The following is a 57671-nucleotide window of genomic DNA, read 5'->3' as shown; positions in this document are numbered from 1 at the left end:
CTGTTTTACTCGCAGCTGCAAGTGCAGGAATATCTAATTCTCCTGTTGCTACCACTTCATTACTATTGTCTTTATTAACAAGTTTAACGCTTAACTTGGCTCCTGCATTATATGCATCTTTACCTTTGTTTTCTATCTCAAAATTTACAGGCGTACTAGTGCTGTATTCTAAAGGCGTAGCCGCAACTTTTACATCAGTAACTGCTAAATTGTTTCTTACCCCATTATTAACACCAGTAACCACTAGTGAATAGTCTTGAGAAGTAGCAGGTACAAGATTAACTATAAGATTTCCTTCGCTATCACGACTTACCTCGTTTTTCTTTAAGTCTCCTTTGTGTTTTACAACAATAGTATAAGTAGCACCAGCTTCTGGATTTTCTATCACTACCTGCTCTACGTTATCCACATTATTATCCATTTTAACGGCTGGAGCTGCTGGATTATCAGGATTTAATCTCCAAGGTAATACTTCTACACCATCTTTGATTACTCTCACATCCAAATCGTTCACCAACATTTTAGTACTCCTAACATTTAGCGCATTTTCGTCACTCAATACGCTAGGTGCAGGGTCTGCCCATACTACTGTTACCTTGAGAGGAGCGCCTCCTGCCGCTACAACATCAAATGAAGTTTGTGCTCCATTATTTAATGTATTTTCTTGGATTAAAGAATACTTTCCATTTAAGGATATGGTTTTCGCTGCATCAAATGCGTTCAACAATCCCCAGCCAGAAGCATAGTCTGGTCCAGGATTAGCACCAGCTTCGTTTGCAGTTGCAATTGCTAATGCCTTCAATGTTGCAGCTTTCATCATATTTCCTGCATTCAACTTAGAATAGTGTTCTTGCAACAGAAGCAACGACCCCGTAACATTAGGAGATGCCATAGAGGTTCCACTCATAGTACCATAGTCTGTATCTCCAGAACTTACAGAGGATCTAAGCCCCACTCCAACTCCAGAAATATCCGGTTTTATCCTTCCATCGTCCGTTGGTCCAAAGGCACTAAATGAAGCCATCTTTACATCTGTAGGCGATTTATAGCCTCCAGGTATCTTCTGTGCAGCACCTACTACCAGTAGATTTTTCCCAGTTGCACCATAAAGTACACAATCAAATCCGTCATCACCTCCATTCTTTTTTCTATTCTTGGTCGAAGCTATCCATTTTCCAGAAGCATCACGAACATAATGTGTCTCCCCTGCTTTAGGACCATCTCCCCTAGGGTTTCCCGCAGCTTTTACTGGTAGATAGTAAGGTGCATTTAGAGTAATCAAATCCCATTCTCTATCAGGGTCTAAATATTGCCCATAGCCTTTGAACTCGGTATCGTCATCAGAACCCATCCAATGCCATCCTTGTTGTCCTGACCAATTCCCCCAAGCAAAACCTCCTATATACCCATAAGAATGGTTTGATAAGATAGCTCCATTGGTAGCAGCGGCAGTCATCTCATCTTCATCACTATTCCAATCATAAGCATCTAGTGTAGCTTTAGGAGCCATACCTTTTGCAGATGCATCTACTCCAGAAGCCACCATTGTTCCAGCTACATGGGTAGCATGTTCGCTAAGGGTAGTTGCTTTGTCTTTCTGCACAGCTCTTCCTCCAAATTCTCTATGAGAAACTCTTACTTTTCCACCATCCCATTCGTGAACCTTCATTCCACTTCCTTCCAAATTGAATACCCCCGCTTCTGGATGGAGTTTATTAGTGCCTGTTCCTTCTGCCGCTCCAGCGTTGTAAGTAATATAGTAAAGAGGTCTTCCTTTTTTATCAAAACTTCTTAATTGGTAATACCTACCATTACTCTCTCCTTCAAAAGGAATTTTAAGACTTTTAGCTTTAGTCTGCAATTCTTTTACACTAAGGGTAGATTTCCCAAACCCTTTTTGTAGTACATTCAGCTGTTTCAGATTAGAAGATTCTCTAATCTTCTTTACTTGCTCCGCATTTTGTGCAAAGACAAAATTTGGCAACAATAAAAAACTTGCAGCTATTGGCAACAAATTTTCTGTCCCTAAAATAGATTTTTTCATAGATAACACAATGTTTTAGAATTATCTTACAATGTTAAATATTTTTCTTTAATAAAAAAAATCAAACAAATGTATAATAATTACACATATACTGTAATTTTTAAATTTAAATTAATTTTATTATTTTTTTTACAAAAAAAATAAATTAAACAATTGAAAATATATTTTGATACATCTAATTCATATGTGTATAATACCTAATTTTAAACTCTTAAATCACTTATAATGAAAATATTACAGACTAACGAAATGAATATTTTTTTATTAAAAAACAATAAATTGATTGTGAAGTAAATGAATAATTTTATTTCATTAAAGTTCTTAAAATCAAATTAATAATAGATTATCAAGTTTAAAAATATGATAAAAATCATATTTTTAGATTGAATATTATGTAATTTACAGAGATTCTATTTATAATCAATCTAAACAAAAGACATGTTAAAAATCTTAGAAATGACTACATAAAAGAAAAGGGTAATGTTACTCTAAATGAAAAACGATGTTGGAATTTTTTTTAAACTTTTATTCTTGAAACTAAATAATGAATTGAACATAATAATTTAACAATATCAATTTTTAAACAGGCTCTTAACATTAAAATAATTATCTTTACGAAAATTTTAGAAAATGATAAACTGGAAAACAGCCAAAGAATACGAAGACATTACCTACAAAAAATGCAACGGCGTTGCTAGAATTGCTTTTAACAGACCCGAAGTGCGTAACGCCTTTCGTCCAAAAACAACATCAGAGCTTTACGATGCCTTTTATGATGCTTACGAAGACCCATCTATTGGGGTGGTATTATTATCAGGCGAAGGTCCTAGCCCTAAAGATGGCGGCTGGGCATTCTGTAGCGGTGGCGACCAAAAAGCAAGAGGTCATCAAGGCTATGTAGGCGAAGACGGCAGACACAGGCTTAATATCCTTGAGGTACAAAGGCTTATTAGATTTATGCCAAAAGTAGTAATTGCTGTAGTTCCAGGTTGGGCAGTTGGTGGAGGACATTCACTACATGTGGTTTGCGATTTAACTTTAGCTAGTAAAGAACACGCTATTTTTAAACAAACAGATGCTGATGTTACCAGTTTTGATGGAGGCTATGGCTCTGCCTACTTAGCTAAAATGGTAGGACAGAAAAAAGCGAGAGAAATTTTCTTTTTAGGTAGGAATTATTCTGCACAGGAAGCCTTTGAAATGGGAATGGTAAACAAAGTAGTACCCCACGAAGAGTTAGAAGATACCGCTTATGAATGGGCTCAAGAAATATTAGCAAAATCGCCTACATCTATCCGTATGCTAAAGTTTGCGATGAATCTTACGGACGACGGTATGGTAGGTCAACAAGTATTTGCTGGAGAAGCAACAAGACTCGCCTATATGACTGACGAAGCCAAAGAAGGACGAAATGCCTTTTTAGAAAAAAGAAAACCTGACTTCGGTGAAAATCAATGGATTTCTTAACATAAAAACATCACTTTTTCAATAAAAAATAAAATGAAGCATTGGATACAAGCTGCGAGACTGCGTACGCTTCCACTATCACTAAGCGGAATTATTACGGGAGCTTTTGTGGCTAAATGGAAACTTAAAGAAACAGGAGGTACTTGGGATATTTGGATTTTGGTCCTTGCCCTTTTAGTAACCCTACTCTACCAAATCTTATCCAACTTTGCTAATGATTACGGAGACGGCGTAAAAGGTACAGATACTCATCGTTCCACCCAAGCAGAAGCTAGGGCGGTAGCCTCTGGAAAAATATCAGCCCAGCAGATGAAAATGGCAGTACTCATTACGGCTGTTCTTGCTTTTTTAGCAAGTGTAGTCCTGCTATATATTGCGTTTTTTCCCAAGTATATTAAAGAATTTTGGTTCTTTATTGGGTTAGGTGTATTGTGTATCCTCGCAGCTATTGGCTACACGGTAGGCAAAAAACCTTACGGATATATGGGGCTAGGCGATATAATGGTATTTATATTTTTTGGATTAGTCTCTGTAGTTGGTAGCTATTTTCTGTTTACCAAGTCTTTGGATTGGGATATTTTCCTTCCTGCTACTGCTGTCGGAATGATGAGTGTAAGCGTACTCAACTTAAATAATATGAGAGATATAGAAAGTGATAAAACCTCTGGTAAACATACCTTAGCACTAAAACTAGGATTTAGAAAAGCTATGGTTTATCAAATGATACTGATGCAACTGCCTCTCATTTTGGTACTCGCTTTTTTAATGTTGAACCAACTACACGAACGAGGGAATTACTATGCTTTCATCGTGATGATTTTGCTATTTCCTATGATGGCACTTAGGCGAAGAATTATGCAAGTAAACGAACCCAAAGAATTAGACCCATTTTTAAAACAAGTAGGCATCATTACTTTGGTAATGTCTATACTTTTAGCAGTAGGACTTAATTATTTTTAAACCAAAATAAATTTCACAAAAACAATACTACAATGAAAATAAAATTTCTAGGACAAAACTGTTTTCTATTTTCTTATAAGGGTATCAATATTCTTTCGGACCCTTTCTATAATTATCAAAAAGAAAAATCGGGGTTTGATATTACTAAAGAAAAAATAGACTATCTACTCATCACTCACGCTCACGGCGACCATATTGCCGATGTACAGGAAGTGCTAGACACCTACCCTAACGCTACTATTATTGGTCAGCCCGAAATTTGTGCTTACTTTAATCATCAACATAATATTGATATTAACTTAGGTGGTTCTGCCAAGATAGAGGATTTAAAAATCACTATGGTAACCGCTTCTCATACCAGCTCTTTTCCTGACGGAAGCTACGGTGGCGAGCCTTGTGGATATGTATTTAGATTTGATGATAAAAATATTTATCTCGCGGGAGACACAGGTGTGATTTCGGATATGGGACTACTAACTCCTCTATACGGAACGATAGATTTGGCTATTCTACCTATAGGTGGGCATTATACTATGTGTGCTAGAAAAGCAAGTTTTGCCGCTTCAGAACTTATCAAAACACCTAAGGTTATTGGTTGCCACTTTGATACCTTCCCTCCTATTAGTATAGACCATGCCCAAGCACAAAACCATTTTAAAGAGAAAAATGTAGAACTTATTTTACCTAACTTAGGGCAAGAGTTTGATTTGTAGACCTTCATTTATTCATTTAAAAAAAATCCCTCAACATTGTTTGTTGAGGGATTCTTAATTCTTCCATTTATTTCTTAAAGCTATATTTTATCCCAATACTGAGCAAACTATTGTTAGGCGAATTAGGGAGTATCTCAAGGAAATCCGATTCATCTCTGTCATTCCCCAAAACAATAGCCTCATAATTCATATATAAAGCCATATATTTCGAAATAAAATAACTGCAACCTATTCCTGCATTAAAAGAGACATAAAGTTTATCATAATCCGTTGCCTCACCAGGCGAATAGTAGTAGTTGCTCTTCACTTCTTGATTTATAGCCCACCCTAAATTTAAGTTTCCACTAAAATTTTCTATGATTCGGTACCTCCAAACGAGATTCAAAGGAACTGAAATAACGGCTCCTTCAAAAAAACCTTTTGAACCATCACTCATTGGATTTATTACCCCTGTTTCAAAATACTTTAGTCTTCCGCTAACGGACCAGTTTTTCGCAAAAAAATATTCTGCTAAAAAGCCCCCTTGCATAAACGACATTTTACTTGGAGGAACCGACATTTTTGAATTCAGCCCCGCCTCTGCCCCAAAAAACCATCGTCCCTTTGGGTTTATAATTTCTCTTGTTTGCGCCACAATCTCATTTGACAACAGCCCCAATACCATCACAAATAATGTTTGATATCTCATTGGGGTTATACCTAAGGTAGGCACAAATGTAAAATTGCCTAAACCGCAACAACGACCAAAAATATTCGTTTTCATAATCATAAATTAAAAAAAGAGGGGCATTATCACTTAGGAATGCAAGGCAAAATTAGTACTACTTGTTAATCATAGTTTTTTATGAAGTCGTTTAGGTTATTTTCTCTTAGTAATTCATCAATATATTTTCCTCTACTGCTTGTCTTTCTTTGATATGGAGCAAACAAAGAGGTTACTTGATTAAATTCTTCGTTAAGTTTCAGAAATTCTGCTTTCTGGGTTTCGTTTAAAAGATGATTTCCGTATTTCCGCTTGAATTCTATCAGTTTTTTAATGATGATTTCTTTTTCTACAATCTCTTTTTCAGAAGCATTTACAGTACATATTCCATAAACGCCATTGCAGTAGTGCTTCCATTCTGTCTCAAAGATTTCATTTAGCGCACGCTCCATTTCTTCCTCTCCGTTTTTGAATAAATCGTCATACGCCAACCTATTTTCGTTGTGTTGCATTAAATTTTCAACGAAATTTTGTCTGAATGTTTCTTTTATTTCTTCTGGGGTCTTTTTGATATTCTTGTAGTCATTCAACTTTTTAATATGACTTTTTGAAAAATATTTTTCGGATTTTGTATTGACTAATCTATCAGATAAAGGCGAAGTTATTATTTCTTGTTTTTCAATAGAATAAGAGTAATTCGGGATAACCTTCTTATTGATTAGCTCTAAAATTTCAATTTCAGAAAATCCTGTTTTATCAGACAACTCTGCTAATTCTATGAAATTCTCCTTTATGTATTCTGCATCTGTTTTCATTTTTTGTTAAAATTAGGGGGAATGATTAAATATTGACGAAAGGCTAAACCGAAATAAATCTTAAATTCAATTCAGACTAACCAAAGCAAATGCTTTTTGCTGAATTTTGTAAATATCAGGTCGTGCGATGGGGCTCTATTTTGGCTTTGGGTTTTGGAAACAAAGGTTTACAGTAAATGCCTAACACCAATAAAAAAATAGAAGAGAGAAGCCCCATTTTATTATCATAGAAGGTTTTTTCAATACAGATATTATAAACCGAGGCTAACACACCCACTATTCCAAAGAAAATTAAACCGCCTCGTAGAATCTTGTTTCTCATATCCAAATTCGTTTGATTTATGGAACAAATATATAAATTTCTACCAATACGCAATTCTCTATGATTTTGTTTTTTTACCCCTTATAAAATCGGTAATGAAATAGAAAATGTCTAATCCTAAAATATCGTTGTACAAAAAAGTGATGATATGGCAAACAAGACAAATCATGTAAGGCAATTATTCACTAAATTTTAAGCACCAAGTAGTGTTTGAAGTAGAAAGTAGAGAAGAAAGTACAACAGCCATTTAGAGGAAGTATGAGATACAAGCAAGGTCAATAGTAGTAAATTAGCTCAGAAAATATGGTCTCTTTGACGGGAAAATCAAACGATTAGTAAAATGTCAAAATCAGCAGTAGCAAAGATTAAAAAATTAGAAGCAAAAATCAAGTTTCTTGAAAAAAAGTATTTAAAGAAAGAAGCAGAATTTTTATCAAATAAGACTGGTATTTTTGATTTAATGATAGAATTATCTGAAAAAATAGTACAATATTGATATACGAAATGTAAAGTATTCGTAAACACTTTAAACTAAAAATAAATAAAATTGTGAACTAAAAACTCATGACACCTACGCAAAGTAAAAACAAGAATTTAAGATTGATTGTTATGAAAAAATATAGTAGACAAAAAAGTATTAGTAGCAGATTCTATCAATAAATATGTAATAACCACTACTTGATTTGACAGTTAAGGATTAAAATAACTGACAGTTATTTTTAAAAATCTTTACTACCGAAGGTAAGGATTTTTGATTTTCGGCAAGAGATTCCAAAAGTTTTTCTTTCACCATAGATTTGCTGCCCGAAAAGGTCTGCGTAGGTATTTTTCCGTAACAATGTTTTCTTGTGCACGCCCTCTCATTATTGTAACAATTCAGCCGACTATTAAGGTCTAATTGTACTTCTTTAAATTTCGATATATCTTTTTTTGATATCAATGTATTTTTTCTTACAATTCAGCCTAATTAAATGTACCAAATGTCAATCATCAAATAAGATTAAAACAGGTTTTGCTGGAGAGCGGCAGCGATATAATATAAAAATTGTGGCTATTTTTTTTAGTGTTGAGAAAAAATCGGATGTAAAAACAATAGAACAAAAATGTCTTATTTTAGAAATGTATCTGGAAGAGTTAGGTTTTCGAGCTATCGGAAAACTATTAAATATCAACTACAGTAAGTTTATCAGCTGGTTAAGGAATGGAACAAATCCGTAGAGCTTCCAAAAAATGAAGACTCTATTGAAATAATGAATTGAATATAATAATTTAACAATACTCTTTTTTCTAAAAAATTCATCCTGTATGGTTCCACAAATGCTGTTAGTTCAAGGACTTTTAGCCTTTGTCTTGGTGCTATAATGGCTTAAGTTGATATTGACTTCGCCGAACCACTGCGTTGGGCTTACCTTCGGCACGGGACAGCCCCCTGCTATTTGGAAGCTATCGCTCCCAATGCCGCTACGGGGGCACTCCCTAAACTTACCTTTGCTCGGCAAACCGTTGATAATAACTAATCGGTTATAATTTAAAGCGGTTTTAAAGTAGTCTTTGGAGAGGAGTACTTATAATATATATAGTATATCTGACCTCTAAAAGCCCCCTTTAAACAACTACCGCAGGTTTCTCTTGAAACCTGCGGTAGTTTTGTATAAAACCTGCGGTGGTTTTAGGTAAAACTTGCGGTAGTTTTTGGTGAAACCTGCGCAGGTTTTTTAGCCTACTTAACCTATCTTCGGAAAGTCCCTAGCCATAGGCATTACAAAAGGAAGCTTCTTTTTGTCTAAAAAGAGGCTTCTTCTTTACCAATTAGAAGCCTCCTTTTAGATAAAACCAAGGCTGATTCTGTTGTAGAACCAGCCTTGATTTATTATAAGCGTGAGAGTTATGTTATTACTATTGTCTGGCAGTCTTTCTCATTCTTTTAGGACCATACCAAAGCCAAAAGCCTGTAATCGTAAATATCAAAAGAGCAATCCCCATGACGGTGGTGTATATTAGTTTAAACAGACTGCCATCGGTTCCCAAATAAAAGTCGATAATAGAACCATCGTGGATTTTTTCAAGATAATCCGACCGCCTCCGTTCAATATGCAATAGCTTTCCCGTAGAACCATCAAGCTGAACGCCCCAAAAATGATGGCTGAATACAAACTTTACCATACCCTTATCCTTGCGGACATCTATCCTATCCAACTCAAGAGATAAGTCTGGCGAAATAGAATCGTGCAATATTTTACAAGCATTACGGTGCAGACTGTCCAACGGAAGCCAGTCTTTGAGTTCGGTGGAAGTACCTTTGTAGGATTTAGACAGAATAAGCCCACCACTATGCTTTTTCCAACCCAACAGAAGCCCCGAAACGGATATAAAAAAGAAAAATACAAATAGTAAAGCTCCTGTTATCCTATGTATTTTTCTAAAATTCCTAAGTAGTGCAGCTTGTTTCTTTCTTTTGTCTTTCTGTATCATCTTTATCTATTTCACAATTAGTAAGCAAAATCTGGTCATTAGTCCCCCTAAAATCACTGGGACAAATATAACATAACTTTACAAAACCTGCTTCATCATAATAAAGATGCTTTCACCAGACCTAAAAAAGATGAACAATTCTCCATTTTTATCCTTTTATATTTTATATAGAAAAAACTTATATGCGTTAGAATTCTTCACAATATCTATCATTCACAATCAAACTACTGAACTTATTAAAACTGATATTTATCATAATATATCCTTTCGTAGGTATTTAATTTGGATTTTCTTTATTGTTATTTTTATTTTTACAAAATCTAAATAAGCAAACATGAAAAAATTATTACTTAGTGGATTAGTACTATCGCATATCGTAGTTCTATCTCAAAATGTAAACATTCCTGATTCGGAATTCAAGCAAGCTCTCATTAAGCATTACCCCAAAATTGATACAAATGGCGATGGGGAAATTAGCGTAACAGAGGCAGAAGCCCTAACTGATAGATTGGATTTATCAGATAAAAAAATCAACAATCTTACGGGATTAGAAGCCTTCAAAAATGTGGAAGAAATACAATTATACTACAATACAGGGAGCCTTACAGAAATAGACTTCAGCGGGAACAAAGCTCTAAAGAGAGTTTACTTAGAAGGGTCTAATATTTCTTCCATAAATATTAGTCAAAATACAGAATTGGAGGATTTAAACAGCTACTATAACAATCTAACTTCCTTAGACGTAAGCCAAAACACAAAGCTAAAGATTTTAAATTTTGGCGACAACCAAATCAGTAATATAGACCTAAGCAAAAACCCAGAACTTATTACCTTAGATGGCTATAACAACCAACTAACTTCGCTAAACATAGATAACAATACAAAACTTACCAGCCTATCTTGCTACGGGAACAGCCTTACCAATATCAGCATTGATAAGAACCCCAAACTTGTAAGTGTAGATTTAAGCAATAATAAAATAGAAACTTTAGACGCCAGTAAAAATCCAGATTTGGTTAATTTATCTCTGGCAAGCAATAACCTCAATAGTCTAAACATTGCATTCGGAAGTTATGCTAATTTTTCGGGATTAGATATTACCAATAACCCTAACTTAACTTGTGTAAAAATTACCGAAGGCGAAAAAGTAAGTTCTACGTGGCAACAAGATAGTGGTGTAACCTATAACACAGATTGCGGTACTATGTCCACCTCCAACTTATCTTCTTCAAGCGATGATGTAACGCTTTATCCTAACCCTGTAAAAGATATTCTATACATTGCTTCCAAGAAAACAGTTTCCGAAATAAACCTTTACGACGCTTCCGGAACGCTTATTTTATCCAATGCCCACGGCAAAACTATTGACCTAAATCACCTAAAAAAAGGAGTTTACCTCCTATCAATAAAAGTGGACGGAAAGATGATAACCAAAAAAATCATAAAACAATAAACTACTAAAAATAGAATATCGAAAAAGCCGTTGTAACATTTGTTACAGCGGCTTTTTCATTAAAATGTTATTTTCCATAAAACCAACCTATCCCCAACCGCCTACAGCTTCATTTCCAAAGTAAAATAATATTGGCGAGGAGCGGAAGGAATAATCCCCGGTCCCGGATATCCTGTGGCTCTTCGGGTAAAATAGACTTCATTCAGTACATTATTCACGCCTGTTTCCAATCGGATATTAGGTGTGATGCGGTACGAAAAAGAGGCATCTAATATCTTATAAGCTGGTATGCTCCCTCGTATCCCCCACAGATGGTCTGTTTTATCCGTAGGTTCATTAGTTGCCGTGGTAAATTGCTCCGACATATAGGTAAACAAAAGGCTTCCTAAAAAGTTACGGTACCCAAAGTTAAGCCCCGATTTTAAATTGACTTTGGGTACATATTCCACACGGTTGCCCTTAATCCCAGGTATCTCGGACTTTACATATTGAGAATGCGTGAGTGCTGTATTAAAAAACAAATTCCATTTCCAATGTTGCAAATTCCCTAAAAGAAGTTTGTTGATATTTACGTCTACCAACGATTCTAACCCCGCAATAAATGCCGCTCCTACATTAGTTCGTACCTTTGCTACATCGGAGAACAAGCCTTCCCTTTTTCTAAAAACATTATCTATTCTGTTATTATACCACAATCCAAACATATTGATGTCGTAAGACAGTGTGTTTTTCCAATTCCCTCTTATCCCCAAATCTCCCGTATAGCCTGTTTCGTCCTTAATGTTGGGGTCTATCACTTGGGAATTATTTTCTACTCTAATATCACTAAAGGTTACAGAGCGGTAATTTTGGGACAAGTTAGTGTAAAATTCAAACGCTTTGGTAGGCTTATAAGAAACACCCAATCCCAATAGTGCGAAATTTCTTTGGCGTTTCTCCTGTTCTTCAAAGCGTTTGTTATAGATTACATTTCCTGCATTATCTTCTATCACCCTTTGGTACGCCCCATCTGCACCAGTATCTATAAACTCCCAACGCACACCAGGAACTACCGACCAAGAAGCTCCCAACTTAAATATATTCTCTGAAAACACCGCTATATTTCGGTTAGGGTAGCTATAATCCGACTGAAAGAAATAGTTTTTATTAGTCTGGTCAAAGTTAAAATCTGCCCCAGAAAAAGTACTTCCCGGTCCTTGCTTCCCCGAGTTTTGAGCTTTATAATATTTACCTCCTACCAAAAAAGTATGGTTTTTATTCCCATATTGTTGCAGGAACCTTGCTTCTACTCCCCAATTCTTAAAATCTCCTGTAATCAAATCCCGTATAGCCCCTTCATAATCCACATCTGCAACTCTGGACGGACGATACCCTAAAGAATAACGGGACGCTCCCAAGCCAAACCCACTTAAACTTAATTTGGCACGAGGGGTAAACTGATGCTTTAATGACACATTCCAAAGGTTCCAGTCCACTTTAAACCAATTTCTTGCTCGGTTGCTTTGATAAGGGTTTTGGTAGAACTGAAAATCGGTAAGCCCCCCAGGTTGATGTGCCAAATAATTAAAACGGGTAAACTCCGTACTGATACTTGTTTGAGGCGTTATCTCATAGTTTAAATGAACATAAAAGTTTCTGGCATTATATTCCGAATTTTCTTGAAATCCGTCCCCTTGCTTATAATTAAAAAAGGTATAATAAGACCACTTGCCTACCGTTCCGCTCAAAGCATTGAAACTCGTATAAGTATTAAAACTTGCATAAGTATTCCTGCTGATAAGCTCCAACGGTTGTGTTTTAGTTGGCGTTTTTAGTTTAAAATTAAGCAACCCTCCGAACTGTGTTCCGTATTGCAACGAAGCCGCTCCTCTCACCACCTGAATTTCCTCCAATGCCTCTGCGGGTGGTGTATAATAGCTCTCTGGATAACCTAATACATCGGCACTAATATCGTACCCATTCTGTCTGGTGTTAAAGTTAGCAGAACGGTTAGGATTAAGCCCTCTCCCTCCTATATTGAGCTGAAGCCCCCCGTCGTTACTATCAAAAACATTAACGCCCGATACTTGGGAAAAGACCTGTCTGGGATTATTAAGGGCTTTATTAGCCAACTTTAAATCCATTAGCACTACTTCCGTTTTTTTAGCGGCAAAGATGCTTGTGCCTTCTACTTCCCTCAATTTTCTGGATTCAAAGGCTTCCAGCTTTCTTTTAACCAGTTCTACCTCCTGTATATCCTTGATTCTTTCTTTGTGTTGAGCATTCAAAAATAATGGTGCGGTAAGCAATGCGATGTTACAAACCTTTAATAACGTCGTTGAAAGGCAATAGCCATTTCTTTGGTAAAAATGATTCTTCTTCATTAGTTAAATCTACATTAGGGTTAATATACAACTGGCTTCTCCTACCATTGAGAGCCACATACACCTCGGCATAGACCTTGGCGTTTTTTACACCTTTTTCCCTTTCAAAATAATCCTTTAAAAAGTGGGCGTATTCTAAAATAAAATCAGGTTGAAAAGCCATCTGCTTTTCTTGTGTAGGGGTGAGAAAATCCGAATTTTCCACTCGGTAATATTCCTTAGTTTTAGGATTATAGACTTTAAACTCTGCATAACCGCCTTTTTCCATCAGCATCACTCGCCAAGAAAATCTAAAGCCCTCCTCCGTCCAGAACAATTCCCCCGGATAAAGCAAATACCGCCAAGGCAGTAACACTTGAACGGTAAAAAATAAAACCAAAATCCCACAGATAGGTTTCTTGAAATACGGCGCATATTGGTAAACCTTGCCATTAAAGTAAGCCTTAAAATCCCATTTGAAACAAGAGTACAGCCTGTACCAAAACTTCTGATGCCATTCGGAAGAAAAGTAAATCGTAGCTCCAAACATCATCACAAAAGGAAAAATACCAATAGGAAACAACCACCAAGTGAGCGTATGAAAAATCACTACACTCCCAAATGCCCAGCCTCTGGTTTTACGATATAATAGTAAAAAAGGGATACTCAAATCGTACAATGCTCCTGCCCAACTGAACAAATAGGCGGTTATAGTTTTATCCATGAAACCACCTATCAGCGGAAGATGAAATTTTGAAGCCAACCATAACTTGAGCGGCATTGCTTCCAATAGCCAATCGGAATTGAGCTTACACACTCCCGCATAGAAATAAACCAAGCCTACCAGAAACTTAATGGCGTTAATCGTCCATACTGGAACAAACTCTCTTTTCTTTTCGGGATTGGCTTCCGCATCGGCAGAGAAAGCCACGTTCATCGGTAAAAATATCAACAAAAAGCTCAAAATACTGATAAAGTAATAATGGTTAAGATAATTGGTCTTATCCATAAGTTCGATGTAAGTAAACGAAAGGAAAAAACCAACGATTGCCATTCGGTAATACCGCCCCACCATTACTAAAAAAGCCATTAGCCCCGCAAACAAAAATAAAGCGTAGGTATAATTCCCCAGAGGTTTTACCCACTGAAAACCGTAATAACTAAAGAAAAAACGAGGTTCTATATACAGACGCTCTATCCAACCGTACAGAAAAAAACGAGCGATGCTTACCAGCATTAGCAATCCAAAAAACAGCCTATAAGTCCCCAAAACGGCAGAACTTACAGGCTTTTTAAAATACTGATATTTCCAGTCTTTAATCTCCATCGGTATCCATATAAGAAATGGTGATATTGAGCGATTGTGCCATATCTACTTTCAGTTTAGAAACATTCTGCTGAAGACTGAAATAGGCATTTTTCATTTGAGCCAAATCTTGGGTTATTTGGATTTTAAGGTTAGGATTAAGAGCTTCTATATTTTTTATGGCTTCCTCAAACTGGCGGACAATGTCTTGTGATAAAGTCTTGTGATGAGCATTTTTGGTCGCCATATAGTCTATATAATGTTGTAGCGACTTGCCACTTTTACCGTTAATCCCTTTGCCTTGAAAAAATTCCAGCATTGCTTTCGTTCCCAAGAGGGCGTACGCTCTACTGTACTGGGGAGCAAACTGGCTTTCTATCAAATGAGGTTTAGGAGCTTCGCTTTGTGCCAGAAACATCGGCGTTAAAACACCTGATGGATAACCTATCTTAGCTGCACGAAGATTTTTCTCGTAATACTGCACATAAGCATTTACCATTAGACTGATGCTTCCTGAAGCGTTGCTATCCGTATTTTCTACAAATTTGTTTCGGTAACCGCCCTTCCAATCTGCTAAAACTTCGGTAGCCGATTTTAAAATTTCCGCAGACAACGCCGATAAATAAGCCTTATAAGCCGCTGCCTCTTGCCCCGAAGTGTATTGCATTAAAATAGTGTTATCTTCGAGCTCCAAGCCATTCACCAAATAATCTATCGCAGGAAGCCCTTGGGCTATTTTACCCCCCTGAATTTCCGAAAGTTGACGGAAATTATAGTTGTAGTCTTTCGCATTCTGTTTTATCCGTTCCGTATTGGTAGGGTAGGTATTCACCCTATACAGAAAATTCATAGAAACTTCTTCCGCCTTACCCAAACGATAAAAACCAATATACTGGTAGGCTTCGTAAGTCTTATTAAGTGCTTCTCTCACCTCAGTTAGATGAGTTTGATTGGGCTCTTGTGCAAATGCTTTAATCTTTGTATCCAAATTGGTCGCCTCATCTTTAAACTTTTCCGTATAGGGAATGATAAAGTTGTCTGCCCAATGCCTAAGCATTTCTTTTCTGTCAAATCCATCGTCCACCTTTGCGTTTTCCGTAGGGGAATCGTTACCGCCGCAAGAAAATAATACCAAACAAAAGAGTGCTGAAAAAAATAGTTTAAAATAATTCATTACGACTGTTTTATAATCTTATTTTTTTACAGAATGCCCCTTTATCTGTTTCTACCAACACCAAATAAATACCGTGAGGTAAAGCCGACAAAGTTATCCTATCATTGGAGCTCACCGTTTTTGTAACATATAATTGTCCTCCAACGCCATATATTTTAATAGTTACGGGTTTGGTTGTAAAAACTTGGAGTTCCTTTCCTTGGGTATGGAGCTGTACTTCTTTTTGCGAAGACCACTCTTGGGTTCCCAAACTTCCCTGCTTATAAAATTTGAAATCGTCTAATCGGATTACTTCCGAGCCACTCCCCGAAGTATTGAGGTTAATGTAAAATCCTGCTGCACCCTCTGGAGCAACAAATTCTTTTTCTACCTTTTCCCATTGTCCGAAATTAGCGGTAGAATGCGTATAATCATCTCCATTTGCTGTTAAAGTTGCTCTATCCGCATCTCTCCATCTGAAACGATGAACCGCCTGTCTGTTTTCCCCCACAGAGTACACGTAATAGCTCAAAATATACTTCTGACCTGCTTCAATCCCTTGCCTCAATTCAAATTCTATATTCTTACCATAACCTAACTCTGCACTGTAAGTACCTTCTTTTGGAGTATTGGAAGACTGTATAGCATTACCTTTCCAATCTTTAGGATAATATCTGCAATTCCCTAAGTAGCAACTACTACTCCATTGCTCCAGACTTGAGTTGGTTATCAGGTTTTGAGAAAATAATAACGAGGAGCTTAGTACCCCTATGGTTAGTAAAAACTTTTTCATTTTTTTATAGTTTTTAGGTTGATTAGTGTTTATTTTTAAATTTCATTGACTTTAAATCCGAATTTATCTGCTATCTGTTTGGACAAATTAAGTAGTGAACCTTTAGTACTTTCATCTGCCGCTAAGCGATCTACCTCCCAAAAGCCGTGTTCTCCCCTAAATTCGGCTAAAATTCGATTGATTTCCGCTGGTGATAAATAAGACGAACCGTCTTCTTTTCTGGCAACATTAAGGGCATAGATGAAGCCATAAGCCTCCGACAAACCGTGAAATGCATTTCGAACATCTTCTCTTAAATCTGGAATACCTTTCTTAAGATAATAAATAGCTCTGGCCGCAAAGAGTTTGTTTAATTCGCTTCTTATAATGGCTGCTTGTTTTTTCATTTCGGTATAGTCTTTATCCACTACCGCTTTTCTTCCTTTATAGAACGCTGTGTAAACTCTTTCGTCTATCCCCGCCAGAAACGGCATATCTTTAGTTTCTTTCTCCAAATAATTGGCAATAAACAACGGCGTAAACTTAGAATTTTCTCTTCCCATATACGCATAAGCCCTATCCCAATGATGCTCTAAAGCCGTGTATCTCTTCCCAGAAACCATCACTAAGTTGCTGTTATCTTTTTGTAATTGGGCATCGCCAAGGACTTCTTCCCCTAAATGCTGATTGAGTACTTGGTCTAACAAAGCCACTCCCATAAGTGCTTTTTGCAATACTTGCCCCGTTTCTATACCGTAAGCATCTACATATCTTCGTTCTTCTTCGTACCCAATGAACCCTGCTTGACCTTTTTTGGCTTCCAATCCGCTATTATCTGATATGGCTTTCAACTCACCAAACATTACCTCTATTTCGTTGCGAACTGCAGTTTGTAAAGCTGTTTTGGAGGCATAATAACTGGAAGCTGCCGTAATATCTTTCATACTCAAAGCGTAGACACTTCCCTTCCTTTCGTAATAATTTCTGGATTGAGAACTGGCGATTTTCATTCCGTTATCCAACAAATAAAACAAGTCTATCATTTCTTTTCCTGTTTCCAAATCTACTGTGGAGAGACCGTTTCTTGAAAATTTGTACTCGTAAGACTCTTTAGTAACGGGCGGAAGAACCGAAGGCGTTTCCACTCCAGAAGTTTCTCTTGAACAAGAGGTAAAGCACAATGCAGAAAGCATTAAAGCTAAAATAATTTTATTTTTCATAATTAAACTTTTTATCATTTATCAAGTTATTTTTATTACGGTAAAATGATTTTTTCGCAGTAAGGTGTAAGCTCTGTAAAACCGTCCGAATAAACCGATGTTTCATATTTAATAACGGGAGAAACCACTATCCCATCGTCCGATTTGGCTTGAATACTCGCATTGAGGGAGAATAAATCATACCCACCCCCGTGGACGGAAAGATAAAGCGGATACCCTGATTTGACTTTAAATTTAATTTCGTATTCCTTGCCTTCTTCTATGGTTGGAGGTGTTCCTCTATTATCTTTGTAGCTTCGTAAAACCACCAATTTTTTATCCGCTCCCACATACTTCAAATCAAATTGGGACATTTTCTGTCCTAAAGGAAAGGTCTGCTGCTCTGTGTATTTAAACTTTAGTGTTACAGTATAATCTCTAAGGTCTTGGTCTATATCGACCCCTGGATAAACAAAATTAAGTTCGGTTTCCGTAGGCTCACAGACCGTAGGAGTCATATTGGTATAATCTATATTGGGTCTATCAATTTTACCTTTGTTTGGAAATAAAGCGTGATAGTCTTCTTCTGGCAAATCGGCAACTCTTTCGTTACACGAAAATAAAATAACAACAAGCAAACTCCACAAATAAGTTATTTTTTTCATAAGATTAGTATTTTTTATTTTATCGTAATTAAGGCTTCGTAACCGTTTACCACCGATTTGTAAGCCTCACCTTCTTTAGTAAAAACCCTAAATTTCGTTTGGTCTGTAAGCTGTATTCCTGGATAGAAAAACAACCCCTCTTGCGTAGCCACATAACCAGAAGCCACCCCAGAATAATAAGAACTATTGTAAAGATTAGGTTGCCAGTTCTTAACAAAGGCTTGGTATCTATTCTTTACATCTTGCTTTTTATAAGGTAAATTGCTTTGAAACAAAACACCGCCCTCCGAATCTTTTATCGTTAAAATAGGATTGTAGAGTCTCTCGTAATTTATTTTGTTTTGATACATCAAATTCATTCTATCCGATGCTTGTTTTCCGTTAAGTATGGCTTTCTTCATTACCAAATATTCTCTGTTGGTATCCAAATAACGGTTGGTACGAAATATTAAGTTGCCCTCGCTGTCTTTTTTCCAAAATAGAAAATCACTTTTATTTAGTTGGTGTATGTAATTATAAGTGGTAAAACTAAGTTGAGTGTAGGAGCTTTGTTTCACTTCAAAATCACTCGTTTTGAGGTTATTTGCAGCGTTATAATCGGTATCGCTTAGCATTTCTACCGTTCCTTTTTCATTAAATTTCATATAGAATGTATAGCCTCCTTGCCCGAATTGTCTTTCTAAAAAGACAATGGCGTTATCACTCGTTTTAATATTTTTATTCGGGTCTGAAAAACGCAAAGAATCTACGTCTGGAAAATAGGTAAACCACCACCCTTCTTCGGCTGAAACTAACTCATTTCTCAATGCAGCGATATGCTCTTGAGTTCTTTGAGAAGGTGTTTCGCTGAAAATAGTTTCATCTTTATCCCTACAAGCTCCCACTAATAGAAACAAACTTACAAAGACGATTATCGTGTTTTTCATAAATTTTTATTTTAAATAAGTTTTTAATTTCACATTGGTTTCAAACTGCAACCTATTGAAGTTAATTCCAAAATTTTCATTGAAATATTTAATCACAAAAGCTCTTTTTTCTGTGAGGGTTTTTACGGCTTTTTTAGCGCGCTCCCTATCAGCAGCATCATAAGGGTCTTCGTACCCCGCATAGCTGTATATCATATAATCAACCTCCTGTCTGGTATTGCAAAGTAAAGCACTCACCGTTTCCGCAAAATCCTCCTCTACTCCTCCTCTCGCCGCTAATAGGCTATAATAACCGAAGTCCGAAGCCCTGCTTGTAAGGTCGTAAAGATTGTTGGGACTTGTTTGTCCCCAAGTTTCGCTATAAGCATTGAAATTGAGTTTGGAAAACGCTTCTTTATCAAAAGGTTTAGATTGTATTAAAGCCTTCACAAACTGATGGTGAGCCATACGCATTACCTTTACCACACTTGCCGAATCGGACTTAGAAAACTCATTCACTCGGTATAATGGCATCTGCCCGTGAGCGTGATTGCTCCTAATTTGCTCGTAACCTTCCAAATCTAAGTTTTTATCTCCGTAAACATAAATTTCCTTCGGGGCGTACTGTTTTACAAATTGAGTTCCAGCAATATTCTCATAGGCTTGTAACCACAGAGAATGCATCGCCTCCATCACAGGTTTCACTTGTGCTCTGCTCGGAGGTGTAGCCGCATTATTAAGCCCCGATACATTGGCGTCCCAACGGTATTTCACCTCTATATTATACGGTTGAGTATAAGTTTGGTAAAGCCACCCATCTAATTCATCTGTATTTTTGATTTCTGGCACAAGCACCGATTCCGAGTTTAAGGTATCTCTATCATTACAAGATGCCAAACCTGCCATAATTGCCAATATCCAAAATATATTTTTCATCTTTTAATTTATCTAAGGTTAGCCTCCAAGCCTAATTTTTGAGCTTGAAGCGGAATTTGAATCTGTTTTCTTAAATCTTCTTTTCTTAAAATCTTATCAAGGCTATAAGTTTCGCCCGCTGTATTTCTATTCACAGAAAGGTAAAAGCGTTTAATATCAAACCATCTCAACCCTTCGTGCACAAACTCTCGTCTTCTTAGCTCCGCAATAGCATTTACCAACGCTCCCTGATAGAAGGTAAGATGATAAAATGGGGTATAATTTTCTTGCCCTGACTGAAACGCCACCATCAGCTCGTCTTTGATGAATGTTTTTTGCGACTTGGCTTTCATAAAGGTAATGATGTCGTTGGTCGCAAAATCGTACATTTGCTTCATCGTATAAGCTTCTGCACGGTTTAGGAGCACCTCATCGGTCGTGAGTAAAACATTATCTACATAAAGCTCTCTTGGATTGGCACTTACATCTTGGAATTTTTGTAATTCTCTGAATTTATTCACATATCGGTTTCCCGTATTACTCCCTCTCGTTAAGTACCAAAACGAAGCCGAGTATTTGGGAGCATAATTAGAGAAAAGTTCTTTTCTTTTATTCTCGCTAACGGCATATTTTAGTTTAGATACCTCTCTTTTCCAACGAGATTCCGTTGAGGTAATCAGCAAATTACACTCTTCATCTGCCGAAGAATAAACTTGAGGAATAAGGTCTGGCGTGGATAAAAAAGTTTGATATTTGCCCGCCCAATCTCTTATTTTAGCCAATGGATTATCTTCCAAAACATAATTAGCGTAAGCAATGACTTTATCCCATTCCCCTTTGTAAAGGTAAAATCTGGAAGCAAAAGCGTAACCCGCTTTTTTATTGAAATGATACTTCGGTAGTTTATAGTAGCGGTCATCAACTGCCGCCAAACCCAATAGCAAATCTTCTTCTATCTTGTCATAGACTTGGGCCACTGTTAACCTCTTATATTCTGGTAATGCCTTTTTTTCAGGTTGCGTTACATAAGGAATGCCCAAAGCCGTAGAGTTAGGACTGTAAGCCTCTGCCCAAATATTAACGAGCATAAAGTGCAGATACGCTCTCACCAACAGCGCTTCTCCGTAAAGGGCTTTAATTCTGTCCGTTTTATCGGGAAACTGTTTCAAATATTCCAATGCGTGGTTGGCTTGGGCAATGCCTCGGTAGCAATCGTTCCAATAATTCAATGGAGTATCCAAATCTTCCTGCTCAAAATCTCTCCAATAAAAAGAAGCCTCGTTTAGCCTTGTATGTACTCCCTTTTCTACCACATCTACATTATCCGTCATTGGTTCTAAAAACGGGAAATAACTGGCTCTGGGATAAGCCGCTGTAAGTAGCTCTTCTACTTTTTGTTCCGAATCTATTTCTATATCCAACTGGGAATCTGGCATTTCATCTAAATAACGGTTACAAGAAAGCATTGCCGTTCCCAGTAAAAAGTATATTATTTTTTTCATTTCTATTGATTTTAAAATCCTAAATTGAGACTTACCGAATACTGTTTTGCAATCGGAGTAGCTACACCTCCCGCACGATAAAATTCAGGGTCTTGCCCTCTTAGATTTTTATCGTAATAAATTAAGAACGGATTGGTAACTTGAAACCTAAATGCCAATGAAGTCATTCCCCACTTTTGGATATATTCCTGCGGAATTTTGTATCCTACGGAAATATTTTTCATTCTTATAAAACTTCCGTCCGCAATTCTCAACTGCGAATAATTATAAGTATTATAAGCTCTTTCAATATTTTCTTTCCCCATAAGGGTTATTAAATCTTGAGACGGAATTACAGGTACATTGGTCTTGTATTCGTCTCCTGGATTGAGCCAACGGTCATAATAATATTTTGAAAATACATTAAGGTCGCCATAAGCAGGGTCGTAAGTCGGCTGAAGTCTTATTTTATTTCCCGCTTGAAAAGTGATGAAAAACGAAATATCAAAATTTTTGTATTCAAAAGAGTTAGAAAAACCACCCGTAAAGTTGGGCTCCACCGCACCATTATACTTTAGATAGGACAAAGAATAATTGGTGTCAGCAAAGTCGGCTCCCGAAATGTGAGCGTATAAATCGCCTCCTTGAAACGGATAATTCCCAAAATCAAAAGTGGGTAAGCCTTGCCCATCTAACCCTTGAAACTGAAATGAGAAAATAGACCCTCTGGCATAGCCTACCACATTGCCTCGTCCTGTACCAGAAACCAAATCAAAAGTATTTGGATTATTAAGCAATCTCGTGATTTTCTGTTTAAAGTAACTCAAACTCAAATTGGTTTTCCATTGGAATGCCTCAGTTTTAATATTGGTGGTATTAAGCGTGAGTTCTATCCCTTTGGTTTCCATATCTCCGAAGTTAGCATATTTGTAATACTGTCCGCCAATCCCAGAAGTTCTCACCAAATCAATCAAATCAAAAGATTTTCTGGAATAAACATCTACGGTAGCATTGATGCGATTTCTGAACAACCCCAAATCCAACCCCAAATTGAGTTCGTACATTTTTTCCCAAGTTAAATCCCTGTTTTCCAAATGCAAAATATTAAGTATATTTTCCCTATCGGTAATTTGGTAACGATTGGTAACACCACTTCTGAAGACCGCCAAAGAATTGATGGCGTTTTCGTTCATTTTAGCCGTTAGACCATAACTGGAACGAATCGCCAGTGTGCTAAGCCAAGCCACATCTTCAAGAAAATACTCCTTATCTACATTCCATTTCGCACCCACATTCCAAGTGGGCAACCAACGAGTCTTTGCCCCTTTTCCTGCAATATTGGAACCTTCATAGTTACCCACCGCATTAAAAACATATCTATTCTTATAGGCATAAGTGGCATTAGCCGAAAAAGTAACCCCTCGGTCCTGCCTTGTCATCAATCCGAAATAATCTAAATTATCTGCAATTAATTTTTGAAATACCAATGGAGAAGTACGCACCTGGTTTCCTCTATCATACTGTATTCCATAACCTTGAAAAGGCGTTACTGTTCGGTCAGCATATCTAATTTCTCCAAATCCAAATAGTTTTAAATCGTGTTCGTTCCATTTATTGTTATAATCTAACGATGTTCTCACCAAGTAACTTTCTAAAGTATTGGTGGTTTGATTGAATATTCCTCCGTGTGGCAATACTGATTGCGGTTGAGCCAAAGGATGGTCTGCATCTTTAAATAAATATACATTCTCTGCTCCCACAGCCGCATTATCATTGGCTCTAAATGCCAAAATGGTATTAGAATTTTCTTTAACATAATGCTTGTTCTCCGTCTGTGCACGGCGAGCCACCGCTAATAAATTCCCTGTTAATTTTTTATTGAGTTTATATTCAAGTTCCGTCTGCACCTTCAAATCCAAAACTTTAATATCCATATAGTTATTTTGATATTCGTTAAGAATATTGAATGGTGCCCAGTTATTCCGATAATACTCTAAATTTCCATACTGGTCTTTTGCACGCAATGTACGGCTGGTATTAAGGGCATAAGAAAAAGGATTGATATCAAAATCTCTCTCAAAAGAACCAATGACGGTATTTCTTCTTTGAGAAAAAGTGCCTGGCGCTTTCTGTTCCCTTATATTTCCTTGCGTTACAATATCCAACTTGAGGTTATCATTAAGGTAAAAAGTATTTCTCAAATTGGCCGTAAGACGACTGACCCTATCCGTAACAGACCAACCCGCATCATTGAAAAATCCTAACGAAGCATAATTGGCTGTATTTTTACCGCCTCCAGAAAAACTAATAGTATGATTTTGGGTTGGCGTAATATTGAATAATTGTTTAAACCAATCGGTATTGGCATATTCGTGAGTTCTAAGAAAAGCTAAACGAGCTTCTTCGGTGTTTTGCAATAAAAAAGTACTGGTATTAGGATTAAAGGTATTGATGGCATCATACATTCTATAATAAACCCCTCCCCTTCTTCCATAATAAGCATTTGCCATAGAGAAATACCCTTTTTTCTCCATTTCCCGATAGATAGACATCGTCTCTTGTGAGTTAAGCAAGTCATAGTCTGCATAAGACGGAATGCTTCTATAAGTTTGCTCGTAATTGTAAGAAATTTTGTTTGGTGTATTTCTTCTCCCTGATTTTGTACTAATTACAATAACTCCATTAAGGGCTCTTGCACCATACATAGAGGTTGCAGAAGCATCTTTAAGCACCTGAATATCTTGTATATCCGAAGGATTTATCCCCGCAATGGCAGAACTTACTAAAGTAACGGCATCTCCAGAAACTAATTGGTCTAAAGTAAGACTCACAATATCCTCGTAAACAGCACCATCTACCACCCAAAGCGGTTGTACATTACCCGTGATAGACGCTCCTCCACGAATGTTAATCCTTGGAGCCGCTCCAAAAGTTCCCGTTACATTCTGAATATTCAGCCCTGCAACACGACCTTCTAACATTCTGGAAACATCAGGTATCCCATCCAGTTGTATATCTTTCATTTTTACCTGAATGGCAGACCCTGTAAACACTCTATTCTTTACTTTGGTGTACCCTGTAAGCACAACTTCATCAATGTCTTTATTTTTTAGAGTATCCTTTTGAGCATAAACACCCTGCCCCAAAAAGAATACTACAGACAAAGGTAAAGCAGTCCTGCAAAAATAATTTTTCGTTTTCAAGTCTTATCTTTTTCGACAAAGATAAAAACTTAATTAGAATAAGTATAAATAAATTTATATGACAAATATCAGCTTATTTAGAATAAGAATAAATTAAACTTAATTATTCTGAGCTAGTTTTTCAGCATATTGTTTAGAGAAAATAGCTTTATCTTCCTGTAACTGTTCCGTTGTGGTGGGTAGATTATAGGAAAACAAAACTTCATCGTTATTATCCATAAACTGAAGTTGTTTTTCTTTGCCATCTATCATTTGGGCAAAAATATCCCACATAGAAACATCTTTTAACTTTAGTAATTCAAAAAAATCATTCGCTTTTATATGTACTATTTTCATAAGTTATGTATTTTCAACTGAAATATTTTTTTTCCATTTTATATACCCTATAATTGCTAATATGGTAAATATAAAATACTGCACTGAAGTTATCCCTAACCCTTTATAGAGATACATAGGCACACTAATAAAATCTCCCAAAATCCAAAACAGCCAGTTCTCTACTCTCCTTTTTGCCATCAGCCACATCCCTACTAAAAATATAGCCGTTGTTACAATGTCGGTATAGTTCATCCAGTCTAGATGATACCAACCTAACTCAACGCCTTCCATAGAAAAATTTTGGTCTATATAAGGTTTAAAGTAATAGACAATCCCTACCAAAACCACACTCAACACAAATAACCCAAACGATATTAACCAATCTTTTGCCGTAGCCTTAGTTGATTGAATATAAACATTATCCACCGAATTCTGAGACCATAATATCCAACCATAAATACTCATAACGGTATAGTAGAAATTAATCATCATATCTCCTAAAAGCCCAAATTTGAACAAGAGATAAACATAGATAATGGTACTTACAATACCCGTAGGATACACCAAAATATTTTTCTTTATAGAAAAATAAACACTCAGCAACCCAAAAATACTAGCAACCATTTCCAAAATAATTTGGTAAGTCGCATAGGTTTCGTAAGGTTTCAAAAAAAGCTCCTCAAAATTCATAGCCCCAAATATAGTACAAAATATTGAGCTTTATGGTCGTTTAAAAATCATCAAAAAACAGATTAAAAAAATATCAATTACTTAAAAATAAAATCAACTAAAACACACCTATCATTCATTATTTTTATTAAAAACATAAAACTATTAAGCTAAATTGTTTTATATTCGCAATGTTTAATAAAATTTGATATAAAACTATGGCTAATATTTGGAGGAAAAAACCCATCGGTGCTTACGAAGCTGATATGAAAAAAAGTGAACTCAAACGAGTTCTTGGAAAATGGAGTCTTACCGCTATTGGAGTAGGAGCCATTATAGGTGGTGGTATTTTTGTACTTACAGGTACAGGAGCTTACTATCACGCTGGTCCTGCCCTAGCACTTTCATTTGTAATCGCTGGGATAGCGTGTATTTTTGCAGCTCTATGCTATGCCGAATTTGCTTCGTTGCTCCCTGTGGAAGGCTCCGCTTATGCCTATGCTTATGGTACTATTGGTGAAATTTTTGCTTGGCTTATCGGCTGGGGACTTGTACTAGAATATGCTATGGGCTCTATGACGGTAGCTGTATCTTGGTCAGGCTACTTTAATAAATTATTAAAAATAGTAGGTATAGAAATCCCCTACTACCTCACTAACGATTTTGCTAGCGCCAAACAATATGCAATTAACCACGGTTTAGCCGAACCATCTTTTGCTTTTAACCTCCCTGCCTTTCTTATTGTGCTATTAGTAACCGCTATTTTAGTGAGAGGCACTAAAGAAGCTGCTGGAGCTAATAATATGATTGTATTATTAAAAACTTCAGTAGTGGTTTTCATTATCATTATAGGGGCATTGTACATCAATATGGATAACCTTACGCCTTTTATTCCTGAAGAAACGCTTATTAAACAAGCCGATGGACATCTTGGTAAAGCTTATGGCATTTCAGGAATTATAGCAGGAGCCTCTGCCGTATTTTTTGCCTATATTGGATTTGATGCCGTTTCTACTCAAGCAGCAGAAGCTAAAAACCCTAAAAAAGATATTCCTTTTGCTATCATTACCTCACTTTTGGTGTGTACGGCTCTTTACATACTAATGTCGTTAGTCCTTACGGGAATGATGAACTATAAAGATTTTGGCTCTGTACCTGATGCACTTACTGCTCCTGTTGCCATCGCTTTTGAAAAAGCGACAGGAATGAGTTGGGCTGTTATTCTCATCACGGTAGCTGCAACAGTAGGTCTTATTTCTGTTCTGTTAGTAATGATGCTTGGTCAGTCTAGAATTTTCTTAGGCATGGCGAAAGATGGGCTACTTCCAAAAATGTTTAAAGATATTCACCCTGTAAGAAAAACACCTTATAAAAACACCCTGCTAGTAGGTGCTATTGTAGCGACAGTAGCTGCATCTACACCAATTAGCACTTTAGTACATATGTGTAGTTTTGGGACGCTTTTCGCTTTTGCAATGGTTTGTTTTGCTGTTTGGTTACTAAGAATTAAAAAACCGGAACTTAAAAGAGATTTTAAAACACCTATGCTTCCTGTGATAGCAAGTCTAGGGATTTTAACCAACATTTATCTCATTTGGAACTTAGAGACCTCCGCTATTTACATGGCGATAGGTTGGTTGGTATTTGGTATTTTGGTTTACTTCCTCTACGGAAGACGCAACTCTGTACTAAATAATGGAGGCTATGATGAATATGAATAATTAATTGGAATCATCTTAAAGCCCGTTTAAATTTTATTGAATAAAATTTAAACAAGTTCTTAAGTATGTATGAAAATAAATAATATAATTATCTTAATATTGATTTTTCTTTGCATTTATTCATGCAAAAATCAAGAAGCTAATATAGGTTTTACCCAAAATATAAGTGATGAATGGGTATATATCATACCTAATGTTTATGCTCCTACACGAGATAGTTTAAAAATTGATATTCCTATAGAATTTAAAATCAAAAATAATAGTAGCAGGAACTACGATTATATTGAGACTATTTTTTATATTGACAAAAAATACATATATACAGGAGATTTTAAAAATATAGATAAATCTACTCGCAAAGTTAAATATGATGAAGAATGGGAACTCCCCAAAGGAGAGGAAGATGAAATTATTTCACGTGTTAAGGTATTATATATTAATAAGGATGATGCGAAAAGAGTTTTTGAAAAATACTCTATTCAAAAAGATATAGAAAAATTTCGTGACTCTGTAAAGATTGCTCCCTACAAGCAATTTAGAAAAGATTTTCCAGAAGTTATAAAAAAAATGGATAAAACTCCTGATATAGTTGAAGTAGTGGTAAGATACAAAAATGATAAAACCTACAAGTCTCAAAAATTTAAAATAAACTGGTAAATGACTTTGTTGTAAATACTTGTCGAAATTATAAGTTTACTAATTGAAAACTAATTTTTTTCAACTAAAAATTTGTGATTTTTATCAATATTAAACTAAATGTGGCGTTGAATAGGTAAAGATTAAACTAACTCTAAGTTTTAATAAATTATCTCATGAAAAAAAAGATTAGTAGTACTTTCTGGGGCGGGTATTTCTGCTGAAAGTGGCATTAAAACATTTAGAGATTCTAATGGGCTGTGGGAAGATCATCGTATAGAAGATGTGGCGAGTCCAGAAGGGTTTGCAAGAAATCCTCAATTGGTTTTGGATTTTTATAACCTTAGAAGGAGGCAATTAGCAGAGGTTAAACCAAATTTGGCTCATACTATTTTAGCAGAATTAGAAAAATACTACGAAGTAATTATCATTACTCAGAATGTAGATGATTTACACGAAAGAGCGGGGTCTTCTCATATTATTCATCTTCACGGAGAACTTAAAAAGGCGAGACCTATAAACTCTGAAAGTGAGATTATAAATTGGGAAACCGACCTTAATCTAGGAGACAAAAACGAAAAAGGCGTTCAGCTTAGACCTCATATTGTATGGTTTGGTGAGGCTGTGCCTGAAATGGAAAAGGCTATAAACCTAGCAACTTCGGCAGATTTATTTTTAGTGATAGGAACTTCGTTACAGGTTTATCCTGCGGCATCTTTGGTGCATTATATTCCACAACATTGCGAGTTGTTTCTCATTGACCCTCAGATTCCCGAACATTATATAAAAAAGGCTACTTGCTTCGCCACTTCGGCTACGGAAGGTATGATAAAATTAAAAGAAATACTCTTGGCTGAGTTTTAATCTAGCTTTACTAAAAGAGCATCACAAACTACTTTACTGAAGGTGTGAGAAATACCATTTACGGTTACCATCATAGAAGCGTCAAATTTTTCTTTTTTGTTTACTGTAAGTTGGCTTCCTAAATTGAGTTGTTTATCATTCAAAAAGCTAAGGAAATCTTTGGTATCTACAGTTACAGCAGCTAGTGTTACCTTAGAGCCTTCGGTACATTCGCTGAGTTTCTTTAGATTTTGCTCTATGATATTGCCCTCTTTGTCAGGGATAGGTTCTCCGTGAGGATCTACTTTAGGATAATTGAGAAGCTCGTCCATTTTATCAAAAAACTCTTCGGAGTGTATATGTTCTAGTTCCTCGGCTATTTTGTGTACATTTTCCCAACCAAAGCCCATTTTTTCTACCAAAAACATCTCTGTAAGCCTATGTTTTCTAATCACTAAAGCGGCCTCTTTTTGCCCAATTTCGGTAAGAATGATGGGTTTATAGCTTTCTGCAATCACCCATTTTTTTTGAGCAAATTTTTTCATCATACTATTAACGCTCGGCATTTTGATGTTCAAAAACTTGCTGAGTTCGTTTACTGTAACTTCGTTGTTATCAGTTTTTAGATGAAATAAAGCCTTTAGATAATTTTCTTCTGTAAGAGAGTTCATAGACACAAAAATAAAATATTTTTCTGTTTGGAATGATAGCGATGTTAATACTTTTTCTTTTTAAAATAAATAAAAGTAGCTATAACAATAATGAGCATCACTCCCAAAGTAGCGTAATAACCATATTTCTGATGAAGCTCTGGCATAAATTCAAAATTCATTCCGTAAAGCCCAGCGATAAAGGTAATTGGTAAAAAATAGACCGAGTACATCGCCAATAGTTTCATTACTTGGTTGGCTTTTTGGTCAGATAAGGCAATGTATACCGAGATGAGGTTAGTAATCTGAGCACTAATATGGTCAAAATCAGATGTTACATCTTTTTGTTTATCTACAAGGTCGGCTATTTCAATATCTTTTAGATTAAGTTTTTTAAACGCACCTATCCAGTCTGAAGACAGATTGAGTACCCTAGCATTGAGTCCTGCTTTTCTTTTAATTTTATAGAGTTTTTTTATGGGGTTGAGTTGAGAGTTATTTTGCATAAAAATCTCGGTTTCCAACTTGTCGATAACTTCTATAAGTTTTTTACTTTCATCATCAAAAGATTTCATTATTTTGAGTCCTAAGATTAGGGCTAATTTGTCGGGAGTGTAGCTAATGTATTTATCAGGATTTTTACCGAAATCTTCTTTTATTTCAACAATACTTTTGTTATCAGTTCTGTGTATAGTGATGATTATTTTTTCTATAATAAAAATCCCTAGTTTGGTACTTACATCGTTGATGCCATTGAGGTTTTTTCTTTGAAGTTCTACATTTTCTCTCGTCAGGAAAAACTTCACGCCTTCTACCTCTTCAAACTTAGGTAAGTGGCTAGGGTCTACGGCATCGTCAAGGTGTAGTTTGTTGATAGGATATTGTTGGCGTAGCTGTTCCAGATCCTCTTTGGTAGGAGCTATAACATCAATCCACTTGCAATATTCGCTTTCAAAAATAGTATTTATAGGCATATTTTTAATAAATGTAAAACTGCCTCTCTTTACAGAGGCAGTCTAGATGTGTTAGTAGATGCTTTATGTTTTAACTGAAAACAGAGTTTAGTCTGTCAACCTCCGAATTTATTTTTTGTTGTAAGTCTTCTGAAGCTTTAACTAAAGGTAATCTAAGGTGATTTTTAATGATGCCTTTATGTGCTAAAACAGCTTTGATACCAACAGGATTACCCTCAGCAAAAATAAGGCGTGTAATTTCTACCAATTGATTATGGATAGCATAAGCTTCTTTAACTTTCTCGTCTTTTGCGAGTTTTATCATTTCTGAAAATTCTTTAGGGTAGGCTTGCCCAATTACAGAAATTACTCCATCACCTCCAGCGAGTGTTACTGGGAGAGTGTACTCGTCATCACCAGACATTAGCGAGAAATTTGCAGGCTTTTTTCTTAAAATATCAAAATACTGTGTGAGGTTAGGAGCCGCTTCTTTTATCATAAATAAGTTAGGGAACTCCTTAGCCAATCGTAGTGTAGTTTCAACTTCTATATTTTGCCCTGTTCTTCCTGGTACATTATAAATAATGATGTTTTTACCTGTTTCTGCCAAAGCCTTATAATGCTGATAAAGCCCTTCTTGGTTAGGTTTATTATAGTAAGGAGAAACTGATAAAATAGCCTCAAAATCATCAAGATTAGTTTGTTCGATTTCTTTTTTTACGGCTAAAGTATTGTTGCCACCAATACCTAGAACTAAAGGAAGTCTTTTATTATTAACTTTAACAATGTGTTGTATAACAGCTTCTTTTTCTTCCTTAGAAAGTGTTGCAGTTTCTGCAGTTGTACCAAGAACCACAAAAAAATCTGTTCCGTTAGCTATGTTGTATTCTATGAGCTTTGTAAGAGCATCAAAATCGATAGATAAATCTTCGTTAAAAGGAGTTACTAAAGCAACCCCTAGACCTGATAAATTTTTCATTTCCGTTTCTTATTCTAAAATTTAGAAGACCAAAATTAAGTTTTTTTTCGATATAATACAGGATTATTTTACTTTTAATGTTATTATAAGTTATCCATTTATTAGGAGGTAATTTTTATAGTATTCCGTTTGTTATTTCAAAATATATTGTAACTTAGCCCCTCGATTTTATTGAGTTGAATAAATATTAAATTTTATAACTATTGATTTTTAATAAAATACAATGAAAAACTATTCAGTATTAAAGATTGCTCCAGCTTTTCTACTAGCGGGAGCGATGCTACAAGCACAAAAGGTAGATTCTACCAAAACCAAAAGTATAGATGAGGTAGTGCTTATAGGTTACGGAAAGAAGAAAAAATCAGATCTTACAGGTTCTGTAACGGCAATTTCTTCTAAAGATTTTAATGATGGTATGTTATCTTCGCCAGAACAGCTTATTCAAGGTAAAGCGGCAGGTGTACAGATTACAACTAATGGTGGTGCTCCTGGTAGTGGCTCTACAATTAGAGTAAGAAGTGGAGCGTCTCTTAATGCATCTAATGACCCACTTATCGTTATAGACGGAATGCCATTAGATACCAAAGGAATTGATGGAGCCGCTAACCCATTAGCCCTTATTAACCCTAACGATATAGAATCTTTTAACATTCTTAAAGATGCATCTGCAGCGGCTATCTATGGTAATAGAGCTTCTAATGGGGTTATCATCATTACCACTAAGAAAGGAACTAGAGGAAAACTTAGAGTAGGCTATAATTCCACAACATCTGTTTCTCAGAGATTTGGAACGGTGAATATGATGGATGCTAACGAATTCAGAACTTTAGTAAAAGATAAAGCATCAGCAGATTATATTTCTAAATTAGGTAATGCAAGTACCAATTGGCAAGAAGCCTTTTATCAATTAGCGACAGGTTTTGATAATAATTTAACACTATCTGGAGGAATTGGTAAAGTACCATTTAGACTATCTTTAGGATACCTTAACCAAGATGGTATTATTAGAACTAATAATATAGAAAGAAGCACTGCAGGTTTAAACTTAAATCCAAAATTATTTAATAATCATTTGGATATTAATTTTAACTTAAAAGGGACTTATGTAGAAAATAGGTTTACTGATGGAGAAGCTATCAATGCAGCTGCGTCTTTTGATCCAACACAAAATATTTACGATGCTTCTAATCAAGCGATGGGCGGTTATTGGGAATGGATGGATAATGGAATACCTAACCAAAATGCAACCAGAAACCCTCTTTCTATGCTTTACCAAAGAAGAGATGTTTCTTATGTAAAAAGACTCTTGGGGAATGTTCAGTTTGACTATAAATTTCATTTCTTACCAGAGCTAAGAGCTAATTTAAATTTAGGTCTAGACCTATCTAATTCCAACGGAACAGTTACTACTTTACCTACATTAGCTTCATCATACTTCCAAAAAGGAACCAATAGAAACTATGAGCAAGAAAAGAAAAATAGGCTTTTAGAATTTTATCTAAACTATTCTAAAAAACTACCTTCTATAGAGTCTGATATTGATGTTATGGCGGGGTACTCTTACCAAAAATGGAATGAATCTAAGCCTTTTGCACCTACAATCTACGGAGATGGAACTAATGATCCTGCAAGTGGTGTGGATTTCTTTACACACAATATATTGATATCTTACTATACTAGGTTAAATTACACATTTAAAAATAGATATTTACTTACGGCTTCTGTGCGTAGAGATGGTTCATCTAGATTTGGTACAGGTTATAAATGGGGATATTTTCCATCTGTATCAGTAGCTTGGAGAATTGATCAAGAGAATTTCCTTAAAGGTAACACTACAATCTCTACTTTTAAACTAAGAGGAGGTTGGGGAGTAACTGGTCAGCAAGATATTATGGATAATGACTATCCATACTTAGCTAAATATAGTATATCCAATTCTGGAGCTAATTATCTTATAGGTGGTGTGCCTTATACACTGTATCGTCCAGAAGGCTATGACCCAAATATCAGATGGGAAACTACAAGAACTACCAACATAGGATTAGACTTTGGTATCTTAAAAGATAGATTACTATTTAATGTAGATGCATATAAAAGATACACAGTAGATTTACTAAGTGAGGCTCCAACCCCAGGAGGTGCTAACTTTACCAATTTACTTTTATCAAACATAGGAAATATGGAATCTAAAGGGCTTGAAATTGGTGCATTGTGGAAAGCTATTCAAAACGAAAATTTCTCTTGGGATATTTCTGCTAATGCAACATTCCAAGCTGCTAAAATTACCAATTTAGCAGCTAATGAAGGAGCTGGTCAAAGAGTGCTTGTTGGAGGTATATCAGGTATTACAGGTGGTTTAATACAAACACATTCTGTAGGCTATAAACCAAATTCTTTCTATGTTTATCAGCAGAAATATGATGCTAGTGGAAGACCAATAGAAGGCGACTATGTAGATAGAAATGGAGATGGCATTATAAACGAGCAAGATATGTACGAGCATAAGTCGTCTATGCCAAAAGCTTTGTTTGCATTTACATCTAGAATGACTTATAAAAATTGGGATATGGGATTTGCACTCAGAGCTAGTTTAGGTAATTATGTTTATAATAATGCCAATGCTAGATACGGAAATTTACAAAATATAGGTACTAATGGATATTTGCAAAATGTTTCTAGAGATTATCTTAATACAGGATTTACTAAAGCTCAATATTTTTCAGACTATTATGTAGAAGATGCTTCATTCCTAAGAATGGATAATATTAACATAGGGTATAATTTTCCTCAGTTTATAGGAAATGCAAGATTGAGAGTGAATGCTTCTGTAAACAATGTTTTTGTGGTTACCAAGTATAGCGGAGTGGATCCAGAAGTCTTCAATGGGGTTGATAACAATTTCTACCAAAGACCTCGTGTGTATTCATTAGGTTTCAACCTTCAGTTTTAATTAAAAGTTATACAAGTTAAAAATTTAAAATAATGAACTTAAAATATTTAAAAATAGGAATAGCTGCTTTAGCATTTAATTTCTCTCTTACTTCGTGCGAAAGAGATTTGGATCAAGTGCATAGTAGTGATGTTACTTCAGTGAGTGTTTACTCAGACTTTGCAAATTACAAAAATGTACTAGCGAAATGTTACGCAGGATTAGCAATAGGTGGACAAGATGGAGGAGATGGAAGACCAGATGTTAAAGGGATTGATGGAGGTATGTCTAACTATTTGAGACAATATTTCCAGTTACAAGAATTACCTACTGATGAAGCGATAATAGGTTGGGGAGATGCCAATTTACCAGAAATGAACACAATGAAGTGGGGTTCTGACAACCAATTTATTACAGCAATGTATTATCGTGTTATATATCAAGTAACACTTACCAGTGAGTTTATTAGAGAAACTTCTGATGATAAACTGTCTTCTCGTGGTATTACAGGAGCTCAGGCTGAAGAAGCTAGACTTTTCAGAAATGAGGCTCGCTTTTTAAGAGCATTGAGTTATGCACACGCCATAGATTTATTTGGTAATGTTCCTTTTGTAAATGAAAACACAGAAATAGGTTTAACACCTCCTGCGAGAATAGAAAGGAAAGCTTTATTCCAATATGTAGAAAAAGAATTAAAAGACCTGGAGGGATTATTAAAAGCTCCAAGAGCTAATGAATATGGAAGAGCAGATAAAGCCGCTGTATGGATGTTACTAGCTAAACTTTATCTTAATGCAGAAGTTTATACAGGAGAAAAAAGATATACAGAAGCCGCTGATTATGCAGAAAAGGTAGCAACAGCAGGATATAGCTTAAAAGGAAATTACGAAGAGCTTTTCTTAGCGGATAACCATTTGGATAATAATGAGGTAGTATTTTCTATCAATTATGATGGTATCAGTACTCGTACTTGGGGTGGTACAACTTTCTTAGTTCACGCTGCTGTAGGAGGAAATATGAAGGCTTCTGATTTTGGTATCAACGGTGGTTGGTGGGGACTTAGAACTACTAAAAATTTAGTGGAAAAATTCCCTAATGCTTTAGGAGATATAGATAAAAGAGGTAGATTCTTTACTAATGGACAGAATTATGAAATTAACGATATAGCATCATTTACGGATGGTTATGCGTTCATTAAGTTTAAAAATGTAGATAGAGCAGGTAAAGCAGGTTCTGATGTTTCAGGAAACTTTACAGATACAGATTTCCCTCTATTCCGTTTAGCAGATGCTTACCTTATGTATGCAGAAGCAGTATTGAGAGGTGGTTCTGGAGACCTTAGCAAAGCTCTTACTTATGTAAATAAAATTAGAGAAAGAGCTTATGGCAATACTAATGGAAATATTACTGCATCACAACTGACTTTAGATTTCATCTTAGATGAAAGGGCTAGAGAGTTAGCTTGGGAAGGTACAAGAAGAACCGATTTAATTCGTTTCGGTAAATTTACTTCTGGTGCTTATCTATGGCCTTGGAAAGGAGGTGTTAAAGGCGGTACTGCAGTAAGTGATACCAGAAACCTTTATCCAATTCCTGCAAAGGATATAATAGCTAATACTAACTTGGTTCAAAACCCAGGTTACTAGTGTAATTATAACCTAAATATAGCAAAAGTGTTGCCTAAAACAACACTTTTGCCGTTTAATTCAACTACATATAAATATCAGTTATGAAAAAAAGAAATATCGCCATAGCATTCTTAGGACTTTCTTTCGGAGTCTTGTCTGCACAGAGCCTAAAATCGCCTGATGGTAAGTTTGAAATGAATTTCAAACTAGAAAATGGAATTCCGTATTATAGCCTTAGCTATGAAGGTAATCCTGTATTAGAGCCGTCAAAATTAGGTTTTGAAGTTTTTAAGAAATCAACTTATAACTACAAAGACCTCAGTAATCAAGAGAGCTTAAACTTAAGTTCAGGTTTTGTAAAGATAGATGAAAAAAGAGATTCTAAAAATGAAGACTGGCAACCTGTTCTAGGTGAAAAAAAGTTCTACAAAAATCATTATAACGAACTTGCCATTACCTTAAATCAAAAGGAACAAAATAAAAATATCGTTATTAAATTCAGGCTTTTTAACGATGGCTTAGGTTTCCGTTATGAATTTCCACAACAAGAAAATCTCAACTATTTTATCATAAAAGAAGAACTTACCGAGTTTGATTTCCCTACGGATATGAAGGCGTGGTGGTTGGCTGGAGATTATGATACGCAAGAGTATGTTTATCAGACGAGTAATGTTTCCGAAATACCAGCTAAATGGGCTGCGGCTGTGGAAGATAATGTTTCACAAAGTCCTATCAAAAACGGAGTTCAGACACCGCTAATGCTTAAAAGAGAAGGTAAGAAACCGCTCTATATTAACTTGGCAGAAGCTGCTGTGATAGATTACCCTGCGTCTAACCTAGATGTTAGTGCTAAAGATTACAAATTTACAATTCATCTTACACCTGATGCACAAGGAGCAAAAGGTTATGTTCAAACTTCTGCGGTTACACCTTGGAGAACCATTATTGCCTCACCAAAGGCAGAGGAAGTTTTAGCTTCTAAAATGTTATTCAACCTTAATGAACCTACCAAATACAAGGATACTTCTTGGATTAAACCTACTAAATATATGGGCGTATGGTGGGAAATGATTATAGGTAAATCTCAGTGGGCGTACTCTACGGCAGACAATGTAAAAATAGGAGAAACCGATTTCACGAAACTAACACCTAACGGAAAACACGCTGCTAATAACGAAAAGGTAAAAAACTATATAGACTTTGCCTCTAAACACGGTTTTGATGCATTGTTAATTGAAGGTTGGAACATTGGTTGGGAAGATTGGTTTGGCAAATCAAAGGAATTTGTTTTTGATTTCGTTACGCCATATCCTGATTTTGATATAAAAATGCTTAACGATTATGCTCATAAAAAAGGAATTCGTCTAATGATGCATCACGAAACATCAGGGGCAGCAACTAACTATGAAAGATGGGCAGATGAGGCATTTAAGCTGATGAATAAATACGGATATACCGCTGTTAAAAGTGGTTATGTCGGCAATATTATTCCTAGAGGAGAACACCATTACAGTCAATGGATGATTAACCACTACAACCGTATTGCAGAAAAAGCTGCGGATTACAAAATTATGGTTAACTCTCACGAATCTGTAAGACCTTCTGGACTTAATAGAACTTACCCTAACTGGGTAGCAGCTGAAGCTGCTAGAGGTACTGAATACGAAGTTTTTGGAGGTAACCCACCAGAACACCAGACCATATTGCCGTTTACGAGATTTATGGGTGGTCCAATGGACTATACGCCAGGTATTTTCCAAACTAAAATGAACTATTATTTCCCTAACGATACTAGATTTGTTAAAACCACTTTAGCAAAACAATTAGGGCTTTATGTTGTGATGTATTCGCCTTTACAGATGGCTGCAGATTTACCAGAAAACTATGAGAAGCACCTAGAGGCCTTCCAGTTTATCAAAGATGTTGCTGTGGATTGGGACGATACTAAAATCTTGGCTGCAGAACCGGGAGATTACATTCATACTGCTAGAAAGGCTAAAGGAAAAGAAGAGTGGTTTGTGGGTGGTATCACAGACGAAAATGCTAGAGATTTTGTGGTAGATTTATCATTCCTTGATAAAGGTAGAAAATATGAAGCAACTGTCTATGAAGACGGTAAAGATGCTGATTATGTTAATAATCCACAATCGTATCATATTTACAAAAAGGTAGTAACTAGCAAGTCTAAAATTCCTGTTAAAATGGCAAGAAGTGGAGGATACGCTATTTCTATTAAACTTGTGAAATAAATTTAATGATTTATTCAATTTTAAAGACTGTCTTTTTGAGGCAGTCTTTTATTTTTCCATTGATTTTAAGAGTGAAAATCCGATTTATATATTTTTTGTATTTTTGGGGAATGAGGTCTTTAGTGAGAACTCATTTTTCTATTGATTAACCAAGAATTTATTATAAAAAAAGATGAGAAAGTTAAATTTTGCTTTACTATTGCTACTGGTTTGGACTAGTGCTTTTGGGAATAATTCGCCCTTGTGGCTGAGGAATACAGCTATTTCTCCTGATGGAAAAAAAATTGCGTTTACCTATATGGGAGACATTTATACTGTATCTTCGGAGGGTGGTTCTGCAGCAAGGCTTACTACACATCCAGCTTACGATTCAGACCCTGTATGGTCTCCTGATGGGAAATTTATTGCGTTTAGTAGTGATAGAGAAAATGGGGTTCAAAGAGTTTTTATTATGCCTTCTCAAGGTGGAGAAGCCAAGCAAGTTACCTTCCATTCTCAGACGGCATTGCCATTAGCTTTCTCCAAAGATGGGAAATGCATTATTTATTCGGCTAACCTTCAAAATAGTCCTCAGAATGTTATTTTTCCATCAGCTTCTATACAGTTATATCAAATTTCTATTGATGGAGGACAACCAGAACGAATTTTTAATTCTTCTACTAAGTCTATTAGCTTGACTTCCAATGGGGAGGCTATGTATTATGAAAATATTAAAGGTAATGAAAATCAGTGGCGTAAGCATCATACCTCTTCAGTTACGAGAGATATATGGAGATACGATTTTAAATCTAAAAAGCACACTCAAATTATCAATTGGAAGGGAGAAGACCGAAATCCTGTATTGAGTTCAGACGGGAAGACTTTATATTTCCTTAGTGAAAGAGCGGGTAGTTTTAATGTGTTTAAAACCTCTGTTGTACAGCCTTCTAAGATAGAACAGGTTACTTTTCATAAAGATTTTCCAGTACGTTATTTATCTGTAGCGAATAACGGCTCTATAGCTTACAGTTATGATGGCGAAATCTACTTATCTAAACCAATGGGCAAACCTCAGAAGGTAAATGTAAATATCATTAGTGATGTTTCTAATCAGCAGAGTAAATTTATGGCGTTCAGTTCAGGGGCAACTTCATCTTCAGTTTCTCCAGACGGTAAGCAGGTAGCTATGGTGATTAGAGGAGAGGTTTTTGTAAGCTCCACGGATTATAATACTACCAAACAAATTACCAAAACAGCAGCAGCAGAGCAAGGTGTAAGTTTCTCAGCAGATGGGAGAAATCTTGTTTATGCCAGTTATAGAGATGGATATTGGGATTTGTACAAGGCAAGTATTCAAAGAAAAGAAGACCCTAACTTTTCTAATGCAACTTTAATTACCGAAGAAAAACTCATTCCTAGTGATAATTCAGAGAAAATGTATCCTCAATATTCGCCTGATGGTAAAGAGGTAGCTTTTATTCAGAACCGAACGCATATTGCTATTTACAATTTTGAAACTAAAAAAATCAGAAAAATCACAGACCCTAAGTATCAAACAGAGAGAAATGGATACATCAATTACGAATGGTCGCCTGACGGTAAATGGCTTGTGGTACAGTATATTGCGAGGGATAGGGTGCCTTATTCCGATATAGGTATCATAAGTACAGAAGGTGGTAAGGAGATTGTGAATATTACAGACTCTGGTTATTTTGACACCAATCCTCATTGGGCGTTAGATGGTAATGCTATTATTTGGAAATCTGAACGCTACGGAATGCGTAACCACGCTTCTTGGGGGTCTATGAGCGACCAAATGATAGTGTTTCTTAATAGAGAAGCCTACGACAAATACCGTATGAACAAAGAGGAATACGAACTTTTAGCTGAGGCTGAAAAGAAGGAAAAAAAATCCGAAGCGGAAGATGCTAAAGACAACAAAGACGATAAAAAGGAAACGCCTAAGAAAGATAAAAAATCTAAAGACATCAATATAGAATGGGAGAATTTATCCGAACGAGTGGTAAGGCTTACACCAAATTCTTCAGAGCTTGGCGATGCTATTATCAGTAAGGACGGAAAGAAACTCTATTATTTAGCTTCTTTTGAAAAAGGGTTTGATCTATGGGTACACGATTTAAGAGAAAGGTCAACGAAGCTATTGTCTAAGCTCAATGGTTCGTCGGCTTATTTAGAGGCAAGTAAAGATGGTAAAAAAATCTTTTTATTGAGCGGAAGAAAAGCCAAACTTTTAGAATTGCCATCAGAAAAGATAAAAGACCTTAGTTTTTCAGCAGATATGAAGTTGGATTTAACTAAGGAAAGAGAATTTATGTTTGATATGGTGAAAAGAGAGCTCAAAGAGCGTTTCTATGTTAAAGATATACACGGCGTTAATTGGGAAAAACTCACAGAACAATACCGAAAATACCTTCCATATATCAATAACAACTATGATTTTTCAGAAATGCTTAGTGAGCTTTTAGGAGAACTTAATGTATCACATACAGGGTCTAAATACCGTCCTTCAGCATCATATCAAGCGGCAACAGCAGAATTAGGTGTGTTTGTTACCCCGAAGGGTAATGGACTTTTGATAGAAGAAATACCTGTAAATAGTCCGTTCGATAACTATCGTTCTAAAGCTAAGCAAGGGCATATTATTGAAAAGATAGATGGGGAAGTTATTACATCTAAAGTAGATTATTATCAGTATTTGGAAGGTAAAGCAGGAAAGAAGATTTTAATTTCTCTTTATAATCCTAAAGATGGAACACGCTGGGACGAAGAAATAAAAGGGATAAATGCGTGGAAATGGAACGAAATCCTTTATCAAAGATGGATTAAGCAAAGAGCCGCAGATGTAGAAAAATGGTCTGGCGGAAGGTTAGGCTATGTGCATATTCGTTCTATGGGAGATGATAGTTTCCGTGAGGTGTATTCTGATGTTTTAGGGAAATATAATAATAAAGAAGGTATCGTAATAGATATTAGAAATAATGGAGGAGGGCGTTTGCACGAGGATATAGAGGTTTTCTTTAGTGCTAAAAAATACCTTACTCAGAAGGTTCAAGGGAAGAAATATGGGGTAATGCCTAGTCGCCGTTGGACGAAACCATCTATTATGGTAATTAACGAAGCCGATTATTCTAATGCACATGGTACGCCGTGGGTTTATAAGCATTTAAAGTTAGGTAAATTGGTAGGTGCACCAGTTCCTGGTACAATGACTTCGGTTAATTGGGTTACACTGCAAGATCCGACATTAAATTTTGGTATTCCTGCGGTAGGCTATGAAAAAGAAGATGGTACTTATTTAGAAAACTTTGAACTTCAGCCAGATATAGAAGTTTATTTGGATCAAGAAAAAGCCAATCAAGGTGAGGATAATCAGCTTAAACGAGCGGTAGAAGAGCTACTGAAAGATTTGTAAGTGTAATTAAATCATTGTATGAGTCGCTCCTCATTATATTTTTTTGATATAGAGCATAAATATAAATCCTAAGTTCAACTAATAAAACAACCAATTGGCATTGTTTTATTAGTTGAACTTAGGTTTATAACCATTAAACCCACTGATTATTCTTAAAAACTACAGTGATACGAGCTTTTTCTTTATCATTATGCTTTATCACTACTTCTACCTTATCGTTTTTAATTGAAATAAAATCCAGGAAATAGACTGGCTTTTTTTCTTCTGAAAGGTTAAAGCTACTAAACTCCGTTGAATCAGCATTAAAATAATCCCCATCTACAAGACCACCCGTTACTACTGTTGTATTTTTAACTTTATAAAGTGCTTCATAAGCCTCTGTGGAGTTTATAACAATTTCTTTTACTTTAGTAGTAGGAGCCATTATACCATTAAATGCTCATCGTTCCCACAAATGGAATACTGCTTTTCCACCGCAATGTGAAGAGTATCAGATGCAGATAGTTTGTTCACTACTTCGTGTATGAGAAAATTGGCAAGACCTTTAACCTCTTTTGTTTTTTGAACTTCTAGACTTAAAAAGTTATTAACAAATACTAGTGTTTAGGCTCCCATATCAACCTTAGAAAAGAGCTCAATCGTTCATTTTCTTTACTTACAGGAATCCCCACAACAACCCCCAGCATCAGCTGCTCCGAAATCCCCAAACGCATCTGTGGACGCATGACCATATCAAAATTACCTCTATCAAAGGTTTTATTAAATTCCATTCCCACAAAATTTCTTGTCCCCGAAATCATATAATGGAAATTAGAATGTACATCATACACCATATGAAATTTATTGGTGATAAAACTCTGCTCTATCATTGGTCCTGTATAAACCAAAGTGTGGAAATTAGTTCCCCAGCGTTTAGCCACTACAAAAAACGGGTTGTAAACATTTCCTTTAATTAAAGGTTTTCCAAAGCGTCCAAAATCTGAAAACTCTAACTCATTGATGTAGCCTAAAGCCATTGTAGTCGCTTTTTCTTCATTTACCAAAAACGACCATTGTAAAGCCAATTTCAAACTATTAAGTTTACTAGACGGTGCCTGCACTCTCTCGTTTCCCGTAGGAGAATAGAATGTAAACGGTAGCTCTACTTCTAATCCTAACCTATCAATAGGAGCCCATTCGTACTCTACCAATGCTTCATAGGCATCAAAATTGAGTTTATCTGTTAATCCAAGTCCTAAATTCCATTCTTTTTCGCCTTTTCTCGCTCCTAAATCCCTTATCAAATCTATGTACAAAGGTTCTGCGTGTAAAACTTTGGCTGGCTCTTTAGTATCTTCTACCTCTGCTATATAAAGACTATCTTTTTCATTGTTAATACTTTGAGAAAACGATATAGCAGATACCAAACCTAAGACAAATAGTATTATTCTTCTAAAATTCATATTATTTTTGATTTTAATCTAAATTTATTTTACAACTCTAAATAGTCCTTAATTCATTAAGAACCATCATTATCATAAACCGTTTATAAATTAAAATCAAATTTTAGGAGGAGGCACATCAAATTGAGAAAAGCCGTTAAGGAGCTTGGATACTCCAACGGTGCAAATATATTTTGAGAAATAAATATCAAACAATTGAGCCGATTTACAAAGAGAAAATAATCCAAAAAACCAGTTATATTTAGCTTTTTTAGTGTAATTATCCAAATCGTATTCCTCTGATTCTTCTATGGCATTTTCGTACTTAAACACTTTCTCTACAATCACCTCTATGATACTTTCCATATCATTATAATTTGAGGGTTCCGAGAAATAATATCTATCATCATCTGGAGTATCTATACTTATATTCATAAAATAAACACCCAAAATCCCCCAAAGAAATTTTAGAAAAGTTTTATTTCTGAAATTATTCATTTTAATGATACTCTTTTTCGCCATAATACATCTTCCTAGACACTTCTTTCCTCAAAATCTATATCAGGATTGAGAATTTCTGTAATAATGCTTGATATTGAAACCATAGCATCGGATAAGTCGCCATCTATTTCTAGCATCTGTACTCCACGCCCTACCTCTGCAAAACTCCATATCCCACAACTAATATCCTTACCCCAAAACTCGGAAAGTTGCCCCATAGCATAGGCATAAATACAAAGCTGAAGCGCTTGTTTATACTCCTTATTTTGAAGTAGTGTTTCCCTATTTTTATCAGAGATTTTCAGTTTTAGGTTTTTAGTTTTAGCCGTTTTATAATCTATCACTCTTAGATTTCCGTTGAGCCTATCAATCCTATCTATAAAACCATTAAAAGCCACTTCTAACTCGTCCGAAGCTTTAAATTTAACATCTTTGATTTCTTTTTCTAAATCCAGAATTTCTAAGGTATTTCCACTAGAAACCAGCTCCAAATCTAACTTTAAAATATCACCTATAACTTTTTTAGCCATCTGCTGGTGTACGAAATTCATACCTCTTTCGTAAAATTCGGGCTGATGCTTCAGTGTTTTTATTGCAAACTCAATACTTTCATCTATTTGAGTTATTGCCCATTCTAAATCCTGCGGAGTTAATATCTTCCCCTTTAATTTATCATATAAAAACTCCAACGCATAATGCACTAAATTACCATAGTTCCTAAGAGAAAGTTCCTCTTCTATTTCGGAGGTTTCCTTTATCTTTAAAACTACTTTAGCATAAAAATCAATAGGATTATAGAGATAAGTGGTAAGGTGTGATGCCGCAATATTATGTTTCCATTCTTTGAGCCGTTCCATTACCTGTGGAGTTTTAGAAACCACCATCGGAAGGACCTCTACGGGTTGCGACTCATTCTCCACCATAATTTTTTGCACTTGATGAGGACTTTCCATTTCTATTTGGGTGATAAATCTACTTTTCTCTCCCGTATTAACGCCCGAAGACAAGGCATTATAAAGCAAGTGGATATGATGAGCGTTTTGCAACAATCGGTAGAAATGATAGGCATAAATACCATCGTTCTCTAAGAAAGTATTAAGTCCGAAGTTCTTTCTTACATCAAAAGGCAGATAGGTATTTTGTGAGTTCCCCAGCGGAAGTTTACCTTCGTTAGTGGATAGCAAAATGATGTTTTCAAAATTGAGCAATCTGGTTTCCAGCAATCCCATAACCTGCAAACCAGACAAAGGTTCGCCTTGAAAATCCACAGACTCTGCACTTACCATCTGATTAACCAAAACCTCTAAATCTTCTATACTTACATCAAATTGGTAAGGCTCTAATTGATTTTTAACGATTTTAAAACTCTTTTCAAAATAAGAAATATTCTCGTACTGAATATCATCTATAGGCTTATATTTCAACTGATAACAAAAAGCTATTAGTATATTTAGCAACTCCTTAACGCCTTGTTTTTCAAAGATGTTAAAGAAATTCAATCCACCCAAATATTCTTTTAAAAGAGAGTAGGAAACATAAACAATATTATGCTCCGAAATGTAGTTTACAAACGCTCTAATGATTTTATCCTCCTGCTCATCGGTTGGCAAAGTTTCCAAAATTCCCACAACATCGTGATGATAATAAGTTGATGATTTTTTCTCTAGCTGTTTGTGCAGATAAAAAATCTGTTTCATAGCGTTGCTAAAAGACAAATTCTTAAGCGGAAGCCCCATCGTAATATTAACTTTAGGCACTTCTGATAAGACTTCTAGACAAGCAGGAAGCAAGTTCTCGTCTAGTAAGACCAAAGCCGTCTTAGAATAGTCTGACTCTTTATAATCTTTGAATATTTTAGGAATCACCTGCGTTTGGGTAACATTGCCCGAAACCTCATAAACATTGATGTTTTTAGATTGAGAAAACTGATTCTCTACCCAACTAAAGTTTCTGTAATCATTAAACTCCGCCCAATCTATATAACGCCTTAAAAACTGCCCTGCTTCTTGCCTTTTATCTTTAATATAGTACTCGTCTGCTTGGAAAAAACATTGTGCCTTGTCCCATTGTAACAACTGCCTTACCAACAATTCTTCAACCGGCGTAAAGGCATTAAAACCACAAAAAACATATCGCTCCGATGTTTGCTCTGCAAATAATTTAACTTTAGATTTGGCTTCCTGATGAAGCATTCCAGAGGTTGCCCATTGCTTAGCTTTAAGTTCTTTTTTTAGTAATGGCAAAAAGGCAGTCATTTTTCGCCAAAAGTTGAGATTTCTCTGCCTTGCATTGTCTTCTTCACCTAAAGTTTCTCCCCAATTTTTAATGCGTTCCTCATCAAACATATATTCCAACACTACCTCATCAGAATCAGAAAACTTTAAAATATCGTCCCAATCCTTCAATAATGTTGGAAACCATTTTAAAAACTGACCAAAATCCTCTGCTGGAAATAGCTGCCTATAAACATTATAAGCAAATAGCCATAAGGAAATCCCTTTGATTTCTTGATAGCCAGAAATATCCCTAATGAGCTCCTCAATAGTAGAAAATTGCGGAAGTAGCCCCGAATATTTTTTTTGTTTTTTTAGAATATCCTTAATAAACACCACCGGTCTTTTACCTGGTAAAACGATGTTAAATCGAGATAAATCCGATGATTGTACTAATAATTCATCTATAATTTTATTAAGGAAATTCATTGGTATTTTTTTGCTAAATCTATGTTTTTAACTTTATGAGTTGAAATTACCTTTAGAAAGATACACTACCTTTTTTGTATCAAAAAACTCTTCTTCAAAGTAATTTTTAAGATTGAAAATCTCGCATTTAAGTCCTGCCAATTCCTCCGCCAAATCGCCGCCTTTTAGGTAAAGTACGCCATTATGTTTAGGATTAAATTGTTCTTTTTCAAACTTTCCTTTTAGCCATCGTAAAAACACTGGCATCTGCGTAACCGCCCTACTGACTACAAAATGGTATTTATCCTTAAGTTTTTCGGCTCTTCCGTGTACGGCTATTAAATTCTTTAACTCTAATGCCTCTGATACCGCTTGTACCACTTTTATCTTCTTCCCAATAGAATCTATTAAGGTAAACTCTACCTCTGGAAACATTATTGCCAAAGGTATCCCTGGAAATCCACCGCCAGTACCAATATCCAGAACTTTTGTTCCTTCCGAAAAAGGCATTACCTTAGCGATACCTAAAGAATGTAATACATGTTTCTCATAAAGGCTATCCGTATCTTTCCTAGAAATTACATTTATTTTCTCGTTCCATTCTTTATAGAGAGGCTCTAGCAACGCAAACTGATGTTGCTGCTGCTCGGTAAGCTCTGGGAAATATTTTAGTATTAAATCTTTTTTCATCAAACCTTCTTTTCAAAGAATTCTAACCAATGTCCATCAATATCTTCAAAAGTGAGTAAATTGCCATAACTTTCTTTCTTAATACCTCCTATCATTTTTACACTTTTCTCACTCAAAATATTATATATGGAAAAAATATCATCAACTTCAAACATAATTCTCGTTTTTGTGGGTACAACCTTACCCTTTTCAATTGGTCTCCTTAACAAAGCAAAACTGCCTCCATTGAATTCAAATTCAGCCCAATCTCCCTCTATCAATTTTAGGTTAAAACCTATTTCTTGATAAAATCTTATGGATAATTCTAAATTACTTACATAAATCCAACAAGCATATATTCCCTTTATCATCTAGCTAATGGTTTCTCTGTTCTAGATATTTTTGCCATTCCCAAGTCGTTCTAAGAGCTTCTTCTAAAGAGGTTTCAGCTTTCCAACCGAGTTCTCTCTCTGCTTTATCAGCATTGGCATAAGCTATGGTAATATCACCTTCTCTACGACTGCATATTTGATACGGTACTTCTACCCGATTGGCATTTTCAAAAGCTTTAACGACTTCTAAAACCGAAGAACCTTGCCCTGTTCCCAAATTATAAATATCCAAAACAGTCTCTTCTTTTGCATTGATGAGCTTTTTAAGTGCTGCCAAATGAGCCTTAGCTAAATCTACCACATAAATATAATCTCTAATCGCGGTACCATCTGGCGTTGGATAATCGTCTCCCCAAATACTAAGTTTCTCTCTAATCCCTGCCGCTGTTTGTGTAACATAAGGCACCAAATTGTTAGGTACTCCCAACGGTAACTCTCCTATTTTGCCCGAAGGATGTGCCCCAATGGGATTAAAGTACCTCAACAAAGACACTTTTTTAGCGTGAGCTCTAGAAAAATCCTTTAAAATCTCCTCTCCCATCTGCTTGGTTTTACCATAGGAAGATTCTGGAGTTTTGAGTGGTGTATTTTCGTCTATTGGCATTTCGTCTGCCTGACCATAAACCGTACACGACGAGGAAAATATAAAGTTAGAAATATTCCGTTCTTTAAATTCTTGTAATATATTGATTAAGGAAAATAGATTGTTCTCATAGTAATCTATCGGTTTCACTTGGCTTTCTCCCACCGCTTTAAAAGCAGCAAAGTTGATACAACCTTCTATATTATAAGCATCTAAAACTTGACTTAATAATTCTCTTCGTTTTAAATCGAAAGGATAGAAAATAGGTTTTTTGCCTGTAATCTCTTCTATATTTTTAAGCACAAATTTCTCCGAATTAGACATATCATCTACAATCACAACATCAAAACCGTCATTCAGTAGTTCAACCACTGTGTGAGAGCCTATATAGCCTAAACCTCCCGTTACTAATATTGTCATAACTCTTTCTTATTTATTTACAAACTCTAAAACAGTTTCCGTAATATATTTTAACTGTTCGTCATCTAACTCGGTGTGCATTGGTAATGAAATTACTTCGGATAACAAACGGTCTGTATTTACAAAATCGGCATCATTACTTTCTTGGTAGTAAGCCTTCTGTTTTCTAAGTGCCACAGGATAGTATATCATTGCAGGAATTTCTTTTTCTGCCAAATACTGCTGAAGCTCGTTTCTTTTCCCATTAAGGATTCTAAGAGTGTATTGATGAAATACGTGCGTTGAGTTTCCTGCTCTTTTTGGCGTTAAAATATGAGGACAATCTTTAAAAGCCTCATCGTAAAAATCCGCAGCTTTGCGTCTAGCTTCGTTATAGTTATCCAGATGTGGTAGTTTTTTTCTTAGAACCGCCGCTTGTATGCTATCTAGTCTTGAATTAACACCCACCTCATCGTGATAATAGCGTTCGTACATTCCGTGATTTACAATTCCTCTTAGACGGTGTGCTAAAGCATCATCATTAGTAAAGATAGCGCCCCCGTCTCCGTAACATCCTAAATTTTTAGACGGGAAGAATGAAGTCGTTCCTATGCTTCCCATTGTGCCAGATTTTTTAGTCGTTCCATCGGCAAAAGTGTATTCCGCACCTATGGCTTGTGCATTGTCTTCTACTACAAAAATATTGTGTTCCTTTGCTATTTTTAGAATCTCCTCCATATTAGCACATTGTCCAAATAAATGCACAGGAATTATCGCTTTAGTCTTTGGAGTAATGGATTCCTTTAACTTCTCTGTATTTATAGTAAAGGTATCATAGTCCACATCTACCAAAACGGCTTTCAACTTTAATAAATGTATCACCTCTACCGTTGCAGCAAAGGTAAAGTCTGCAGTAATTACCTCATCTCCTTCTTTTAAACCTAAAGCCATTAAAGCTATTTGGAGTGCGTCTGTACCGTTAGCACAAGGGATTACATGTTTTACATCTAAATATTCTTCTAACTCGGATTGGAAAGATTTAACCTCCGAACCATTGATGAACTGTGCCGACTGCATTACATTAAGCACCGCATTATCCACTTCATTTTTAATTTTAAAATACTGGCTCTGCAAATCTACCATTTGTATCTTTCTCATAATATTGAGTTTTATGTATTAAATAGGTTGAGCGACTGCCGTTAAACAATCGCTCTTATCAATTTTTATTATTGTTTATATTTTAGGGAATTTACTTGGATTGGTTTCGTGAAACACCGCATAAACTTCCTCCACTATATCGTCCACAGATGGTTTACTAAAGTAATCTCCATCACTAGCATAAGCTGGTCTGTGGTTTTTAGCCGTAATGGTTACTGGGTCGCTATCCAAATATCTAAAGGCTTTTTGTTTTTCTAAAATTTGCTGAAGAATAAAGGCAGAAGTTCCTCCTTCCACATCTTCATCTATCACCACTAAACGATTGGTCTTCTGAACGCTTTTCGCAATTTCGTGCTCTAAGTCAAATGGAATTAACGACTGAACATCTATCACTTCCGCTGAAATGCCTAACTGCTCTAGTTCTTTAGCTGCCTCCATCACTACACGCCAAGTAGAACCATAAGTAACAAGGGTAACATCTGCCCCTTCTTTCGTTACCTCTATTTTACCCACAGGCACGGTAAACTCGCCTAGGTTGTCTGGTTGTTTTTCTTTTAAACGATAACCATTGAGACACTCCACAATTACCGCAGGTTCATCACTTTGTAACATTGTGTTGTAAAACCCTGCTGCTTTAGTTAAGTTTCTAGGAACTAATACCAAAATTCCTTTGGACAAGTTAAGTATCCCCGCCATAGGAGAGCCTGAATGCCAAATTCCTTCTAATCTATGCCCTCTGGTTCTTATAATTACTGGCGCTTTTTGTCCCCCTTTAGTTCTGTATTGTACTGTTGCCAAATCATCACTCATACCTTGCAAACAGTAGAGGATGTAGTCTAAATATTGAATTTCTGCAATTGGACGAAGCCCTCTCATCGCCATACCAATCCCTTGACCTAAGATAGTGGCTTCTCTAATCCCTGTATCTGCCACTCTCGTTGCGCCATACTTCTCCTGCATTCCTTCTAGACCTTGGTTTACATCGCCAATGTTCCCTGTGTCTTCTCCAAAAACTAAGGTTTGTGGATATTTTTCAAATATTTTATCAAAATTATTTCTTACCACTACCCTTCCGTCCACTTCTTCGGAATTATCACTATAAATTGGCTTTACTTCTTTTACATTAGTTGCCTTCCATTGAGATTGAGAGTAAAGATGAGATGAATAATGGTCTTGCTCCTGCAATAAAAGCTCTTGATAAGTCTTTTCTAAATCTTTTCTTTCCGCAGAATCTTGCCCTCTTGTAAGCCATAGTGCTTTTCTCATCAGATGGAACACTTCTCTCTTTCCAACCGATATGATTTTACCGAAATCTTGCAATAAAGATTCTACTTGAGCATTTTGAGCTTTAAGTTTTTCTACCGCCGATAGACCTTTCTCTTTTACAGCTTTAATAGCATTTTGGTAGTCTTCCCACGCTCTTTTTTGTCCTTCCTTAACTTCCTTTTTTGCTTCTTTATCTAAGGCATCTAATTCTTCTGCCGTAGCAAGAATTTCCGTTTGTCCGTCTATTTCTATGCTATAATTGAGTATCCATTCTCTAAACTGTTTAAGACCATCGTACTCTGCTTCCCAATTCAATCGCTCTTCTGATTTGTATCTTTCGTGAGACCCCGATGTGGAGTGCCCTTGTGGCTGCGTAACTTCTTTAACGTGAACTACCACTGGAATGCTTTGATTCCTTGCAAAATCTTCTGCTCTAGCGTAAGCGTCTAGCAAAGCTGGATAATCCCACGCCTTTACGGTAATGATTTCGCAACCTTCAGCTTTACCTTCTTTTCTTTGGAAACCTGATAGCATTTCGGTAATATCTGCTTTGGCTCTTTGGTTGTGTGTAGGCACAGAAATACCATACCCATCGTCCCAAATACTTACAATCATAGGGACTTGCAAGGCACACGCAGCATTGAGGGTTTCCCAAAAATGACCTTCCGCAGTGGAGGCATCTCCTATCGTCCCAAAAGCTACCTCGTTGCCATTACGAGAGAATTTTTCTGAACCTTCAAACTGGATTTCTTTATAAATTTTGGAGGCTTGTGCTAAACCTAAAAGTCTAGGCATCTGCCCCGCCGTAGGCGATATATCGGAAGAAATGTTTTTCTGTTCTGTTAAGTTTTTCCAACTACCATCTTCGTTAAGGCTTCTAGTAGCGTAATGCCCGTTCATTTGTCTTCCTGCCGATGCGGGCTCTCTTTCTACACTTGTATCTGCATAAAGCTGTGCGAAAAAACTCTCTACACTTACGGCTTGTATCGCTAAGGCGAAAGTCTGGTCTCTGTAATATCCCGACCTAAAATCGCCATTTCTAAACACCCTTGCCATCGCCAACTGTGGCAACTCTTTACCATCACCAAAGATACCAAATTTTGCTTTTCCTGTAAGCACTTCTCTCCTACCTAGATAGGACATCTCTCGGGAAATTCTCCCTAGTTTATAATCGTTTAAAATACTATTTTTAAAATCCTCAAAAGATACTTTTTGAGACTCTATGTAAGTTGTACTCATAACTCGTTTTGAATTTTGACAAATATAATAATTCTAAACGAAATATTTTAGGGTAGCCTATTTTAATTCGTGCTGAAAAAAATCACCTACCTCCAATCATAGGATTGACCAGGACAGAAAATGAGGTTGGCAACTGAGAAATAAAGCTCTTGATAAGATAATTCTGTAAGGTTACGAGGTTTACTAAAGTATTTTTTTGAATTATTTTCAATTTTATGAATAAAAACTGTTCATTCTCCTATTCCTCAAAGCTGTTTTTTAATTCCTCATTAAAATAATGAGCTCCTCACAATCATTCTTCTATTCCTCACGGTCATTCTTGTATTCCTACAAGCCTTTATTGTATTCCTCACGGCGGTTTTTGTGTTCCTCATTACCATTTTTGTATTCCTACGAGCCTTTATATGTTATTTGGAATTAAATTTTGTAAATAAGTATATTTGCCACATCAATTTTCATTCAACTAAAACTATTTCATCATGAAAAAATCATTTTATTTATTGTCTACGGTAGCATTGGCTGCCCTTTTTATGGTATCATGCAACAAACGAGATGAGGAAATTTCTCCTCTAAGCCAAGAAGTGATACTGCCTTACAAGGTAGAAACAACCTACTTTGAGGATAATAACGAAGAAAAAGAAAACATCTACTTAACTTACGATGGGACTAAACTTTCTAAAGAAGTTGTAGTTTTCCCAAACAAGAGTAAAGATAGTTTAGTTTACACCTATCAAGGAGACTTGATTACCAAAATAAAAGGTGAGAAAACAGAAACCTCTTACGAGTATGACAGCAATGGCAATTTAACAAAAGAAACTTTTATAAGTAATTACCCTAGCCAAACTTCTACAGAAGCCTATACCTATAAATTGAATGGAAATACAGTAGAGGTAACTCTTGAGGAAATAAACAAAAAAGATGGGAATATAATATACAAAAAGGAAGGTTTCTACACTTACACCATTACTCCAAACAAACAGATACTAAAAAGAGTAGGGAAAGAGGTTAGTTCCTCTTACGGTTCTGCTACTTTAATCCTTTCTAACGAAACTAGTATAGAGGAAGAATATACCTATGACGACAGGAACTCTCTTTTTAAAAACATTAGTGGCTTTGATAAACTGGGCTACTCTCAAGATGCTATATATCTTTCAAAAGGAGGAACAAACAATATGCTAACCAAAAGTGGAAAACAAAATCAAATGACTACTCTATATGGCTATAAATACTCTTATAACGACAAAAACTTTCCTACAGAAATTGAGAACACAAGAGATGGTAAAAAACGAAGCATTTCTAAAATAGAGTACAAAGTTGTTTCTAAGTAAGAATGTATGCACTGTAAATTTAACAACTAAAGTCGGAAAGAATATTGTTCTTTCCGACTTTTTTGTACCCAAAGTCTTTAGTATAATGAAATATTTTACCAATTATTACTCTAACTAAGGTATCTTTGCACCTCAATAAAGATTTTTGCAAGTGATGAAATATGATGTAATATCCCACACCGATAAGAATGGGCTAGAATACCTATCGGTAACTAACGACGACAACCAAGTAAGAATATACACGCTAAAAAACGGTCTTAAAGTTTACCTCTCCAAAAATTCTGATGCTCCCAAAATACAAACTTATATCCCCGTAAGAACAGGAAGTAATAACGACCCTAAAGACAATACTGGTCTTGCCCACTATCTGGAGCATATGATGTTTAAAGGTACTTCTAAAATAGGTAGCCTTGACTGGGAAAAAGAACGACCTCTTTTACAGAAATTATCCGATTTGTTTGAGCAGCACAAAGCCACCCAAAACGAGGAAGAAAAAAAGCAAATTTACAAAGAGATAGACTCCATTTCTCAAGAGGCAGCACAATATGCTATCCCTAACGAATACGACAAAATTTTATCTTCTCTAGGGGCTTCTGGCACTAATGCCCACACTTGGCTAGACGAAACGGTGTATAAGAACAATATCCCGTCCAACGAGTTGGAAAAATGGTTTAAAGTAGAGAAAGAACGCTTTTCGGAGCTAGCTTTAAGGCTATTCCATACCGAGCTAGAGTCGGTTTATGAAGAGTTCAACAGAGCCCAAGATAACGATTTTAGATTGGTGCATTATGAAATTATGGACGCTCTTTTCCCTAATCACCCCAACGGACAACAAACCACCCTCGGTAAAGCCGAACATCTTAAAAACCCGTCTATGGAAGCCCTACATAAGTATTTTAAAGAATACTATGTTCCTAACAATTATGCTCTTATTTTGGTGGGAGATTTAGATTTTGAACCAACTATTGCTTTAGCTGAACGCTATTTTGGCACTTTTTCTTTTAGAGAGTTGCCTCAAAAAACACCTATTATAGAGCAACCTATAATCAACATTATTAAAAGAACTATTAAAAGTCCTTCTGCACCTAGACTTCAGATGGCGTGGCGTTCTCATAGCTATGGCACTCAAGAAGCTAGACTTACCGAGATATGCACTCAAATCCTTTCAAACAATGGTGAGGTAGGACTTATTGATTTAAACATCAATCAAAAACAAACCGCTTTAAGAGCATCGGCGTTTCACTCTCCATTTAAGTCTTATGGATTTTTGTCTATCGTCATTGTTCCGAAGGAAAATCAAACTCTGGACGAAGCGAAGGATTTAATTCTATCCCAAATAGAAGCCTTGAAAAAAGGAGATTTCCCAGATTGGCTTATCCCTGCCATCATCAACGATATTAAAAAAGGAAGATTAAAACAACTAGAAACTGCCGATGGACTCGCCACACTCCTTTATGAAACCTTCATTAAAGAACGAGAATGGAACGAAGAACTAAACGAACTCAATCTATACGAAACCATTACTAAAAAAGAAGTCATTAGTTTTGCTAACGAATTTTTTGGCGAAAATTATGTGGTAGTTTATAAAGAAAGAGGCGAAAATGATAAACTCATACGCGTAGAAAACCCTAAAATAACGCCTATTAAAATCAATAAGGAAGCTCAATCTGAATTTTTAACGCAACTCCTCGCAGAGAAAACTCACGATATAGCTCCTATTTTTGCCGATTATTCTAAAGAAATATTAGAGGATAGCCTCAATGGGATTAAACTAAGCTCCATTAAAAACACCCAAAACAACCTCGCTCAAATGAACTTTATTTTCCCTATGGGAACGGATAATGATAAAGAGCTTGGTTTGGTGCTAGAAGTTTTGGAATATATGGGAACCGACCGCTATTCTCCCGAAGAAATTAAACAAGAGTTTTATAAAATAGGCGTTAATTACAGCTTCCAAGTTGGTACAGATAACATTAGTATTATGTTGGGCGGATTGGAGGAAAATCTTGCTAAAGGAGTTGCACTAATGGTACATTGGCTAAAGAATATACAGCCTGATAACTCTATTTATCAAACTATGGTAGCCACCATCTTAGACGCTCGTGAAATAAGTAAAAAGGACAAAAACCAAATTACGAGAGCCTTAGTAAATTATGCTAAATATGGAGAAAACTCTCGTTTCCGAGATGTTATCACCAAAGAAAGGTTACAAACGGCTAAGGCGGAAGATTTTACACAAAGAACCCAAATATTGTTGGATTACCCTTATGAACTATTCTTCTATGGGCAAGATATTGAAGCGTTTAAATCAGCATTATTAGATATAGGTCTTACCAAAGGAAACCTTACGCCTCCAGCTCCTAAAAACTATCCAGAGCCACTTACTAATCAAAATAAAGTCTATCTAGTAGATTATGATATGGTACAGGTAGAAATCATGAAGGTAGGACGAGGCGAAGAAATCAACCCTAAAAATTTTGGGCGAATAAGCGTCTTTAATGAATATTTTGGGCGAGGGCTATCCTCTATTGTATTTCAGGAAATACGAGAATCTAAATCTTTGGCTTATTCGGCTTATGTGTCTTACACCTACCCTAGCCAACTCAAAAAATATGATTATGTAACGTCTTATCTTGGCACTCAAGCCGACAAAATGGAAATCGCCTTAAACTCTATAAACGAACTAATGAGCGAACTTCCTCAAATCAAGTCTCAATTCAGCAATGCTAAAAGTTCTGCTCTGAAGCAAATTGCCTCACAAAGACTTACGAAGCAGAATTTATATTTCAATTATCTTGCGATGCAAAAATGGGGATATAGCTACGACATTAGAAAGGATATTTATGATGAGATAAATTCGCTTAGTTTAGACGATTTAACTGATTTTTATAATCAAAACATAAAACCGATACCATATCATACCGCCATTATAGGACAAACCAAAAGCCTTAACTTAAATTATCTAAAAAGTTTAGGAACAGTGCAAGAGTTAAGCATAGAAGATTTGTTCGGTTATTAAAAACAAGAAAAAGTCAGACAAGTTGTCTGACTTTTTCTATTTTGAAAGAAATGGAAAGGTGTTATTAAATTAAAATATCCAATTGACTATTAAGTTTAAAAAATAATAGTTTTAGTGAGCTTGCTAACATATTGTTTTTTTCAAATGGTTCCATAGCCTTCTAAATGCAGTAGTTATAACACTATGTATTTCCTCCAACTCAACAATTTCTATTATCTTGTAAATCTAGCTTTAACTTTATTCTCTGATTGACAAAATATCTTAATTTAATAATACAAAAAAATCTATTTCTCTTCCTTATTAGTGTTTAGAATAAGATAACCTACAATTCCACCAATGAGAGAAGCTATAATAATCCCCATTTTAGCCTCTGGAACATACTCTGGATGTAATTTAGTATCAAATGCTAGTTCTGTAATAAATAAAGACATTGTAAATCCTATAGAAGCTAAAAAAGCAACTCCTAACAAATTTTTCATAGATAATCCTTCTGTTTTTTTAACTATTTTCAGTTTTATCAAAGCACCTAATAATCCAAATATACCTAAGACTTTTCCAAGTAATAATCCTAAAATAACTCCAATAGTAACTAAACTCAATCCGTTATCAAAAGAGATAGGAATAGCCGCATTACATAATGCGAAAATAGGCATCACAATAAAACTCACAAAGCTATGCATACCATGCTCTAAACGCTGAGAAGGTGGTATAGTTTCTCTCGTTAAATCATGCATATCCTCCACTACACGAATTTGCTCGTCGGTTAAATCTTCCTGTTTCTCGTCGGGGTCTATACCTAGAAACTTATCTCTGAGTTCTCTCATTTTATAGACAAAATAACTTTCGTTTACCCTTGCATTAGCAGGAATAGCAAAAGCTGCTAAAACGGCTGCGATGGTAGCGTGTACGCCTGACATCAAGAAGCAAAGCCAAACTCCACCTATTCCCAATATAGCATAGTGAATGATACTTTTAACGCCCATTTTATTAGAGAAAAGCATTAGTGCAAAAATACCAAGTCCTAGACTTAGATATCCCATATGTAGCTCATTGGTATAAAATATAGCGATTACCAAAACGGCTCCTAAATCATCTACAATAGCTAAAGCCGTTAAAAATACCTTTAATGGCAGAGGAA

Annotated in this window: 43 protein-coding genes (2 of these 43 cut by a window edge); 14 read left to right on the top strand and 29 right to left on the bottom strand. The window is 35.8% G+C overall.

The window, feature by feature from the left end:
- Window positions 1–2044, bottom strand: the beginning of a protein-coding gene (locus D1003_RS00450) for a S8 family serine peptidase (protein ID WP_153935286.1). 2369 nt of this gene lie to the left of the window's left edge; only the first 2044 of its 4413 coding nucleotides appear in the window; its start codon is at window positions 2042–2044; its stop codon lies beyond the left edge, outside the window.
- 630 nt (window positions 2045–2674) lie between these two features.
- Here D1003_RS00450 and D1003_RS00445 point away from each other — a divergent pair.
- The 3 genes from D1003_RS00445 to D1003_RS00435 are packed head-to-tail and all read left to right on the top strand — an operon-like array spanning window position 2675 to window position 5184.
- On the top strand, window positions 2675–3511 hold the full coding sequence (locus D1003_RS00445) for a 1,4-dihydroxy-2-naphthoyl-CoA synthase (protein WP_013446760.1): 837 nt from the start codon (window positions 2675–2677) through the stop codon (window positions 3509–3511).
- 33 nt (window positions 3512–3544) lie between these two features.
- On the top strand, window positions 3545–4471 hold the full coding sequence (gene menA, locus D1003_RS00440) for a 1,4-dihydroxy-2-naphthoate octaprenyltransferase (protein WP_153935285.1): 927 nt from the start codon (window positions 3545–3547) through the stop codon (window positions 4469–4471).
- Between the two features lie 32 nt (window positions 4472–4503).
- Window positions 4504–5184, top strand: coding sequence for a metal-dependent hydrolase (locus D1003_RS00435; RefSeq protein WP_153935284.1), 681 nt, complete (start codon window positions 4504–4506; stop codon window positions 5182–5184).
- Between the two features lie 67 nt (window positions 5185–5251).
- Here the strand turns inward: D1003_RS00435 and D1003_RS00430 are convergent, their stop codons facing one another.
- Together D1003_RS00430 and D1003_RS00425 are read right to left on the bottom strand one after the other, a co-directional pair.
- Window positions 5252–5947: an outer membrane beta-barrel protein gene (locus D1003_RS00430; RefSeq protein WP_153935283.1), complete on the bottom strand. Its 696-nt coding sequence runs from the start codon at window positions 5945–5947 to the stop codon at window positions 5252–5254.
- 65 nt (window positions 5948–6012) lie between these two features.
- Window positions 6013–6702 carry a DUF6058 family natural product biosynthesis protein gene (locus tag D1003_RS00425; protein ID WP_153935282.1) on the bottom strand — a complete coding sequence of 230 codons (690 nt, stop codon included), beginning with the start codon at window positions 6700–6702 and terminating at the stop codon, window positions 6013–6015.
- Window positions 6703–7364: 662 nt separating this feature from the next.
- Between D1003_RS00425 and D1003_RS00420 the strand changes: the two genes are divergently transcribed.
- Complete coding sequence (locus D1003_RS00420) at window positions 7365–7520, top strand: hypothetical protein (protein WP_153935281.1); 156 nt, start codon at window positions 7365–7367, stop codon at window positions 7518–7520.
- Window positions 7521–8920: 1400 nt separating this feature from the next.
- Here the strand turns inward: D1003_RS00420 and D1003_RS00415 are convergent.
- Window positions 8921–9496, bottom strand: a complete 576-nt coding sequence (locus D1003_RS00415; RefSeq protein WP_153935280.1) for a PepSY domain-containing protein — start codon at window positions 9494–9496, stop codon at window positions 8921–8923.
- Between the two features lie 334 nt (window positions 9497–9830).
- Here D1003_RS00415 and D1003_RS00410 point away from each other — a divergent pair, with 334 nt between their 5' ends.
- On the top strand, window positions 9831–10949 hold the full coding sequence (locus tag D1003_RS00410; RefSeq protein WP_153935279.1) for a leucine-rich repeat domain-containing protein: 1119 nt from the start codon (window positions 9831–9833) through the stop codon (window positions 10947–10949).
- A gap of 101 nt (window positions 10950–11050) precedes the next feature.
- On the opposite strand, the gene D1003_RS00405 is transcribed toward D1003_RS00410, so the two are convergent.
- The 12 genes from D1003_RS00405 to pnuC form a co-directional block, all read right to left on the bottom strand.
- Window positions 11051–13312, bottom strand: a complete 2262-nt coding sequence (locus tag D1003_RS00405) for a TonB-dependent receptor domain-containing protein (protein ID WP_185148319.1) — start codon at window positions 13310–13312, stop codon at window positions 11051–11053.
- Complete coding sequence (locus D1003_RS00400) at window positions 13245–14618, bottom strand: HTTM domain-containing protein (protein ID WP_153935278.1); 1374 nt, start codon at window positions 14616–14618, stop codon at window positions 13245–13247. Before D1003_RS00400 ends, D1003_RS00405 begins: the two co-directional genes overlap by 68 nt.
- Window positions 14608–15771, bottom strand: coding sequence for an imelysin family protein (locus D1003_RS00395; protein ID WP_153935277.1), 1164 nt, complete (start codon window positions 15769–15771; stop codon window positions 14608–14610). Before D1003_RS00395 ends, D1003_RS00400 begins: the two co-directional genes overlap by 11 nt.
- 10 nt (window positions 15772–15781) lie before the next feature.
- Entirely contained in the window at window positions 15782–16543 is a 762-nt protein-coding gene (locus D1003_RS00390; protein ID WP_153935276.1) for a T9SS type A sorting domain-containing protein, read from the bottom strand.
- Between the two features lie 35 nt (window positions 16544–16578).
- The gene (locus tag D1003_RS00385) at window positions 16579–17760 is read right to left on the bottom strand and encodes a DUF4856 domain-containing protein (protein WP_153935275.1); all 1182 of its coding nucleotides are present in this window, start codon (window positions 17758–17760) and stop codon (window positions 16579–16581) included.
- Between the two features lie 17 nt (window positions 17761–17777).
- Entirely contained in the window at window positions 17778–18386 is a 609-nt protein-coding gene (locus D1003_RS00380) for a hypothetical protein (RefSeq protein WP_153935274.1), read from the bottom strand.
- A gap of 14 nt (window positions 18387–18400) precedes the next feature.
- Window positions 18401–19312: a DUF4302 domain-containing protein gene (locus D1003_RS00375; protein WP_107046299.1), complete on the bottom strand. Its 912-nt coding sequence runs from the start codon at window positions 19310–19312 to the stop codon at window positions 18401–18403.
- Window positions 19313–19318: 6 nt separating this feature from the next.
- Window positions 19319–20227, bottom strand: coding sequence for a putative zinc-binding metallopeptidase (locus tag D1003_RS00370; protein WP_153935273.1), 909 nt, complete (start codon window positions 20225–20227; stop codon window positions 19319–19321).
- Window positions 20228–20235: 8 nt separating this feature from the next.
- Window positions 20236–21708 carry a RagB/SusD family nutrient uptake outer membrane protein gene (locus D1003_RS00365; RefSeq protein WP_153935272.1) on the bottom strand — a complete coding sequence of 491 codons (1473 nt, stop codon included), beginning with the start codon at window positions 21706–21708 and terminating at the stop codon, window positions 20236–20238.
- An 11-nt stretch (window positions 21709–21719) separates the two neighbouring features.
- Complete coding sequence (locus tag D1003_RS00360) at window positions 21720–24890, bottom strand: SusC/RagA family TonB-linked outer membrane protein (RefSeq protein ID WP_153935271.1); 3171 nt, start codon at window positions 24888–24890, stop codon at window positions 21720–21722.
- A gap of 99 nt (window positions 24891–24989) precedes the next feature.
- Window positions 24990–25226 (bottom strand): hypothetical protein, encoded by a 237-nt coding sequence (locus tag D1003_RS00355; RefSeq protein ID WP_153935270.1) that lies wholly within the window; start codon window positions 25224–25226, stop codon window positions 24990–24992.
- 3 nt (window positions 25227–25229) lie between these two features.
- The gene (pnuC, locus tag D1003_RS00350; RefSeq protein ID WP_153935269.1) at window positions 25230–25898 is read right to left on the bottom strand and encodes a nicotinamide riboside transporter PnuC; all 669 of its coding nucleotides are present in this window, start codon (window positions 25896–25898) and stop codon (window positions 25230–25232) included.
- 197 nt (window positions 25899–26095) lie between these two features.
- Between pnuC and D1003_RS00345 the strand changes: the two genes are divergently transcribed.
- The 3 genes from D1003_RS00345 to D1003_RS00335 all read left to right on the top strand — a co-directional run bounded on the left by D1003_RS00345 (window position 26096) and on the right by D1003_RS00335 (window position 29098).
- Window positions 26096–27598, top strand: a complete 1503-nt coding sequence (locus D1003_RS00345; RefSeq protein ID WP_014937194.1) for an APC family permease — start codon at window positions 26096–26098, stop codon at window positions 27596–27598.
- 69 nt (window positions 27599–27667) lie between these two features.
- Window positions 27668–28255, top strand: a complete 588-nt coding sequence (locus D1003_RS00340; protein WP_153935268.1) for a hypothetical protein — start codon at window positions 27668–27670, stop codon at window positions 28253–28255.
- A gap of 192 nt (window positions 28256–28447) precedes the next feature.
- Window positions 28448–29098 carry a Sir2 family NAD-dependent protein deacetylase gene (locus D1003_RS00335; protein ID WP_311709667.1) on the top strand — a complete coding sequence of 217 codons (651 nt, stop codon included), beginning with the start codon at window positions 28448–28450 and terminating at the stop codon, window positions 29096–29098.
- Here D1003_RS00335 and D1003_RS00330 read toward each other — a convergent pair.
- The 3 genes from D1003_RS00330 to dapA all read right to left on the bottom strand — a co-directional run bounded on the left by D1003_RS00330 (window position 29095) and on the right by dapA (window position 31659).
- Complete coding sequence (locus D1003_RS00330; RefSeq protein WP_052911203.1) at window positions 29095–29748, bottom strand: metal-dependent transcriptional regulator; 654 nt, start codon at window positions 29746–29748, stop codon at window positions 29095–29097. The two genes, D1003_RS00335 and D1003_RS00330, sit on opposite strands and share 4 nt — an antisense overlap.
- 44 nt (window positions 29749–29792) lie before the next feature.
- On the bottom strand, window positions 29793–30701 hold the full coding sequence (locus D1003_RS00325; protein WP_153935267.1) for a CorA family divalent cation transporter: 909 nt from the start codon (window positions 30699–30701) through the stop codon (window positions 29793–29795).
- Between the two features lie 70 nt (window positions 30702–30771).
- Window positions 30772–31659: a 4-hydroxy-tetrahydrodipicolinate synthase gene (gene dapA, locus D1003_RS00320; RefSeq protein ID WP_153935266.1), complete on the bottom strand. Its 888-nt coding sequence runs from the start codon at window positions 31657–31659 to the stop codon at window positions 30772–30774.
- 223 nt (window positions 31660–31882) lie between these two features.
- Between dapA and D1003_RS00315 the strand changes: the two genes are divergently transcribed.
- The 4 genes from D1003_RS00315 (at window position 31883) to D1003_RS00300 (ending at window position 41877) form a co-directional block, all read left to right on the top strand.
- On the top strand, window positions 31883–34609 hold the full coding sequence (locus tag D1003_RS00315; RefSeq protein WP_153935265.1) for a SusC/RagA family TonB-linked outer membrane protein: 2727 nt from the start codon (window positions 31883–31885) through the stop codon (window positions 34607–34609).
- A 32-nt stretch (window positions 34610–34641) separates the two neighbouring features.
- The gene (locus D1003_RS00310; RefSeq protein WP_153935264.1) at window positions 34642–36234 is read left to right on the top strand and encodes a RagB/SusD family nutrient uptake outer membrane protein; all 1593 of its coding nucleotides are present in this window, start codon (window positions 34642–34644) and stop codon (window positions 36232–36234) included.
- Between the two features lie 83 nt (window positions 36235–36317).
- Window positions 36318–38465, top strand: a complete 2148-nt coding sequence (locus D1003_RS00305; RefSeq protein ID WP_153935263.1) for a glycoside hydrolase family 97 protein — start codon at window positions 36318–36320, stop codon at window positions 38463–38465.
- A 172-nt stretch (window positions 38466–38637) separates the two neighbouring features.
- Window positions 38638–41877 (top strand): S41 family peptidase, encoded by a 3240-nt coding sequence (locus D1003_RS00300; protein WP_153935262.1) that lies wholly within the window; start codon window positions 38638–38640, stop codon window positions 41875–41877.
- Between the two features lie 133 nt (window positions 41878–42010).
- On the opposite strand, the gene D1003_RS00295 is transcribed toward D1003_RS00300, so the two are convergent.
- From D1003_RS00295 to D1003_RS00255, 9 genes are all read right to left on the bottom strand, one after another.
- A complete protein-coding gene (locus D1003_RS00295; RefSeq protein WP_260393257.1) occupies window positions 42011–42301 on the bottom strand; it encodes a hypothetical protein in 291 nt (96 codons plus the stop codon).
- 172 nt (window positions 42302–42473) lie between these two features.
- Window positions 42474–43319, bottom strand: coding sequence for an HAEPLYID family protein (locus D1003_RS00290; protein WP_153935261.1), 846 nt, complete (start codon window positions 43317–43319; stop codon window positions 42474–42476).
- 96 nt (window positions 43320–43415) lie between these two features.
- Window positions 43416–43820 carry a hypothetical protein gene (locus D1003_RS00285; protein ID WP_052910804.1) on the bottom strand — a complete coding sequence of 135 codons (405 nt, stop codon included), beginning with the start codon at window positions 43818–43820 and terminating at the stop codon, window positions 43416–43418.
- Between the two features lie 11 nt (window positions 43821–43831).
- Entirely contained in the window at window positions 43832–46501 is a 2670-nt protein-coding gene (locus tag D1003_RS00280) for a PD-(D/E)XK nuclease family protein (protein ID WP_153935260.1), read from the bottom strand.
- Between the two features lie 33 nt (window positions 46502–46534).
- Window positions 46535–47170: a 16S rRNA (guanine(527)-N(7))-methyltransferase RsmG gene (rsmG, locus tag D1003_RS00275; RefSeq protein WP_153935259.1), complete on the bottom strand. Its 636-nt coding sequence runs from the start codon at window positions 47168–47170 to the stop codon at window positions 46535–46537.
- Complete coding sequence (locus D1003_RS00270; RefSeq protein ID WP_004919835.1) at window positions 47170–47520, bottom strand: VOC family protein; 351 nt, start codon at window positions 47518–47520, stop codon at window positions 47170–47172. Before D1003_RS00270 ends, rsmG begins: the two co-directional genes overlap by 1 nt.
- Before the next feature lie 4 nt (window positions 47521–47524).
- Window positions 47525–48544 carry a UDP-glucose 4-epimerase GalE gene (gene galE, locus D1003_RS00265; RefSeq protein ID WP_153935258.1) on the bottom strand — a complete coding sequence of 340 codons (1020 nt, stop codon included), beginning with the start codon at window positions 48542–48544 and terminating at the stop codon, window positions 47525–47527.
- A gap of 9 nt (window positions 48545–48553) precedes the next feature.
- Complete coding sequence (locus D1003_RS00260; protein ID WP_153935257.1) at window positions 48554–49681, bottom strand: DegT/DnrJ/EryC1/StrS aminotransferase family protein; 1128 nt, start codon at window positions 49679–49681, stop codon at window positions 48554–48556.
- Window positions 49682–49756: 75 nt separating this feature from the next.
- On the bottom strand, window positions 49757–52186 hold the full coding sequence (locus D1003_RS00255; RefSeq protein ID WP_153935256.1) for a thiamine pyrophosphate-dependent enzyme: 2430 nt from the start codon (window positions 52184–52186) through the stop codon (window positions 49757–49759).
- Between the two features lie 479 nt (window positions 52187–52665).
- Here D1003_RS00255 and D1003_RS00250 point away from each other — a divergent pair, with 479 nt between their 5' ends.
- Both D1003_RS00250 and D1003_RS00245 read left to right on the top strand, forming a co-directional pair.
- On the top strand, window positions 52666–53514 hold the full coding sequence (locus D1003_RS00250; RefSeq protein ID WP_153935255.1) for a hypothetical protein: 849 nt from the start codon (window positions 52666–52668) through the stop codon (window positions 53512–53514).
- 154 nt (window positions 53515–53668) lie between these two features.
- The gene (locus tag D1003_RS00245) at window positions 53669–56533 is read left to right on the top strand and encodes a pitrilysin family protein (RefSeq protein WP_153935561.1); all 2865 of its coding nucleotides are present in this window, start codon (window positions 53669–53671) and stop codon (window positions 56531–56533) included.
- Window positions 56534–56817: 284 nt separating this feature from the next.
- Here D1003_RS00245 and nhaA read toward each other — a convergent pair whose 3' ends face one another.
- Window positions 56818–57671 carry the 3' portion of a Na+/H+ antiporter NhaA gene (nhaA, locus tag D1003_RS00240; protein ID WP_153935254.1) on the bottom strand. Its footprint extends 481 nt past the window's final position, so 854 of the gene's 1335 nt are visible here — the last part of the coding sequence; its start codon lies off the right edge, out of view — the gene reads right to left on this strand; its stop codon occupies window positions 56818–56820.

The sequence above is a fragment of the Riemerella anatipestifer genome (assembly GCF_009663465.1).
Lineage (GTDB): Bacteria > Bacteroidota > Bacteroidia > Flavobacteriales > Weeksellaceae > Riemerella > Riemerella anatipestifer_C.
This window is presented reverse-complemented; position numbering and strand designations above follow the sequence as displayed.

Excerpts from the sequence above, each read along its gene's own strand:
- D1003_RS00420 (WP_153935281.1), top strand. The coding sequence starts at position 7,365 with ATGTCAAAATCAGCAGTAGCAAAGATTAAAAAATTAGAAGCAAAAATC.
- D1003_RS00410 (WP_153935279.1), top strand. The coding sequence starts at position 9,831 with ATGAAAAAATTATTACTTAGTGGATTAGTACTATCGCATATCGTAGTT.
- D1003_RS00315 (WP_153935265.1), top strand. The coding sequence starts at position 31,883 with ATGAAAAACTATTCAGTATTAAAGATTGCTCCAGCTTTTCTACTAGCG.
- D1003_RS00310 (WP_153935264.1), top strand. The coding sequence starts at position 34,642 with ATGAACTTAAAATATTTAAAAATAGGAATAGCTGCTTTAGCATTTAAT.
- D1003_RS00400 (WP_153935278.1), bottom strand. The coding sequence starts at position 14,618 with ATGGAGATTAAAGACTGGAAATATCAGTATTTTAAAAAGCCTGTAAGT.
- D1003_RS00390 (WP_153935276.1), bottom strand. The coding sequence starts at position 16,543 with ATGAAAAAGTTTTTACTAACCATAGGGGTACTAAGCTCCTCGTTATTA.
- D1003_RS00305 (WP_153935263.1), top strand. The coding sequence starts at position 36,318 with ATGAAAAAAAGAAATATCGCCATAGCATTCTTAGGACTTTCTTTCGGA.
- D1003_RS00375 (WP_107046299.1), bottom strand. The coding sequence starts at position 19,312 with ATGAAAAACACGATAATCGTCTTTGTAAGTTTGTTTCTATTAGTGGGA.
- D1003_RS00430 (WP_153935283.1), bottom strand. The coding sequence starts at position 5,947 with ATGAAAACGAATATTTTTGGTCGTTGTTGCGGTTTAGGCAATTTTACA.
- D1003_RS00370 (WP_153935273.1), bottom strand. The coding sequence starts at position 20,227 with ATGAAAAATATATTTTGGATATTGGCAATTATGGCAGGTTTGGCATCT.
- D1003_RS00445 (WP_013446760.1), top strand. The coding sequence starts at position 2,675 with ATGATAAACTGGAAAACAGCCAAAGAATACGAAGACATTACCTACAAA.
- D1003_RS00270 (WP_004919835.1), bottom strand. The coding sequence starts at position 47,520 with ATGATAAAGGGAATATATGCTTGTTGGATTTATGTAAGTAATTTAGAA.
- D1003_RS00260 (WP_153935257.1), bottom strand. The coding sequence starts at position 49,681 with ATGAGAAAGATACAAATGGTAGATTTGCAGAGCCAGTATTTTAAAATT.
- pnuC (WP_153935269.1), bottom strand. The coding sequence starts at position 25,898 with ATGAATTTTGAGGAGCTTTTTTTGAAACCTTACGAAACCTATGCGACT.
- D1003_RS00285 (WP_052910804.1), bottom strand. The coding sequence starts at position 43,820 with ATGGCGAAAAAGAGTATCATTAAAATGAATAATTTCAGAAATAAAACT.
- D1003_RS00395 (WP_153935277.1), bottom strand. The coding sequence starts at position 15,771 with ATGAATTATTTTAAACTATTTTTTTCAGCACTCTTTTGTTTGGTATTA.
- D1003_RS00340 (WP_153935268.1), top strand. The coding sequence starts at position 27,668 with ATGAAAATAAATAATATAATTATCTTAATATTGATTTTTCTTTGCATT.
- D1003_RS00325 (WP_153935267.1), bottom strand. The coding sequence starts at position 30,701 with ATGCCTATAAATACTATTTTTGAAAGCGAATATTGCAAGTGGATTGAT.
- D1003_RS00280 (WP_153935260.1), bottom strand. The coding sequence starts at position 46,501 with ATGAATTTCCTTAATAAAATTATAGATGAATTATTAGTACAATCATCG.
- dapA (WP_153935266.1), bottom strand. The coding sequence starts at position 31,659 with ATGAAAAATTTATCAGGTCTAGGGGTTGCTTTAGTAACTCCTTTTAAC.
- rsmG (WP_153935259.1), bottom strand. The coding sequence starts at position 47,170 with ATGAAAAAAGATTTAATACTAAAATATTTCCCAGAGCTTACCGAGCAG.
- D1003_RS00380 (WP_153935274.1), bottom strand. The coding sequence starts at position 18,386 with ATGAAAAAAATAACTTATTTGTGGAGTTTGCTTGTTGTTATTTTATTT.
- D1003_RS00355 (WP_153935270.1), bottom strand. The coding sequence starts at position 25,226 with ATGAAAATAGTACATATAAAAGCGAATGATTTTTTTGAATTACTAAAG.
- D1003_RS00290 (WP_153935261.1), bottom strand. The coding sequence starts at position 43,319 with ATGAATTTTAGAAGAATAATACTATTTGTCTTAGGTTTGGTATCTGCT.
- galE (WP_153935258.1), bottom strand. The coding sequence starts at position 48,544 with ATGACAATATTAGTAACGGGAGGTTTAGGCTATATAGGCTCTCACACA.
- D1003_RS00295 (WP_260393257.1), bottom strand. The coding sequence starts at position 42,301 with ATGGCTCCTACTACTAAAGTAAAAGAAATTGTTATAAACTCCACAGAG.
- D1003_RS00245 (WP_153935561.1), top strand. The coding sequence starts at position 53,669 with ATGAAATATGATGTAATATCCCACACCGATAAGAATGGGCTAGAATAC.
- D1003_RS00385 (WP_153935275.1), bottom strand. The coding sequence starts at position 17,760 with ATGATAAAAAGTTTAATTATGAAAAATAAAATTATTTTAGCTTTAATG.
- D1003_RS00425 (WP_153935282.1), bottom strand. The coding sequence starts at position 6,702 with ATGAAAACAGATGCAGAATACATAAAGGAGAATTTCATAGAATTAGCA.
- D1003_RS00415 (WP_153935280.1), bottom strand. The coding sequence starts at position 9,496 with ATGATACAGAAAGACAAAAGAAAGAAACAAGCTGCACTACTTAGGAAT.
- D1003_RS00365 (WP_153935272.1), bottom strand. The coding sequence starts at position 21,708 with ATGAAAAAAATAATATACTTTTTACTGGGAACGGCAATGCTTTCTTGT.
- menA (WP_153935285.1), top strand. The coding sequence starts at position 3,545 with ATGAAGCATTGGATACAAGCTGCGAGACTGCGTACGCTTCCACTATCA.
- D1003_RS00405 (WP_185148319.1), bottom strand. The coding sequence starts at position 13,312 with ATGAAGAAGAATCATTTTTACCAAAGAAATGGCTATTGCCTTTCAACG.
- D1003_RS00255 (WP_153935256.1), bottom strand. The coding sequence starts at position 52,186 with ATGAGTACAACTTACATAGAGTCTCAAAAAGTATCTTTTGAGGATTTT.
- D1003_RS00330 (WP_052911203.1), bottom strand. The coding sequence starts at position 29,748 with ATGAACTCTCTTACAGAAGAAAATTATCTAAAGGCTTTATTTCATCTA.
- D1003_RS00345 (WP_014937194.1), top strand. The coding sequence starts at position 26,096 with ATGGCTAATATTTGGAGGAAAAAACCCATCGGTGCTTACGAAGCTGAT.
- D1003_RS00300 (WP_153935262.1), top strand. The coding sequence starts at position 38,638 with ATGAGAAAGTTAAATTTTGCTTTACTATTGCTACTGGTTTGGACTAGT.
- D1003_RS00250 (WP_153935255.1), top strand. The coding sequence starts at position 52,666 with ATGAAAAAATCATTTTATTTATTGTCTACGGTAGCATTGGCTGCCCTT.
- D1003_RS00435 (WP_153935284.1), top strand. The coding sequence starts at position 4,504 with ATGAAAATAAAATTTCTAGGACAAAACTGTTTTCTATTTTCTTATAAG.